Annotated in this window: 51 protein-coding genes and 1 pseudogene (1 of these 52 cut by a window edge); 24 read left to right on the plus strand and 28 right to left on the minus strand. The window is 68.2% G+C overall.

The features are described 5' to 3' along the window. Window positions 1-265: hypothetical protein (locus tag EFL26_RS24310; RefSeq protein WP_221176998.1), on the plus strand; the 265-nt coding region annotated here is incomplete at its 5' end. A 55-nt stretch (window positions 266-320) separates the two neighbouring features. Here the strand turns inward: EFL26_RS24310 and EFL26_RS16160 are convergent. Genes EFL26_RS16160 through EFL26_RS16190 form a run of 7 tightly spaced genes read right to left on the minus strand, consistent with a single transcriptional unit; the run spans window position 321 to window position 6,779 of the window. Next, complete coding sequence (locus tag EFL26_RS16160) at window positions 321-1,097, minus strand: SDR family NAD(P)-dependent oxidoreductase (RefSeq protein ID WP_123223948.1); 777 nt, start codon at window positions 1,095-1,097, stop codon at window positions 321-323. Then, window positions 1,094-1,954 (minus strand): fumarylacetoacetate hydrolase family protein, encoded by an 861-nt coding sequence (locus tag EFL26_RS16165; RefSeq protein ID WP_123223949.1) that lies wholly within the window; start codon window positions 1,952-1,954, stop codon window positions 1,094-1,096. Before EFL26_RS16165 ends, EFL26_RS16160 begins: the two co-directional genes overlap by 4 nt. Continuing rightward, window positions 1,951-3,054 (minus strand): sugar kinase, encoded by a 1,104-nt coding sequence (locus tag EFL26_RS16170; RefSeq protein ID WP_123223950.1) that lies wholly within the window; start codon window positions 3,052-3,054, stop codon window positions 1,951-1,953. Before EFL26_RS16170 ends, EFL26_RS16165 begins: the two co-directional genes overlap by 4 nt. Then, complete coding sequence (eda, locus tag EFL26_RS16175) at window positions 3,051-3,698, minus strand: bifunctional 4-hydroxy-2-oxoglutarate aldolase/2-dehydro-3-deoxy-phosphogluconate aldolase (RefSeq protein WP_123224135.1); 648 nt, start codon at window positions 3,696-3,698, stop codon at window positions 3,051-3,053. The genes EFL26_RS16170 and eda (EFL26_RS16175) overlap by 4 nt, the downstream gene beginning before the upstream one ends. Then, window positions 3,695-4,474, minus strand: a complete 780-nt coding sequence (gene kduD, locus EFL26_RS16180) for a 2-dehydro-3-deoxy-D-gluconate 5-dehydrogenase KduD (protein ID WP_281273803.1) — start codon at window positions 4,472-4,474, stop codon at window positions 3,695-3,697. The genes eda (EFL26_RS16175) and kduD overlap by 4 nt, the downstream gene beginning before the upstream one ends. Further along, the gene (locus tag EFL26_RS16185) at window positions 4,456-5,493 is read right to left on the minus strand and encodes a zinc-dependent alcohol dehydrogenase (RefSeq protein WP_246000233.1); all 1,038 of its coding nucleotides are present in this window, start codon (window positions 5,491-5,493) and stop codon (window positions 4,456-4,458) included. Before EFL26_RS16185 ends, kduD begins: the two co-directional genes overlap by 19 nt. After that, on the minus strand, window positions 5,481-6,779 hold the full coding sequence (locus EFL26_RS16190) for an enolase C-terminal domain-like protein (protein WP_123223952.1): 1,299 nt from the start codon (window positions 6,777-6,779) through the stop codon (window positions 5,481-5,483). Before EFL26_RS16190 ends, EFL26_RS16185 begins: the two co-directional genes overlap by 13 nt. A 247-nt stretch (window positions 6,780-7,026) precedes the next feature. Here EFL26_RS16190 and EFL26_RS16195 point away from each other — a divergent pair, with 247 nt between their 5' ends. From EFL26_RS16195 to EFL26_RS16215, 5 genes are all read left to right on the plus strand, one after another. Then, window positions 7,027-8,106, plus strand: coding sequence for an ABC transporter permease (locus EFL26_RS16195; RefSeq protein ID WP_183408237.1), 1,080 nt, complete (start codon window positions 7,027-7,029; stop codon window positions 8,104-8,106). Continuing rightward, a complete protein-coding gene (locus EFL26_RS16200; protein WP_123223953.1) occupies window positions 8,103-8,864 on the plus strand; it encodes an ATP-binding cassette domain-containing protein in 762 nt (253 codons plus the stop codon). Before EFL26_RS16195 ends, EFL26_RS16200 begins: the two co-directional genes overlap by 4 nt. A gap of 87 nt (window positions 8,865-8,951) precedes the next feature. Next, window positions 8,952-9,905 (plus strand): sugar ABC transporter substrate-binding protein, encoded by a 954-nt coding sequence (locus tag EFL26_RS16205; RefSeq protein ID WP_123223954.1) that lies wholly within the window; start codon window positions 8,952-8,954, stop codon window positions 9,903-9,905. 72 nt (window positions 9,906-9,977) lie between these two features. After that, window positions 9,978-10,838, plus strand: coding sequence for an amidohydrolase family protein (locus EFL26_RS16210; RefSeq protein WP_123223955.1), 861 nt, complete (start codon window positions 9,978-9,980; stop codon window positions 10,836-10,838). A gap of 4 nt (window positions 10,839-10,842) precedes the next feature. Further along, complete coding sequence (locus tag EFL26_RS16215; protein ID WP_123223956.1) at window positions 10,843-11,514, plus strand: FadR/GntR family transcriptional regulator; 672 nt, start codon at window positions 10,843-10,845, stop codon at window positions 11,512-11,514. A gap of 13 nt (window positions 11,515-11,527) precedes the next feature. On the opposite strand, the gene EFL26_RS16220 is transcribed toward EFL26_RS16215, so the two are convergent. Next, window positions 11,528-12,298, minus strand: a complete 771-nt coding sequence (locus EFL26_RS16220; protein ID WP_123223957.1) for a FadR/GntR family transcriptional regulator — start codon at window positions 12,296-12,298, stop codon at window positions 11,528-11,530. Between the two features lie 159 nt (window positions 12,299-12,457). On the opposite strand from EFL26_RS16220, the gene EFL26_RS16225 reads away from it, so the two are divergent. The 6 genes from EFL26_RS16225 to EFL26_RS16250 all read left to right on the plus strand — a co-directional run bounded on the left by EFL26_RS16225 (window position 12,458) and on the right by EFL26_RS16250 (window position 19,890). Continuing rightward, the gene (locus EFL26_RS16225) at window positions 12,458-13,762 is read left to right on the plus strand and encodes an ABC transporter substrate-binding protein (RefSeq protein WP_123223958.1); all 1,305 of its coding nucleotides are present in this window, start codon (window positions 12,458-12,460) and stop codon (window positions 13,760-13,762) included. Then, on the plus strand, window positions 13,749-14,666 hold the full coding sequence (locus EFL26_RS16230) for a carbohydrate ABC transporter permease (protein ID WP_221176999.1): 918 nt from the start codon (window positions 13,749-13,751) through the stop codon (window positions 14,664-14,666). The genes EFL26_RS16225 and EFL26_RS16230 overlap by 14 nt, the downstream gene beginning before the upstream one ends. Then, window positions 14,666-15,538, plus strand: coding sequence for a carbohydrate ABC transporter permease (locus tag EFL26_RS16235; RefSeq protein ID WP_123223959.1), 873 nt, complete (start codon window positions 14,666-14,668; stop codon window positions 15,536-15,538). Before EFL26_RS16230 ends, EFL26_RS16235 begins: the two co-directional genes overlap by 1 nt. Further along, window positions 15,535-16,686, plus strand: a complete 1,152-nt coding sequence (locus EFL26_RS16240; protein ID WP_123223960.1) for a mandelate racemase/muconate lactonizing enzyme family protein — start codon at window positions 15,535-15,537, stop codon at window positions 16,684-16,686. The genes EFL26_RS16235 and EFL26_RS16240 overlap by 4 nt, the downstream gene beginning before the upstream one ends. Then, the gene (locus tag EFL26_RS16245; protein WP_123223961.1) at window positions 16,683-17,654 is read left to right on the plus strand and encodes an aldo/keto reductase; all 972 of its coding nucleotides are present in this window, start codon (window positions 16,683-16,685) and stop codon (window positions 17,652-17,654) included. Before EFL26_RS16240 ends, EFL26_RS16245 begins: the two co-directional genes overlap by 4 nt. Before the next feature lie 181 nt (window positions 17,655-17,835). Continuing rightward, entirely contained in the window at window positions 17,836-19,890 is a 2,055-nt protein-coding gene (locus tag EFL26_RS16250) for a Calx-beta domain-containing protein (protein ID WP_148046743.1), read from the plus strand. A 142-nt stretch (window positions 19,891-20,032) separates the two neighbouring features. On the opposite strand, the gene EFL26_RS16255 is transcribed toward EFL26_RS16250, so the two are convergent. The 5 genes from EFL26_RS16255 to EFL26_RS16275 all read right to left on the minus strand — a co-directional run bounded on the left by EFL26_RS16255 (window position 20,033) and on the right by EFL26_RS16275 (window position 24,535). Continuing rightward, window positions 20,033-20,971 (minus strand): PfkB family carbohydrate kinase, encoded by a 939-nt coding sequence (locus EFL26_RS16255; RefSeq protein WP_246000234.1) that lies wholly within the window; start codon window positions 20,969-20,971, stop codon window positions 20,033-20,035. A gap of 56 nt (window positions 20,972-21,027) precedes the next feature. Next, window positions 21,028-21,423, minus strand: a complete 396-nt coding sequence (locus tag EFL26_RS16260; RefSeq protein WP_123223963.1) for a universal stress protein — start codon at window positions 21,421-21,423, stop codon at window positions 21,028-21,030. 13 nt (window positions 21,424-21,436) lie between these two features. Beyond that, window positions 21,437-22,270: an ATP-binding cassette domain-containing protein gene (locus EFL26_RS16265; protein WP_123223964.1), complete on the minus strand. Its 834-nt coding sequence runs from the start codon at window positions 22,268-22,270 to the stop codon at window positions 21,437-21,439. Next, on the minus strand, window positions 22,267-23,298 hold the full coding sequence (locus EFL26_RS16270; RefSeq protein ID WP_221177000.1) for an ABC transporter permease: 1,032 nt from the start codon (window positions 23,296-23,298) through the stop codon (window positions 22,267-22,269). The genes EFL26_RS16265 and EFL26_RS16270 overlap by 4 nt, the downstream gene beginning before the upstream one ends. A gap of 145 nt (window positions 23,299-23,443) precedes the next feature. Further along, window positions 23,444-24,535, minus strand: a complete 1,092-nt coding sequence (locus tag EFL26_RS16275; protein WP_123223966.1) for a substrate-binding domain-containing protein — start codon at window positions 24,533-24,535, stop codon at window positions 23,444-23,446. A gap of 196 nt (window positions 24,536-24,731) precedes the next feature. On the opposite strand from EFL26_RS16275, the gene EFL26_RS16280 reads away from it, so the two are divergent. Continuing rightward, window positions 24,732-25,733, plus strand: a complete 1,002-nt coding sequence (locus EFL26_RS16280) for a LacI family DNA-binding transcriptional regulator (RefSeq protein ID WP_221177001.1) — start codon at window positions 24,732-24,734, stop codon at window positions 25,731-25,733. A gap of 25 nt (window positions 25,734-25,758) precedes the next feature. Here the strand turns inward: EFL26_RS16280 and eda (EFL26_RS16285) are convergent, their stop codons facing one another. Genes eda (EFL26_RS16285) through zwf form a run of 3 tightly spaced genes read right to left on the minus strand, consistent with a single transcriptional unit; the run spans window position 25,759 to window position 29,653 of the window. Next, the gene (gene eda / locus EFL26_RS16285; protein WP_123223968.1) at window positions 25,759-26,379 is read right to left on the minus strand and encodes a bifunctional 4-hydroxy-2-oxoglutarate aldolase/2-dehydro-3-deoxy-phosphogluconate aldolase; all 621 of its coding nucleotides are present in this window, start codon (window positions 26,377-26,379) and stop codon (window positions 25,759-25,761) included. Next, window positions 26,376-28,187: a phosphogluconate dehydratase gene (gene edd / locus EFL26_RS16290; protein WP_123223969.1), complete on the minus strand. Its 1,812-nt coding sequence runs from the start codon at window positions 28,185-28,187 to the stop codon at window positions 26,376-26,378. Before edd ends, eda (EFL26_RS16285) begins: the two co-directional genes overlap by 4 nt. Continuing rightward, the gene (gene zwf, locus EFL26_RS16295) at window positions 28,184-29,653 is read right to left on the minus strand and encodes a glucose-6-phosphate dehydrogenase (protein WP_123223970.1); all 1,470 of its coding nucleotides are present in this window, start codon (window positions 29,651-29,653) and stop codon (window positions 28,184-28,186) included. The genes edd and zwf overlap by 4 nt, the downstream gene beginning before the upstream one ends. Window positions 29,654-29,748: 95 nt before the next feature. Here zwf and EFL26_RS16300 point away from each other — a divergent pair, with 95 nt between their 5' ends. Both EFL26_RS16300 and EFL26_RS16305 read left to right on the plus strand, forming a co-directional pair. After that, a complete protein-coding gene (locus tag EFL26_RS16300) occupies window positions 29,749-30,930 on the plus strand; it encodes an ROK family transcriptional regulator (protein WP_123223971.1) in 1,182 nt (393 codons plus the stop codon). A gap of 206 nt (window positions 30,931-31,136) precedes the next feature. Continuing rightward, window positions 31,137-31,310, plus strand: a pseudogene (locus EFL26_RS16305) (DUF255 domain-containing protein); the annotation flags it as partial. Between the two features lie 131 nt (window positions 31,311-31,441). Here EFL26_RS16305 and EFL26_RS16310 read toward each other — a convergent pair. From EFL26_RS16310 to EFL26_RS16330, 5 genes are all read right to left on the minus strand, one after another. Further along, window positions 31,442-32,302: a RecB family exonuclease gene (locus tag EFL26_RS16310; RefSeq protein ID WP_183408228.1), complete on the minus strand. Its 861-nt coding sequence runs from the start codon at window positions 32,300-32,302 to the stop codon at window positions 31,442-31,444. A 69-nt stretch (window positions 32,303-32,371) separates the two neighbouring features. After that, entirely contained in the window at window positions 32,372-33,451 is a 1,080-nt protein-coding gene (locus EFL26_RS16315; protein WP_148046744.1) for a hypothetical protein, read from the minus strand. Continuing rightward, complete coding sequence (locus tag EFL26_RS16320; protein WP_123223974.1) at window positions 33,448-34,968, minus strand: DUF3696 domain-containing protein; 1,521 nt, start codon at window positions 34,966-34,968, stop codon at window positions 33,448-33,450. The genes EFL26_RS16315 and EFL26_RS16320 overlap by 4 nt, the downstream gene beginning before the upstream one ends. Window positions 34,969-34,999: 31 nt before the next feature. After that, entirely contained in the window at window positions 35,000-35,551 is a 552-nt protein-coding gene (locus tag EFL26_RS16325; RefSeq protein WP_123223975.1) for a hypothetical protein, read from the minus strand. A gap of 223 nt (window positions 35,552-35,774) precedes the next feature. Further along, window positions 35,775-36,995, minus strand: a complete 1,221-nt coding sequence (locus EFL26_RS16330; protein WP_221177002.1) for a S1 RNA-binding domain-containing protein — start codon at window positions 36,993-36,995, stop codon at window positions 35,775-35,777. Between the two features lie 232 nt (window positions 36,996-37,227). Here EFL26_RS16330 and EFL26_RS16335 point away from each other — a divergent pair, with 232 nt between their 5' ends. Then, window positions 37,228-41,031, plus strand: a complete 3,804-nt coding sequence (locus tag EFL26_RS16335) for an AAA family ATPase (RefSeq protein WP_123223977.1) — start codon at window positions 37,228-37,230, stop codon at window positions 41,029-41,031. An 88-nt stretch (window positions 41,032-41,119) separates the two neighbouring features. Here EFL26_RS16335 and EFL26_RS16340 read toward each other — a convergent pair whose 3' ends face one another. The 7 genes from EFL26_RS16340 to EFL26_RS16370 form a co-directional block, all read right to left on the minus strand. Beyond that, a complete protein-coding gene (locus tag EFL26_RS16340; protein WP_123223978.1) occupies window positions 41,120-43,432 on the minus strand; it encodes a hypothetical protein in 2,313 nt (770 codons plus the stop codon). Window positions 43,433-43,748: 316 nt separating this feature from the next. Further along, the gene (locus tag EFL26_RS16345; protein WP_123223979.1) at window positions 43,749-45,431 is read right to left on the minus strand and encodes a recombinase family protein; all 1,683 of its coding nucleotides are present in this window, start codon (window positions 45,429-45,431) and stop codon (window positions 43,749-43,751) included. 56 nt (window positions 45,432-45,487) lie between these two features. Beyond that, a complete protein-coding gene (locus tag EFL26_RS16350; protein WP_123224140.1) occupies window positions 45,488-45,802 on the minus strand; it encodes a hypothetical protein in 315 nt (104 codons plus the stop codon). Then, window positions 45,799-47,076 (minus strand): replication initiator, encoded by a 1,278-nt coding sequence (locus EFL26_RS16355; RefSeq protein ID WP_148046746.1) that lies wholly within the window; start codon window positions 47,074-47,076, stop codon window positions 45,799-45,801. The genes EFL26_RS16350 and EFL26_RS16355 overlap by 4 nt, the downstream gene beginning before the upstream one ends. After that, window positions 47,060-47,809: an FtsK/SpoIIIE domain-containing protein gene (locus EFL26_RS16360; RefSeq protein ID WP_183408229.1), complete on the minus strand. Its 750-nt coding sequence runs from the start codon at window positions 47,807-47,809 to the stop codon at window positions 47,060-47,062. The genes EFL26_RS16355 and EFL26_RS16360 overlap by 17 nt, the downstream gene beginning before the upstream one ends. Before the next feature lie 108 nt (window positions 47,810-47,917). Then, on the minus strand, window positions 47,918-48,478 hold the full coding sequence (locus EFL26_RS16365; protein ID WP_123223982.1) for a hypothetical protein: 561 nt from the start codon (window positions 48,476-48,478) through the stop codon (window positions 47,918-47,920). A gap of 85 nt (window positions 48,479-48,563) precedes the next feature. After that, window positions 48,564-48,923 carry a hypothetical protein gene (locus tag EFL26_RS16370; RefSeq protein WP_221177003.1) on the minus strand — a complete coding sequence of 120 codons (360 nt, stop codon included), beginning with the start codon at window positions 48,921-48,923 and terminating at the stop codon, window positions 48,564-48,566. A 693-nt stretch (window positions 48,924-49,616) separates the two neighbouring features. On the opposite strand from EFL26_RS16370, the gene EFL26_RS16375 reads away from it, so the two are divergent. The 8 genes from EFL26_RS16375 to EFL26_RS16410 form a co-directional block, all read left to right on the plus strand. Further along, on the plus strand, window positions 49,617-50,009 hold the full coding sequence (locus tag EFL26_RS16375) for a hypothetical protein (protein ID WP_123223983.1): 393 nt from the start codon (window positions 49,617-49,619) through the stop codon (window positions 50,007-50,009). Next, window positions 49,994-51,007, plus strand: a complete 1,014-nt coding sequence (locus EFL26_RS16380; RefSeq protein ID WP_148046747.1) for a hypothetical protein — start codon at window positions 49,994-49,996, stop codon at window positions 51,005-51,007. The genes EFL26_RS16375 and EFL26_RS16380 overlap by 16 nt, the downstream gene beginning before the upstream one ends. Further along, the gene (locus EFL26_RS16385; RefSeq protein WP_123223985.1) at window positions 51,004-51,906 is read left to right on the plus strand and encodes a hypothetical protein; all 903 of its coding nucleotides are present in this window, start codon (window positions 51,004-51,006) and stop codon (window positions 51,904-51,906) included. Before EFL26_RS16380 ends, EFL26_RS16385 begins: the two co-directional genes overlap by 4 nt. Continuing rightward, window positions 51,903-53,744 carry an AAA family ATPase gene (locus EFL26_RS16390; RefSeq protein ID WP_123223986.1) on the plus strand — a complete coding sequence of 614 codons (1,842 nt, stop codon included), beginning with the start codon at window positions 51,903-51,905 and terminating at the stop codon, window positions 53,742-53,744. The genes EFL26_RS16385 and EFL26_RS16390 overlap by 4 nt, the downstream gene beginning before the upstream one ends. Before the next feature lie 91 nt (window positions 53,745-53,835). Continuing rightward, window positions 53,836-55,407, plus strand: coding sequence for a class I SAM-dependent DNA methyltransferase (locus EFL26_RS16395; RefSeq protein WP_123223987.1), 1,572 nt, complete (start codon window positions 53,836-53,838; stop codon window positions 55,405-55,407). Then, window positions 55,397-56,581 (plus strand): restriction endonuclease subunit S, encoded by a 1,185-nt coding sequence (locus EFL26_RS16400; RefSeq protein WP_246000235.1) that lies wholly within the window; start codon window positions 55,397-55,399, stop codon window positions 56,579-56,581. The genes EFL26_RS16395 and EFL26_RS16400 overlap by 11 nt, the downstream gene beginning before the upstream one ends. Further along, complete coding sequence (locus EFL26_RS16405; RefSeq protein WP_123223989.1) at window positions 56,578-57,291, plus strand: TIGR02391 family protein; 714 nt, start codon at window positions 56,578-56,580, stop codon at window positions 57,289-57,291. Before EFL26_RS16400 ends, EFL26_RS16405 begins: the two co-directional genes overlap by 4 nt. After that, window positions 57,288-57,357 carry the start of a type I restriction endonuclease subunit R gene (locus EFL26_RS16410; protein ID WP_123223990.1) on the plus strand. Its footprint extends 3,080 nt past the window's final position, so only the first 70 of its 3,150 coding nucleotides appear in the window; the start codon lies at window positions 57,288-57,290; its stop codon lies off the right edge, out of view. The genes EFL26_RS16405 and EFL26_RS16410 overlap by 4 nt, the downstream gene beginning before the upstream one ends.

Raw genomic sequence — 57,357 nt, forward strand, 5'->3', positions numbered from 1 at the left:
TTGTGTCCCGTCGCCGCCGGAGTGCGTCCCGACCGTGCTGGTGCCGTGCGTTCCGTCGACGCCGACCGTGTCGGCTCCGCTGGTCACGGCGGCGGTGCCCGCGCAGGCTGCGGTGAGCCCGCCGTCGCTGAGCCCGGTCGCCTCGGTGCTGCCCGAGACGGGTGCGCCCACCGGCCTCGTGGGTGAGGCCGCTCTCGCGGCGCTGGCGCTCCTCGCCGGAGCCGCCCTGGTCGCCCTGACGAGGTCGAGGCGACTGGACTCCTGAGCCGGCTGGCGGCCGGTGGGGGCTCCCGGACTTTGCCCCCACCGACCGCCTGCCGTCAGCGCCTGGTGATCTGCGGGTGCGGTCGGAGGCCGGCCATGCCGCCATCGACCGCCAGCACCGCGCCGACCGTCGACGCGGCCGCGGGGCCGGCCAAGTAGGCGACCGCGCCCGCGACCTCCTGCGGCGTGACGAGCCGCTGGTGCGGCTGCCGCGCCTCGAGCCGCACGCGCTCCACGTCGGGCTCGTCGGCACTCGCGAGGAGGCGTTCGACGAAGGGCGTGTCGACGGTGCCGGGGTTGACGCCGTTGACGCGCACCCCGTCGCGCACGTGGTCGGCCGCCATCGCCAGCGTCAGCGCCTGCACCGCTCCCTTGGACGCCGAGTAGAGCGCCCGGTTCGGGAGCCCGGCGGACGCGGCGATCGACCCCACGTTGACGATCGCGGCCGCGGGGGAGCGCCGCAGGTACGGCAGCGCGGCGCGGCTGACCCGTACGACGCCGAGGACGTTCACCTCGAGGACGGCCCGCCACTGGTCGTCGGAGTTGTCCTCGACGGTCCCCGTGGCCCCGATGCCGGCGTTGTTGACCACGACGTCGAGCCGGCCGTGGTCGGCGACGACCTGGTCGACCGCACGTCGTACGGCGGCGTCGTCGGTGACGTCGACCGCGAACCCGTGCGTGCCGTCGGGCGCCCCGGCCGGGTCGAGGTCGAGGACGGCGACGGTCGCGCCCCGGTCGTGCAGCTCCTGCGCGATCGCGGCACCGATGCCGGACGCCCCTCCGGTCACGATCGCGACGAGCCCGTCGTACTCGCCGGCCGGAGCCGACGTCACGACGCAGCCTCCCAGGCCAGGCACTCCTGCCGCTGCCGGCCGAGTCCGTCGATCTCGACCTCGACCACGTCCCCCGGCTCGAGGTAGGGGAACCGCCCCGACAACGCCACCCCCTCGGGCGTTCCGGTGAGGACCAGGTCGCCCGGGTCCAGGGTCATGAACTGGCTCAGGTGGTGGACCAGCTGCGCGACGTCGAACAGCTGGTCGGCGGTGCTGGAGTCCTGGCGCGGCTCGCCGTTGACGAACGACCGCAGCCCCAGGTGCTGGGCGTCCACCTCGTCCGGCGTGACCAGCCACGGCCCGAGCGGCGTGAACCCGGGGGCGCACTTCCCCTTGCTCCACTGGCCGGCCGACAGCTCGAGCTGGAACGCGCGCTCGGAGAGGTCGTCGGCCAGCACGTAGCCACCGATGCAGGCGAGCGCGGCCGCCGGTGAGTCGAGGTACGACGCCGTCCGGCCGATGACCACCCCGAGCTCGACCTCGTAGTCGGTCTTGCGACCGCCACGCGGCAGCACGAGCGGGTCGGCGGGACCGGTCACGGTGTTCGGCGCCTTGAGGAACATGACAGGGACCTCCGGTGGAGCGGAGCCCGACTCGGCCGCGTGGGCGGCGTAGTTCATGCCGATGCCGACGATCGCCCCCGGTCGCGCGATCGGGGCTCCGACGCGCATGCCGTCCGCGTCCGGCACGAGCGGCAGGTCGCCGGCCGCCAGGGCCTCGGCGACCCGGTGGACTCCGCCGGAGGCGAGGAACGGTCCGTCGATGTCGGCGCTGACGGCTGCGATGCTGCGGACCCCGTCGGCGGTCACGACGACCGGCGTCTCCTCACCGGCAGGTCCCAGGCGTGCCAGCCTCATCGCTGCACCCGGGCACCGCCGCCGCGCACGAGCGCCTCCACCTCGGCGAGCGACGCCATCGACACGTCGCCGGGCGTCGTCATCGCGAGGGCGCCGTGCGCCGCGCCGTACTCGACCGCGGTGGCGAGGTCGAGACCCGTGAGCAGGCCGTAGGCGAGACCCGAGGCGAAGCTGTCGCCCCCGCCCACGCGGTCGAGGACGTCGAGTCCGTCGCGCTGGGTGGCGCGGACGATCCCGGTGGGCGCCGACCACGCGAGAGCACCCCAGTCGTTGGTGCTCGCGGAACGCACCGTGCGCAGCGTCGTGGCGACCACGGCGAGGTGAGGGAGGTCGGAGACGACGGTGGTGATCATGCGACCGAACGCGTCCACGTCCAGCTCGTCGAGGTCGACGCCGGCGTCGTCCACCGGGTAGCCGAGCGCAGCCGTGAAGTCCTCCTCGTTGCCGATCAGGACGTCGACGAGGCGCACCACCTCGCGGTTGACCTCCCGCGCCCGGTCGGGCCCGCCGACGCCCGCCCACAGGCTCGGCCGGTAGTTGAGGTCGTAGGACACCACGGTCCCGTGACGTCGCGCCGCCTCTGCTGCCTCCACGACGACGTCGCCCGTCGACTCCGAGAGCCCGGCGAAGATGCCGCCGGTGTGGAACCAGCGGACGCCGAGGTCGCCGAAGAGCCGGTCCCAGTCGATGTCGCCCGGCCGCAGCTGCGAGGTCGCGGTGTGCCCGCGGTCGGAGATGCCGAGCGCACCGCGTACGCCGAAGCCGCGCTCGGTGAAGTTGAGGCCGTTGCGGACCGTGCGGCCGATCCCGTCGTACGGCACCCACCTGATCCAGGAGGTGTCGACGCCGCCGGTGAGCACCAGGTCCTCGACGAGCCGGCCCACGTCGTTGTCGGCGAGCGCGGTGACGACGGCGGTGCGCAGGCCGAAGCAGCGACGCAGGCCACGGGCGACGTTGTACTCGCCGCCGCCCTCGCGGACGTCGAAGCGTCGCGCCGTGCGGACGCGGCCCTCGCCCGGGTCGAGGCGCAGCATCACCTCGCCCAGCGCGACCGCGTCGAACGCGCACTCCGACGCGGGGCGGACCGGCAGCACCGTCATCGTTCGTGAGCCTCCCTCGTGCGCCGGACCGTGGCCACGGCCTCGCTGGTGAGCTGGGTGATCCGCTCGAAGTCACCGGCGGCGAGGAGGTCGGGCGCGACCATCCAGCTGCCACCGACGGCGAGCACCGAGGGGACCTCGACGTAGTCCGGTAGCGAAGCGGCCGTGATGCCCCCGGTGGGGACGAACCGCACCTGCGGGAACGGCGCCGACAGCGCCCGGACGACGCCCGGACCGCCGATCGCTGCAGCCGGGAAGAGCTTCACGATCTCGATGCCGTGCTCGAGCGCCGTCTGGACCTCCGTCGCGGTGGCGACTCCCGGGATGCACGGCACGCCCTGAGCCTCGCACTCCTTGACGACCGTCGGGCTGAAGCCCGGAGAAACGAGGTACCGCGCCCCGGCCGCGACCGCGGCCTTGACCTGGTCGGCCCGCAGGACCGTCCCCGCGCCGGCGAGGATCGTGGGATCCTCCGCGATCACGCGCAGGGCCTCGAGGGCGGCGCCGGTCCGCAGGGTCACCTCGACGGTGAGGAGGCCGCCGGACCGGAGGGCGTCGGCGAGCGGAGCCGCGCGCGCCGCCGAGTCGATCACGACGACCGGCACGAGACCGGGACCGCCGAGCTCCGCGGCGAGGTCGATCATCGGCCGAGCCACCCGCCGTCGACCGCGAGGACCGTGCCGTGCACGTAGTCCGACGCCCGGCTCGCCAGGAACACCACGGCACCGTGCAGGTCGTCGGGCGACCCCCAGCGGCCGGCCGGGATCCGCTCGACGATCGCGCGGTTGCGTTCGGCGTCCGCCCTGAGGGCAGCGGTGTTGTCGGTCGCGATGTAGCCCGGTGCGATCGCGTTCACGTTCACGCCGTGCGGCGCCCACTCGTTGGCGAGCGCGCGCGTGAGACCGGCGATACCGCTCTTGGCTGCCGTGTAGCCCGGCACGGTGATCCCGCCCTGGAAGCTCAGCAACGAGGCGGTGAAGATGATCTTGCCCCTCCGTCGCTCGAGCATCGTGCGGCCGACCTCACGCGCCAGGACGAACGGGCTGGTGAGGTCGACCTGGAGAACGCGCTGCCAGTCGGCGTCGGAGTGCTCGGCCGCCGGAGCCCGCGCGATCGTGCCCGCGTTGTTGACCAGGATGTCGACGGGGCGGTCGAGCGCGACCAGCCGCGCCGCGAGGGCGTCGACCGCCTCCGGGTCGGCGAGGTCGGCACCGATGCCGGTGAACGTGCGGCCGCACCGGCGTACGGCGTCCTCGACCTCGCTGCCTCCGTCGCCGAGCGAGGCGCTCACGCCGACGACGTCCGCGCCCGCCCCCGCGAGCGCGACGGCCATGCCGAGCCCGATGCCGCGGCTCGCGCCGGTCACGACGGCGAGCGACCCGGTCAGGTCGAAGAGGCCGCTCACGAGACGTCCCCGCACCGGACGAGGATCTTCATGACCTCACCGCCCGCGGCGAGCTCGTCGAACGCCGCGGCGGCGGACTCGAGCGGTTGGACGCGGGAGATCAGGGCATCGGCCGCGACGTGACCGGCGGCGAGCAGAGCGACGGCGCGCTCGAAGTCGGAGCGCTCGTAGACCCGGGCGCCGAGGATCGAGAGCTCCCGCCAGAAGACCTGGTGCAGGTCGACCGTGCGCGGCTGGGCATGGATCCCGACCTGCACCATCCGGCCCCGTGGGCCGAGGCACGCGAGCGCCACCTCCATGCCGGGCTGGGTGCCGGAGACCTCGAAGGAGGCTCCGACCGGACCGCCCTGCGACCAGCCGCGCAGGCGGTCGCCGACGTCACCGTCGGTCGGGTCGAGCGTCGCCAGCCCGAGACCCTCCGCGACCGACCTCCGGTAGCCGTTGACCTCGAGGACGACCACGTCGGCCCCGTCGGCCGCGGCCACGCTCGCGATGAGGATGCCGACCGGTCCGCCGCCCACGACCACGACGCGCTCGCCGGGCCGGAGATCGGCGCGGCGCACGTCGTGGACCGCGACCGCGGTCGGCTCGACCAGCGCGCCGTGCGCGAGCTCGAGCGCGGGCGGCAGGTGGACGAGGACGTCGCTCGGCACCGTCCAGAGCTGCTGCATCGACCCCGGGGAGTCGATCCCCATGAAGTCGAGCCGCTCGCAGATGTGCTGGTGGCCGGACGTGCAGGCCGAGCAGGACCCGCACCACCGCAGCGGCATCACCGTGACCGCGTCGCCGGGGTGCCAGTCGTGCACGTCCGGCCCGCACGCCACCACCCGACCGGACATCTCGTGCCCGACGACGGCGGGGAGGTCGACCCGGGCGTCCATGTCGCCGTGCCGGATGTGCAGGTCGGTGCCGCAGATGCCGGTGTAGGCGACGGCGACCTGGACCTCGCCCGGCCCCGGCGGCGCGGCCTCGACCGTGGCCACCTCGATGCCGCGGTCGCCGACGTAGCGGGCGGCCAGCATCAGGTCCTCCATGCCGGGCCACCCGGGTACTCGTGCTCGTCCAGGCTCGCCGCCAGCATCTCGCCGCTGAAGCCCGGCATCGTCGGTACGACGTACCGGCCGGCCTCGACGACCGCGGGGTCCACGAAGTGCTCGTGGAGGTGGTCGACGTACTCGATGAACCGGCCGTCCTGCGAGCCGCTCACGGCGACGTAGTCGAACATCGACAGGTGCCGGACCAGCTCGCACAGCCCGACGCCACCGGCGTGCGGGCAGACCGGGACGCCGAACTTCGCCGCGAGCAGCAGGATCGCGATGTTCTCGCCGACCCCGCCCACGCGGCAGGCGTCGATCTGGACCACGTCGACCGCGCCGGCCTGCAGGAGCTGCTTGAACATCACCCGGTTGTGCACGTGCTCACCGGTCGCGACCCGCAGTGGCGCGACCGCCTCGCGGACCCGGGCGTGACCGAGGACGTCGTCGGTGCTGGTCGGCTCCTCGATCCAGTAGGGGCGGAACTCCGCGAGCTTCCCGAGCCAGGTGATCGCGTCCGGCACGTCCCACCGCTGGTTGGCGTCGACGGCGATCTCGATCTCGGACCCCACGGCCGCGCGCGCGACGGAGAGCCGGCGCACGTCGTCCTCCAGGGCGGCGCCGACCTTGAGCTTGATCAGCCGGTAGCCGTCGTGCACGGCCTCCGCGGCCAGGCGCGCGAGCTTCTCGTCGTCGTACCCGAGCCAGCCCGGTGTCGTCGTGTACGCCGGGTAGCCGTCCCGCCGCAGCAGCGCCTCGCGCTCGGCCCGGCCGGGCTCGGCCTGGCGCAGCAGGGCGGTCGCCTCCGCCGGTGAGAGCACGTCGGTGAGGTAGGTGAAGTCGACGAGGCCGACCAGCTCCTCCGGGGTCAGGTCGGAGAGCAGCTTCCACAGCGGCTTGCCCTCGCGCTTGGCCCGCAGGTCCCACAGCGCGTTGATCACCGCGCCGCACGCCATGTGGATCACGCCCTTCTCCGGGCCGAGCCAGCGCAGCTGGGGATCCCCGGTCAGCTCGCGGGCGAACGAGCCGAGGTCGCCGAGCACCTCCTCGACCTCGCGTCCGAGCAACCACGGCTCGAGCGCGCGGATCGCGGCGACCTCGATGTCGTTGCCCCGACCGGTCGTGAAGACGAACGCGTGGCCCTCCAGCCCGTCGTCGGCGTCGGTCGCCACGACGACGTACGCCGCGGAGTAGTCCGGCTCGGGGTTCATCGCGTCCGAGCCGTCCAGCGAGCGTGACGTGGGGAACCGGATGTCCCGGGGCCGCATCGCCACGAATCGCGCCATCGTCTCGGCCTTCCGGTTGGTCCACGGCTCCTCGCCGCGGCGAGCCTACGAGCAGGATTCATCCGATGTCAATGCACGATCGCTGGACCAATCTCGCGTCTATGCGCTCGTCGCTCCGCTGGGCTCGCGAAGATTGGGCCTAGACATAGGATGTCTTCGGGTTTAGAGTCCGGACGCACGACAGCCTGCGAGTGTTGCGATCCGAGGAGGCCGCACGGTGCAACCCCGACTCAGCGGTGTGGAGCCCATGGAGATCGACGACCCCGCAGGACCCGAGCGTTCAGAGCAGGCGGACCCGACGCGGGTCCACCACGACACCGAGCCGGCGCCTGCGGTCCCGCCCGGCCGCCTGTACGCCGTGCAGGCAGCCCTCGTCCTCCTGCGCCTGGGCCCGGTGCTGATCCTCGCTGTGCTCGTGCTGGTGCTCTCCGCCTCGTCGCCCTACTTCGCGACCACGCAGAACCTCGGCAACGTGCTCGCCCAGTCCGCGGTCATCGCGATCCTGGCGGTCGGACAGCTGCTCGTGATCCTCACGCGCGGCATCGACCTCTCCGTGGGCTCGACGCTCGCGCTCGCAGCCGTGGTGGGGGCGCTCGTCTTCGAGTCGCGAGGCGGTGGGGTCCTCACCATCTGCGTGATGCTGCTCGCCGGCGCGGCCGTCGGCGCGGTGAACGGGCTCGTCTACGTGTTCGGCCGACTGCCGCACCCGTTCATCATCACGCTGGCCACGCTGAGCATCGCGCGTGGTCTGGCGCTCAGCCTGTCCCACGGCCAGCCCATCTCGGGCATGCCCCACGTCGTCGACACCGTCGGGGGCGGCTCGATCGGCTGGCTGCCGTACTCCAGCTTCCTGGTGGCCTTCGTCGCGATCGTCGTCACGCTCTTCCTCACCCGGGTGGTCTGGGGCCGCTGGATCTACGCGGTCGGCGGCAACCCCGAGGGCGCCCGGCGCCTCGGCATCCCGCGGTCCTGGGTGCTGGTGTCGGTGTACGTGTGCAGCGGCCTGCTCGCCGGCATTGCCGCCGTGGTCACCGCGGGCCGGCTCAACGCGGGGTCACCGACCTTCGGGCAGCTGGCCGAGCTCGACTCGATCGCCGCGGTGGTGATCGGGGGTGCCAGCTTCCTGGGCGGTCGCGGTCACGTCGGGCACGCCCTCGTCGGCGCCCTGATGATCGGCGTCATCCGCAACGGGATGAACCTGCTCAACATCGAGGCGTCGCGACAGCTGATCGTGATCGGCGTCGTGATCGTGCTCGCGGTCGAGTCCGACGTCGTCCGGGGCCGGCTGGAGGAACGCTTCCGCGCGTTGAAGGCGGCCGGCGCGTGAGCGCGGCAGCGGTGCCCGGCCTGGCCGTCCGGGGTGCGAGCAAGACCTTCGGAGCGGTCGTCGCCCTCGACCGCGTCGACCTCGAGGTCCAGCACGGCGAGGTGCTCGCGCTGCTCGGCGACAACGGCGCGGGCAAGTCCACGCTGATCAAGTGCATCAGCGGGGTCCACCGGCTCGACGCCGGCTCGATCGAGGTCGACGGGCAGGAGGTCGCGATGACGAGTCCGGCCGTCGCCCGCGCCGCCGGCATCGAGACCGTCTACCAGGACCTCGCGCTCTTCGACAACCTCGACCCCACGGGCAACTTCTACGCGGGCCGCGAGCTCGCCGGCCCGTCGTGGATGCCCCGCGGCCTGCGCTGGATGAGGCGAGCCGACATGGCGCGGTCCGCTGCGGAGATCGTCGACCGGCTCCAGGTGAGCCTGCCTGCACGGTCGGCGACCGTGGGCATGATGTCCGGCGGCCAGCGCCAGGCGATCGCGGTCGCGCGGTCGAGTGCGTTCGCCTCGAAGGTGGTCATCCTCGACGAACCCACGGCCGCGCTCGGAGTGCGCGAGTCGCGGCAGGTGCTCGACCTGATCATGCGCCTGCGCGACCACGGCTGTGCGGTGATCGTGATCTCGCACGCGATGGACCACGTCATCGAGATCGCCGACCGGGCGGTCGTGATGAGGCGCGGTCGCGCGGTGGGCGAGGAGATCCCTCGGCCCGAGAACCGCGCGCGCATCGTCTCCCTCATCGTCGGAGGTGACGACTGATCCCAACCGTCCGTCCCTCAGCCGTCGCGTGACCTCGGGTTGGCGTGGCGCGCCCCCGACACGTACCTCTCCGACCTAGGAGCACCGATGAACAGACAGCGGCGACTACTCGCCACGGCATTGCTGTCGGCGGCCCTGCTGGTGGCAGGCTGCTCGAACGGCGACTCGAACAAGACCGGCTCGACCTCCAGCGGAAGCAAGGTCGTCAAGATCGGCTTCATCACGAAGTTCCCCGTCGACTTCTACGACACGATGGTCGACGCCGCCAAGGCGTGGGACAAGTCCGAGCCGGGCGCCGAGGTCGTGTTCGCGCAAGGCTCCAGCGGCACCGACGACGAGGGCGAGATCGCCGCGATCCAGTCGATGGTCAGCCAGGGCGTGAAGGCCATCGCCATCACGCCGACCAGCCCCAACGTGAAGGACGCGCTGCAGCAGGCGGTCGACAAGGGGATCAAGGTCGTGCTCGTCGACAACGACATTCCCGACTGGTCGGGCAAGTCCGCCGTGGTCGCGACCGACAACCTCGCCGGCGGCAAGCTCGCCGGGCAGTGGCTCGCGCAGAACATGACCGCAGGCGGCAAGATCGCGATCCTGCAGGGCGTGCTGGGCAACCCGTCGCTGCAGGCGCGCGTCGACGGCATGGTCGAGGCCCTCGGGGACGCCGCCACGGTCGTCGCCAAGTCGCCGACGGACTGCGACCAGACCAAGGGCCTCAACGCGGCGCAGGACATCCTCACCGCGCACCCGGACATCACCGCGGTGTACGGCGCCTGCGGTCCGCCGATCACCGGAGCGCTCCAGGCGATCAAGTCGGCGGGCAAGGAGGGCAAGCTCCTCGTGGTCGGGTTCGACGCCTCGCCCGACGAGCTGACCGCGATCAAGGGCGGCACCGAGTCGGCGTCGGTCGCCCAGTTCCCCGACAAGATGGGCACCCTGGGCGCCAAGACGGCCTTCGACGCGGCCATGGGCAAGACGGTCGACGCGAAGATCGACACCGGTACCGAGATGGTGACCAAGGACAACGTCGACCAGTTCAAGTGAACATCGTGAGGGAGGGACGCCACTCTGCCACCGTGGTGTCCCTCCCTCGCTCCCCGTCGCCAAGGAGCGCCGATGCACGTGCCCGGGACCATCGACAGCCATGTCCACTTCTGGGACCCCGGTCGCCTCGACTACCCCTGGCTCGCCGGTGAGCCCGACCTGAGCAGACGCTTCGTCCCCGACGACCTCGACACCGGTGGCGTCGCCCTCGAGGGGCTCGTGTTCGTCCAGGCCGACTGTCGCGCGGAGCAGGCCGCGGACGAGGTCGCCTGGGTGCGCAGCCTGGTCGAGGGAGGGACGCCTGTGCTGGGCATCGTCGCCCACGCTCCCCTCGAGACGGGGAGTGCGTGCCGAGCCGTGCTCGCGACGTACGCCGCCGACCCGCTCGTCGTCGGCGTCCGCCGGCTGGTGCAGGACGAGCCGGCCGGCTTCGCGCTCTGCCCGGAGTTCGTGGAGGCCGTCCGCCTCCTCCCGGACTTCGGGCTGAGCCTCGACCTGTGCATCCGTGCGCACCAGCTGGGGGAGGTCACCCGACTCGTCGAGATGTGCCCGGAGGTCACCTTCGTGCTCGACCACCTCGGGAAGCCGCCGGTCACGGGCGGTGACCTCGGACCGTGGACGGACGACCTCGTCCGCCTCGCCGAGCTCCCGCACGTGGCGTGCAAGCTGTCCGGCCTCGCCTCCGAGGCCAACCCGCCCGCCCGGACGTCGCGGGTGCTGCTCCCGTACCTGGAGCACGCACTCGAGACCTTCGGGCCGGACCGGTGCCTGTTCGGCAGCGACTGGCCGGTGTCGAGGCCGGTGGTGGACTATCGGGCGTGGCACGACCTCGTGGTCGCCGCCTGCGCGAGATGGGGTGCCGACGGGCGGGCCGAGGTCCTGAGCGGGAACGCCCGGAGGATCTACGGTCTACCCACCCAGGAAGGGGGTTGAACGCGTGGCACTCACCGACGAGGCGATCCTCCGGATCAAGGAGATGATCGTGAGCGGGGCGCTCAAGCCCGGCGACAAGCTGCCCCGCGAGAGCGACCTCGCCGATGAGCTGGGGCTGTCGCGGAACTCCCTGCGCGAGGCGGTCCGTGCGCTGACGCTGATCAACATCCTCGACGTGCGGCAGGGCGACGGCACCTACGTCACCAGCCTGGACCCCAACCTGCTCCTCGACGCGCTGACCTTCGTCGTGGACTTCCACCGCGACGACAGCGTGCTCGAGTTCCTCCGGGTGCGCCGGATCCTGGAGCCGGAGGCGGCCGCCATGGCGGCCGTGCGGGTCGAGCCCGACGAGGTCGCGGCGATGCAGGAGGTGATCGACGCATCGACCCCGGAGTCCACTCCCGAGCAGCTGCTCGAGCTCGACATCACCTTCCACCGGCTCGTCGCGGGCGCCTCGGGCAACTCGGTGCTCGCGTCGCTGATCGAGGGCCTCTCAGGGCCGACGAACCGCGCCCGGATCTGGCGCGGGCACACCCAGGCGGGCGCTCACGAGCGCACGGTGCGCGAGCACCAGGCGATCCTCGACGCCCTGGCCGTGCACGAGCCCGACGTGGCACACGCGGCGATGGTCACCCATGTGGCCGGTGTCGAGAACTGGCTCAAGACGGTCCGATGAGCAGCGGCGGACGTCAGCGCTGGAGCCGGTCGGGCTCCCCGGGACCGCCTCGCCGCACGACCCAGGCCTCGGTGATGTGCGTGAACATCGCCTGGGCGGCGCCTTCCGGGTCGTGGTCCGCGATCCGGAGGTAGACGTTGCGGTGGCCGCGGTTCGACGCCACGCACAGGTCGGGCCGGATCTCGCCGACGTAGCGGGCGGTGTTCACGACCTGGCTCTCCAGGGCCCTCACCACGGCCCGCGCGATGCGGTTGCCGGACGCGCGCATGATCGTGTCGTGGAACGCGCGGTCCTTGACCGCGTACGCCGTGGGGTCGTTCACCAGCGTGTCCATGGCGTCGACGAGCTCCTCCAGCTGCGCGACCACCTCGGCCTCGGCCAGACGTGCCGCGACATGGGCCATGTCGGACTCGAGGATGCGTCGCGTGACGACGAGGTCGTCGAGGACCTCGAGCCCGTTGTCCTCCGCGACGGTCGCGGTGAGCACCAGCTCGTCGAGCATGTTCCAGGTTGCGTCGGGGTTCACGACGGTCCCGGAGCCACGGCGTACCTGGACCAGACCTTTCTCCTGGAGCATCTTGACCGCTTCGCGGACCACGGTCCGGCTGACCGAGTAGCTCTCGCACAGCGCCGGCTCGGACGGCATCGCGGTCCCCGGCGGGTAGTCGCCGCGGACGATGCGCTGGACGAGCTCGCCCGCGAGCGCGTTCGCGAGGTTCGCGGGTCGCCGAGCCCAGTCCGGGAGCCCCTCGGCGCCCCCCGCAACCGGTCCTGCACTGGTCATCCTGGTCCTCCGTCGTCGCCGGCTGCCCGCTGTCCTGGCCCCGCTGTCGGCTCATCGTACCCGACTGACGATTGACATCACACGTCATACAACTTATGTTTCCGGAAACCTCGATGGTCGTGCTGTCCGAGCCACGGCCCCTGTCTGGGAGTGAGAGCGATGAAACAGCGACGTCTCTGGCCCGCCGTCGTAGTGACGGCGCTGGCCTTCGTGAGTGCCTGCGGCGGCTCCTCCGGAAGCGGTTCGGCCAAGGACGGCATCACCGTCTGGGTCGACGCGGCGCGGCTGCCCGCGGCGCAGGCCTACGCGAAGGCCCACCCGGACAAGAAGGTCCACGTCGTGACCTTCGACGGCGACGGCAACGGCGCGACCACGCTGCAGACGAAGATCCAGCTGTGGAACCGGTCCGGGAAGGGCTGGCCCGACGTGATCTTCAGCGAGCAGGCCAACGACCCGGTCTGGATGGCGAAGGCGCCCTTCGACTTCGCGGCGCCCCTGGAGAAGCTGATCCCCGAGAACGTCCGCAGCCAGTGGCCGCAGACGTCCACCGCCCAGTGCACGGTCGGCGGCAAGCAGGTCTGCCTCCAGGACAACCTCGCCCAGGTCGTGCTGTGGGTGAACAAAAAGCAGATGGAGGCCTTCGGCTACACGGTCCCGACCACCTGGCAGGACTGGGCGGCCCTGGGCGAGAAGGTGGCCAAGGAGCACCCCGGCTACATCGTCGGGAACATCGGGGACTCGTTCAGCCACTGGATCTACCTGTGGGGCAACCAGTGCCCGCTCCAGCAGCTCGAGGGCGACAAGGTCAAGATCGACCCGACCGACGACCACTGCACGCGCGCAGCCGCCTTGTTCGACCCGCTCATCAAGAACGGCACGCTGCCGCCGCTGAGCGTGTTCACCCCGGACTTCGCCAAGAAGTACGGCGGCGCCCAGGACAAGGTGCTGCTGATGCCGGGGCCGTCCTGGTACGCGCAGGCGGTCTTCGACCAGGCGCTGCACGTGCCGGCCGGCGAGATGACCGCGGCGAACCCGCTGCAGTGGGGGAGCGAGTCGCCCGTCACGACCGGCCAGGTCGGCGGTGGTCCGTGGATCATCTCCAAGCACAGCAAGAACTCCGCCGCCGCGGCGGACTTCGTCACCTGGGTGACGACCGTCTTCAACCCGACGGGCAAGGACGCCCGGCCCGGCTACCCGGCGTACGCGCCGCTGGCCGAGAAGTGGCTCCAGGCGCTGGCGTCGAACCCGTACTTCGCGGCGGACCCGACGCCGGCGCTCAAGACGGCTGCCGACCAGGTCTGGGCCGGATGGAACCTGGTGACCTACCCGGACCAGCCGGTCTGGTCGGACAAGGTCGTCACCAAGATGGTCGCGGGGGACTCGCTGAGCTCGCTGCTCCCAACCCTTGGCAGCGCTCTCGGCGACGCGGCCAAGGCGGCCGGGTACTCAGTTGTCGGGAACTGAGCCGACCGGCTCCACACCCGTGCGGGTCGCGCGCTCCCGCGGCCTGCACGGGTGGCGGGGCTTCGCCTTCGTCGTCCCCTACCTGATCGTCCTCGTCGCCTTCGGCATCCTGCCGGTGCTGTACGCCGTCAAGCTCGCCTTCACCACCGACGGTGGCGGCTGGGCCGGCTTCCGGAACTTCACCCACAGCGCCGGCGACTACCGGTTCATGTCGGCGCTGGGGCACGTCCTGGTGTTCACCAGCGTGTGGCTCAGCCTGCTCATCGTCTTCGTCGTCACCCTCGCGCTGCTGCTGCACGGTCGAGCGAGCCGGAGCTCGGCGGCGTACCGGTTCCTCTACTACATCCCGGGGGCGCTGGCCGGCGCCGCCTCCGTCCTCGTCTGGCTGTTCATGCTCGATCCCTCGGTGAGCCCGGGCTCGTTCTTCGTCCACCACGTCCTCGGCGCCCACCTGTTCGTGGAGTCGATCGCGCCCGGCAAGCTGCCGCTGATCTTCGCGATGATCGCGTTCTGGACCGGGGCCGGTGGCTGGGTCGTGGTCATGTACGGCGCCCTGAACACGATCCCGCAGGAGCTCGAGGACGCCGCGCGCATCGACGGCGCCGGTCCGTTGACGCTCGCGCTGCGGATCAAGCTCCCGCTGATCCGCAAGTGGATCGCCTACATGGTGATCCTGTCCTTCGCGACCGGGACGCAGCTGTTCGTCGAGCCGCAGCTGGTGAACCAGGCCAGCCTCGGCATGGTCCCGGACACCTGGTCGTCGAACCAGCTGGCCTACCAGCTCGCGTTCCGGTACGCCGACTTCAACTCCGCCGCGGCGATCTCCGTCGACCTGCTGGCGATCGGCCTCCTGGGCGCCGTCGTGATCATCTCCCGCACCGGCCTGTTCAAGGTGGAGAGCTGATGGCCCTCCTGCTGCGCGGCGCACGGGTCGCGGTGCTCGCGGCGTTCGGAGTCTTCTTCGTGGGCCCGCTCCTGTGGCTCGTGCTCGCGCCGACCAAGAGTGACCACGAGCTGGTCTCCCGCGGACCGTTCACGTTCGGCAGCATCCACCACGTCGCGCTCGCGTGGAAGCACCTCTACGCGTTCAGCGACCACATCTACCTGACCTGGATCGGCAACTCGCTGCTGTACGCCGTGACCGCCACCGCGATCGTGCTCGTGACGGCGATCCCGGCGGGCTACTGCCTGGCCCTCGGGAGCTTCCCGGGTCGCCGGCTCGTGCTCACCCTGACCCTGGTCGTGATGATGATGCCCGCGGCTGCGCTCGTGCTCCCGATCTTCCTGGAGCTCAATGCGCTCCACCTGATCGGGAGCGTGCTGTCGGTGATCCTGCCGTTCGCGTTCTTCCCGTTCGGGGTGAACCTCGCCTACATCTACTACTCGACCGCCCTTCCCCGTGAGCTGCTCGACGCCGCTCGCGTCGACGGCTGCGGCGAGTGGGGCACCTTCCGCCGCGTCGCACTCCCGCTGGCGAAGCCGGTCGTCGCGCTCGTGCTGTTCTTCAGCTTCGTGTCGGACTGGAACAACTTCTTCCTGCCCTACACCGTGCTCGGCGACTCCAAGCAGTACCCGATCCAGGTCGGGCTCTCGACGTTGCTGTCCTCCACGCCGTCGTTCAACCCAGCAGTCGGCGGCGGTGGTCAGCAGGTCGGCATCTTCCGGCCCGAGCTCGCGCTCGCGACGCTGGTCGCCGTGGTCCCGGTCGCGATCGTGTTCATGCTCTCCCAGCGCTCCCTGGTGCGCGGGCTGGTCGGCGGCGGGGTGAAGGAATGAGGATCACCGGCTACCGCATGCTCACGACCGTCCACGAGTGGGGCCGGCCCGTCGGCGACGCCAATGGTGTCTTCGAGGACGGCCGCATCCCCGTGCCCCTGGTCCTCGTCGACACCGACGAGGGGGTCACGGGCGTCGGCCTCGGATCCCACGAGGGCCTCGCGACGGTGTTCCCGGCGATCGAGGGTGAGGACCCGCGCGCGACGACGGCGCTGTACGACCGGATGCTGCGCCACGTCTTCAAGGCGGGCCACGCCGGGGCGGTCTTCGGCACGATCGGTGCCCTCGACACGGCGCTGTGGGACATCAAGGCGCAGCTGGCCGGTCAGCCGTTGTGGCGCCTCCTCGGCGGTCTCGACCGGGCCGTCCCCGCCTACGCGTCGGGGCTGGACATCGCGTTGTCGCACGAGCAGCTCGCCTCGGCGTACCGCACCTATGCCGAGCGCGGGCTGCGGGTCGCGAAGCTCAAGGGCGGGCTGGACGTCGACGAGGACCGCGCCCGGCTGCAGCTCGTCCGCGACGTGCTGGCCGAGGTCCTGCCCGGCTCACGACCCGGCCTCATGCTCGACGCCAACGAGGCGTGGGCGCCCAAGCAGGCGGTCCGGTACGTCGCGCGGCTCGAGCAGAGCCTCGACCTGATCTGGGTCGAGGAGCCGGTGCGCCGATGGGACGCGGACGGGATGGTCGCGGTCGGTCGTGGGGTGCGCGCGTCGGTCGCCGGCGGGGAGAACCTCACGGGTCTCGAGCAGTTCCGGCCGCTGCTGGCGGCGAGGGCGCTGGACGTCGTCCAGACCGCGGCCGGCTGGGGGGTCACCCACTTCCTGCGGGTGGCGGCGCTGGCGCACGCCCACGACCTGCCGGTCAGCCCGATCGGGACGACCCCCATCGGCCTGCTCCACGCGGCCACGGCCGTGCCCAACCACATGGTCAGCGAGCTCCAGGACCTGGCGCCGCCGGTGGGCCTCGCGCTCGACCTCGACGTGGAGGACGGACGCTTCGTGCTCGGGGACGCCCCGGGCCTGGGTGTCACGGTCGACGAGGCGGCGATCTCCGCCGTCGAGGTCCGGGACGACGCGCCGCTCCGGGCCGGTCCGCACATCCGTCCGGACCGGGCGGGCAGGCGGCTCGACTCCGAGCCGCCGCAGTGATCGCCTCGCGCCCGCTGCCGTGCGGACTCACGCTCACCGAGCTGGGGTTCGGCGGGGCCCCGATCGGCAACCTGTACGACGCCGTCGACGACGACACCGCCGCGGGAGCGGTGCGGGCAGCCTGGGACGCGGGCATCCGGTACTTCGACACCGCACCGCACTACGGACTCGGGCTCTCGGAGCGACGACTCGGGGAGGCGCTCCGCGAGCAGCGCCGCGACGACGTCGTGGTCTCGACCAAGGTGGGCCGGTGGCTGGAGCCCACGGAGGAAGAGGGCGGGCAGGACCCCGAGGGCTTCGTCGTCCCGGCGACGCACCGCCGGGTCTGGGACTTCAGCCGTGACGGCGTGCTGCGCTCGATCGAGGCGAGCCTCGAGCGTCTCGGCCTCGACCGCATCGACCTCGTCCTGGTCCACGACCCGGACGACCATGTCCGCGAGGCGCTCGAGGAGGCCGCGCCCACGCTGTCGCAGCTGCGGTCCGAGGGGGTGATCCGCGGCTACGGGGTGGGGATGAACCACGCACCGGCGCTGGCGCGGTTCGTGCGCGAGACCGACCTGGACGTCGCCATGGTGGCCGGCCGGTACACCCTGCTGGACCAGACGGCCGCCGACGACCTCTTCCCGCTCGCTCGCGAGCGAGGGGTCGGCATCGTCAACGCAGGCATCTTCAACTCCGGCCTGCTGGCCCGTCCTCGGCCCGCTGCGGACGCGCCGTACTCCTACCGTCCGGCCGCGCCGGAGGTGCTCGACCGCGCGCTGCGGATCGCGCGCGTCTGCGAGGAGCTCGGTGTCGACCTCCCGACGGCCGCGGTCGCGTTCGCGCGTCGGCACCCGGCGGTGACGAGCGTCGTCGTCGGCCTGCGGACACCGGCGGAGGTGCACGAGCTCGTCGGCCGCGCGGAGTCACCGGTGCCGGAGGAGCTGTGGACAGCGCTCGAGGAGGACGACGTCGTCGCAGCGCCGTGACCGACTCGCCAATTTTCATGGAAAAGTCCGCGTTTAATCACCGGAGCAGGTAACGTCCGCCTCGTCGCCGACAGGTGGAGGACACCTCTCTCGGAGTCGGCGCCGTGGGGGACTTCTGCATGCGTCGCTCCTGCGCGCCTCGACATCACTGTCCGACGCACGCAATCTCGATGGAGCTCACATGCACACACCTCTTGGTCGTCGCGTCGGCGTGCTCGCCGCCGGCAGCCTGGTCCTGTCCGGGCTGGGTCTCGGTGGCGCGTTCGCCGCCGACCCCCAGCAGAACTCGACCGTCGTCGGTTCTTCGGCGTGGTACACCCAGGCGTACGAGAACTTCAACACCGGCGGCTACCTGACGCCGCAGCAGGCCGACGTGACGGGTCCGCAGCGCGCGCCGTACGGGACCAGCAGCCACCGGATCACCATCGGTGAGTCCTCGGCCCAGACGGAGCTGTACCGGACCGACGCCTACGACGGCGTGGCCGTCGGCGACCTGACCCGGCTGGAGTACTCCGAGCTGGCGCGCACCACCCTCGCGGGCGGTGCGGACCGGCAGGCCGCTTACCTGCGCCTGAGCGTGGACAACGACGGCACGGACGGCACCGACAGCATCGACGCCAGCCTGTTCTTCTTCCCCGCCAACAACGGCACCGTGGTCAACGGCCAGTGGCAGAGCTGGGACGTCGCCAACGGCACCCTCAACATCGACGGCGACGGCGGTGCGACCACGACCCTCGCGGACTACGCGAACGCCCACCCGAACGCCGTGCTGGTCAACGCGCCGTTCGACCAGACCCACGACGCGGGCGCGCTCGCGCTGATCGCCGGCGGTGCCCTCGGCGGCCCCACCGACCCGCAGACCAACGGCGAGTACTTCGTCGACCGCGTGGTCGTCGGCAACGCCGGGCAGGACACCCTCTACGACTTCGGCGGTGGTTCGGAGGTCAACGGGGGTACCACCGACCTCACCGTCGACCCGGCCCACGACCAGGGCTGGAAGCACCAGGCCTACGACAACGTCGACTACCTCACCTCGGACCAGGCGCTGGTCGACGGCCCCGGCGTGCCTCCGCTCGGCGAGGGCAGCCTGCGGTTCACGCTCCTTTCGACGGAGAATCCCGACCGGGTCGAGCTGTTCCGCACCACCCAGTACGACGACACCTTCGTCCGCGACCTGCGCACGCTCACGTTCAGCACCTTCGCTCGCGGGAACGCCGGCAACGTGACGCCGCAGCAGCCGGCGTACCTGAGGCTCAGCGTCGACAACGACGGCGACGGCACGATGGACAACACGCTGTACTTCTACCCGGCGAACAACGGTGCGGTGCAGCAGGCCACGTGGCAGACCTGGTCGGCCGCCGGCGGGCTGTGGAACGTGGACAGCGACACCGGCGTTGCCGGCGCGATCACCCTGTCGGACTACGTGGTCGCGCACCCGGACGCGAAGATCGTCGTCAACGGTGACGCGGGCTTCCCGAACCAGCCGCAGGGCGGGGTCGCGTTCCTCGTCGGCGGTGGCGGTGCGAGCCAGATGAACGGCTCGTACTACCTCGACGACATCACGATCGGGAAGGTCGACGCGGCCACCGGTCACACGGCCACGAGCAAGCGCTTCGACCTCGAGCCGACCGCCCCGACCCTCACCATCGGTGACGCCTCGGTCGCCGAGGGCAACAGCGGAGCCACGCTGACGTTCCCCGTGACCCTGAGCCGGCCCGTCGTCCGCGCGGTCACCGCGCACTACGCCACCGGCAACGACTCGGCGAAGGCCGGCGACGACTACCGGGCGACGTCGGGGACCCTGACCATCCCGGCCGGCTCGACCACCGGAACCGTCAGTGTCCCGGTCGTGTCTGACCGGGTGCATGAGGCTTCGGAGACCATGCACGTCAGCCTGACCACGCCGGTCGGCGCCACCGTCGCCGACGGCACGGGTGTGGGGACGATCCTCGATGACGACACCGCGGTGGGCCTGGGCCTCCGCCAGGCCCGGCACCACCGGGTGCGCGTCGTCGTCTCGACGTCGCCCGTGGCCGCGGGCGCGCCCGTGACCGTGTACCGCGTGCTGAGGTCGGGGGCCAAGCAGCTCCTGGCCACGAACCTCGACGCGAACGGTCGTCTCTCGGTGCGCCTGGCCGGTCACTACCGCCCCGGCACGCGCGTCACGATGGTGGCGAAGGTGCAGACCGCGAACGGTCCGTACCGCTCGCTGCGGGTGCACCTGACCGTTCGATGAGAGCGCGTCTGCATCCATGACACCCAGTGGGGGTGGGCCCGCCCCGGCCCACCCCCACTGGCGTCGTGGACCTGGCACGCCCGCGGACCGCTCCTCCTGAGCAGCTGGTGAGCGTGACGGGCTTCCGACAAGGGCGGCGCGGTCAGGACTTCGGGTCGAGACCGTCGAGCTCGACCCGGGTCGGCGGGTTGGCGCCCTGGCGCGAGACGGTGATCGCGGCCGCCCGCGTCGCACGCGCCAGGACCTCTCTCCACGCGTCCAGAGGCAAGGAACGCAGCGCCTCACGGTTCTCCGCGCCGAGCAGTCCGCGCAGGCGAAGTCCGTCCAGCATCGCCGCGCAGAAGGAATCGCCGGCACCGATGGTGTCCGCCACGGTCACCGGCTCGGCGACGCACTCGATCCGACCGCCGGGGGTGTAGCAGGCGGCCCCGCCGGCGCCGCGGGTCTCGACCACAGCACCGGCGCCCAGGTCGAGCAGGTGTCGTGCGGAGCTCGCGGCCTCTCGACCCGGGTAGAGCGCGACCAGGTCCTCGTCGGAGGCCTTGACGACGTCACTGGCCGCCGCGAGCGACTCGACCTGTCGCACCAGCTCCGCGGTGACTCCGGTGGCCGCTGGTCGTGCGTTGACGTCGTAGCTGATCGTCGCCGTCGCGGCCAGCCGAGCGACCGTCTCGGCCACGACGAGGCACCCCGGCTCGAGCACCGCAGCGAGCGAGCCTGTGTGCACGAGCACCGGTTCCTCGGACGGGAGCGGCGGCGTCAGCTGGCCGCCGATGTCGAAGAGGTACGTCGCCGCGCCCGCCTCGTCGATCGTCGCCACCGCCGAGGAGGTGTGGCCCAGCACGTGCGGGTCGCCGGCGAAGCCGACGCCGGCCAGCTCGAAATGCTTGTCCAGCAGCCGGCCCAGCCGGTCGCCGGAGTACGCCGTGCCGAGCTCGACGGTTGCCCCCAGCCGGGCGAGCGCGACCGCCACGTTGGCCGGGCTGCCGCCCGGGTGCTCCTCGATCGAGCCGTCACTCCTCTTCACGACGTCGACGAGGGACTCGCCGACGACCAGGATCAGGCGGGGAGGGTCGGTCATGGGCGCAGCACGCTCTCAAGTCGTGGAAACGAGGTCAGGTCGCCGGCACGGGCCGGTCAGCGCTGCGGCTTGACCGCGAGGACCGGGCAGTCGGCCTCGAGGAGCACCTGTTGCGCCGTGCTTCCGGTGAACAGCTTGCCGACCGGCGAGCGCCGGCGGATGCCGATGACGATCCGGCTCGCGTCGTGCGCCGAGGCGGCAAGGAGGATCTCGTCGGCCGCGGACAGGCCGTTGGTCGGCTGGAGCACCAGGTGGTCGATCCCAGCCTCAGTCAGCTGGGTGTCGATCGCGTCGAGATCCTGGGGGGTCGCGAAGCTCGGGCCTGCGTAGTTCCCGAGCTCACCTGTGTTGACGACGACGAGCTTCTCGCCCGTCCGACCGACCTCCTCGATCGCGTGGCTCAGGGCGGCGAGGCCGTCCGGGGTCGGGAGGTAGCCGACGACAACAGTCATGAGGACACCTCCGTCATCCCGCGCGGCCGGGCGTCTCGGCCAGGGTGGTGGCGCCGGTCATGATCGCCACCGCCTCGGACATCGTGTGCGACTGCGGTGTGATGACTCCCGCCGAGGCGCCGAGTCGCTGGATGTGGATCCGGTCCGCCACCTCGAACACGTTGGGCATGTTGTGGCTGATCAGGATCACGGGCAGTCCGCGGTTCTTGACCTCCTCGATCATCTTCAGGACCTGCCCGGTCTCCTTGACGCCGAGCGCCGCGGTGGGCTCGTCGAGGATCACCAGCTTGGTGGCGAACATCGCCGACCGTGCCACGGCGACCGCCTGACGCTGACCACCCGAGAGGGTCTCCACCGCCTGGGACATGTTCTGGATCGTGCCGATCCCGAGGTCGGACATCGAGGTGCCGGCGTTGTCCCGCATCGCCTTCTTGTCGAGCATCCGCAGCACCGACCCGAGGGGACCCTTGCGGCGGAACTCCCGACCGAGGTAGAGGTTGCTGGTGATGTCCAGGGCCGGGGCGACCGCGAGGGTCTGGTAGACCGTCTCGATCCCGGCGTCGCGTGCATCCTGAGGCCGCTTGAAGTGCACCGGCTGACCGTCCAGCAGCATCTCTCCGGCATCGGGGGTGTAGGCCCCGGTGAGGCACTTGATCAGGGTCGACTTGCCGGCTCCGTTGTCGCCGATGATCGCGAGCACCTCGCCCGGGAACAGCTGCAGGTCGACGCCGTCCAGGCCGACGACACGTCCGAAGGTCTTCACCAGCGATCGGGCTTCGAGGACCGGCTGCCGGGTGTCCGCCGGAGGGACCGGAGCGGGGGCGCTTCCGTGTGCGAGCTGAGTCATGCCCTTACCTTCCTGATCCACTGGTCCACCGCGACAGCGGCGATCACCAGGACGCCGATGGCCAGCACGCGGTACTGGTCGTCGACCCCGGCGAGGGAGAGTCCGCTGCGGAAGACGCCGACGATGACGGCGCCCAGGAGGGAGCCGACGACGAGGCCGCGCCCACCGAAGAGGCTCGTGCCGCCGATGACGACGGCCGTGATGCTCTCCAGGTTGGCATCGGTCAGCGCGTTGGGGCTGGCCGAGCCAGCCCGCCCGATGAGGATCCACGCGGTGATCCCGTAGATGAGTCCGGCCACGGTGTAGACCGAGAGAAGGACGCGGTTGACCCTGATGCCGACCAGTCGCGCTGCCTCGGCGTCGTCACCCACGGCGTACACGTGCTTGCCCCAGCCGGTCTGGCTCAGGGCGAACGCGGTGATGGCGTACAGGACGAGGACGAGTACGACGCCCACGGTGATCCGGAACTGGCCGACCGCGAAGGTCGTGCCGGTCCAGTTGACGACGGCCGGCATGCTCGCTGCCTCGACGCTCTGTCCCTTGGAGTAGAGCAGGCCGAGCGCCGTGAACACGCTCAAGGTGCCGAGGGTGACGATGAACGGTGGCAGCTTGATCCGGGTCACCAGCAGGCCGTTGACCAGCCCCGCGAGCGTGCCCACCGCGATGCCGACGATGATCGCCGGGATCCCGGGCATCCCGTGGTCCATCGACAGCTTGGCCATGATCATCATCGAGAGGATGGCGATCGCGCCGACGGACAGGTCGATGCCCGCGGTGAGGATGATCAGGGTCTGGCCGATCGCCAGCGCCGCGACGACCGCGACCTGCTGGAAGACGAGCGAGAGTGACTGGGGATCGGCGAACCGCGAGTTGACGATCGTGAAGACGACCGACGCGGCGATGAGCACGAGGACGGGGCTGATCGTGGGGTACGCGTGCAGGACCTGCTGGACGCGTTGGACCGGTGACTGCCGGCGAGCAGCGAACGTGTCCGCGGCAGTCGCGGGCTGATGCGTGGCAGTGGTCACCACGACCTCCTTGGTGGGAGTGGCATGAGTGGTTGCTGAGCATGGGCCGGGCAACAGGCGCGCCGGCCGGGCTCGCCGGGTCGGCCGTCCCCTTCTGCGAGTGTCGCAGGTGGGAGACCGACCCGGTGAGCGTCGTGCCGCGAGATCAGCCGACCGTGCCCCAGCAGATCTTGCTGCCGGCGTCGCTGGTGATGCTCGGGACACCCTGGGCCGGGTTGTCCGTGACCAGGGCCTCGCCGGTGTCGAAGAAGTCCAGACCAGGCGAGGTCTGCGGCTTGGCGCCACCCTTCGCGATCTTCGCGATCGCCTCCACGCCGAGCTGGGCCATCTTCACCGGGTACTGCTGCGCGGTCGCCGCGATCACTCCCGACTTGACCATGCTCACGCCCAGGCAGCCGCCGTCGACGGACACAATCGTGGCCGTCTTGCCGACCGCCTTGAGCGCCTCGCTGGCACCGATGCCCGCCGGCTCGTTGATCGAGTAGACGAGGTTGATGTCGGGGTTCTTCGCGAGGCAGCGCTCCATCGCCGTCTTGCCGTCGGGCTGGGCGCCGTTGGTGGGCTCGTTGCAGACGATCTTGTAGGTGCCGCCGCTGTAGCTGCCGGTCGGGGCTTCGTCGCCGTTCTTGGTCTTGTCCTTCACGTCGATGCCCATGCCGGACAGGAAGCCCTGGTCACGGTTGTAGTCGACCGACACGACCTTGTCGTTGAACAGGTCCAGCATGGCGATCACGGCGGGCTTGCCGGCCATGTGGGCGGCAGCCCACTTGCCGATCAGCTCGCCCGCCTTGAAGTTGTCGGTGGCGAAGGTGATGTCGACCGTGTCCGCCGGGTCGGGGGGCGTGTCGAGCGCGATGACGAAGAGACCGGCGTCACGGGCCTTCTTGATCGCCGAGTTGACCCCGGGTCCGTTGGGTGTGATCAGGATGCCGTCCTGGCCCTTCGCGATGGCGTTCTCGATCAGCGTGATCTGACCCTGCTCGTCACCGTCCTGCTTGCCGGCGCCGACGCTCAGGTCGACGCCGTTCTTCGCCGCGGCCTCCTTGGCGCCCTTCTGCATGGCGACGAAGAAGGGGTTGATGGAGTCCTTGGTGATCAGCGAGACGGAGACCTTGCCGCTGCCGGAGCCGGACTTGTCGCTGCTGCCGCACGCGGCCGTGAAGCACAACGCGGCCAGGACCGCGGTCAGCGCGACCGCGCGTCGGAGCACGGTGTGTGGGCGGGTGGAAGACGCCATGATTCCTACCTTCTCGGGGGTTGTCTCTCCGCCGGTCCACCGGCGGACTGTCGCCTAACAAGACAACGTTGTCATTGAGAAGTACGTCACAACGCCCTGGCTCTGTCAACCCCTTGAGACTCATCTGGTACGTTCTGCCGGACAACGTTGTCTGAGCCTTCGGACGGGGGTACTCCTGATGCGGATGCGGGCGACGATGAAGGACGTGGCGGCGCTGTCGGGAGTCAGCCTGAAGACGGTGTCCCGGGTGGTCAACGGTGAGCCAGGCGTCTCCGAGGAGCTGATCCAGCGGGTCCAGAGCGCCGTCGCGCAGCTCGACTACCGGCACAACCTCGCGGCCAGCAACCTGCGTCGCGGGCATCGGACCGGGAGCATCGGCGTACTGCTCCACGACCTGCGCAACCCGTTCTCGGCCACCCTGCTGCGCGCGATCGAGGACCGCGCGCGTCCGGCAGGCGTCGCGGTGCTGTCGTCCAGCCTCGACGATCTCCAGGAACGCGAGGCGCTGATGGCCGGCGCGATGGTCTCGCGACGCGTGGACGGCCTCGTCCTGATGCCGACCGGTGACGACCAGAGCTACCTGTTCTCCGACATCCGCGCCGGGCTCGCCGTCGTGGCCGTCGACCGACCTGCACGTGGTGTGGACGTGGACACCGTCGTCGTCGACAACGCCGGCGCCGCCCAGCAGGCAGTGGCCGAGCTGGCGGCGCTCGGGCACCGCCGCATCGCGTGCCTCTCTGACAGCGAGCAGATCTGGACCGCCCGCGAACGGCGTCGCGGCTACCTCAAGGGGATGGCCGCAGCGGGTCTCGAGCCCGACGAGCGGATGGTGGTCGCCAACCTGCGCTCCTCGCTGGAGGCGACGCAGGCAACCCTCGAGCTGCTCGACAGCGCGGAACCGCCGACGGCGATCTTCGCCGCCCGCAACGACCTGACCGTCGGTGTCGTACGCGCCCTACGGCAGCGAGGGCTGCAGCGCGCCGTGGCTCTGATCGGCTTCGACGACTTCCCGATGGCCGACCTCCTGGAGCCGGCGGTCACGGTCATCGCCCAGGACCTGGAGGCCCTGGGTGCCCGTGCTGCCGACCTGCTGTTCGCCCGGATGCAGCAGGGATCCGCACCCTCGCAGCACGTGGAGGTGGCGACGACGCTGGTCCTGCGTGAGTCCGGCGCCATTCCTCCGGCGGCGTCTCGTTAGTACACGCTCGTCCGCAGGCCCACGATCATCGGCCGTCCCCGAGGTGGCGTGCGGAGGCGGCGAGCCCGGTGATCCGTTGCCAGTCGCGTGCCCGGACGGCGTCCGACGGGGTGAGCCACGTGCCTCCGACGCAGCCGACGTTGGGCAGGACCAGGTAGTCCGGCGCGCTCTCGGCAGAGATCCCACCCGTCGGGCAGAACCTGAGGTCGGGCAGCGGTCCGTGCACCGAGGCGAGGAACGCAGCGCCTCCCGAGGCTCGTGCCGGGAAGAACTTGAGCTCGGTGAGCCCGCGCTCGCGCAGCGCCATGGCCTCCGAGATCGTCGCGCATCCCGGCAGGAGCGGGAGGCCGGTGTCGGCCATCGCATCGAGGACCGCCGGCGTGCTGCCGGGTGAGACCAGGAACTGCGCGCCGGCCGCTTCCGCGGCCTTTGCCTGGTCGGGGTCGACCACCGTCCCGGCGCCGACCACGATGTCGGGCACCTCGGCAGCGATCCGGTCGATCGCAGCGAGCGCGACCGGCGTACGGAGGGTCAGCTCGATGACCGGGATGCCGCCGTCGACCAACGCGCGCGCGAGCGGTACCGCGACCTCGACGTCGTCGATCACGACGACCGGAACCACCGGCGAGAGATCCAGGATGCTCATGAGTGGTCTCCGAACACAGAGGCGCCGAGGTCCGCAGGGCTGACCGTGCGTCGCATGCTCGCGAACAGCTCCCGGCCCGTGCCGACGAAGCGCTCCTTGTGCGTGCTGGCGTCGCGATCAGCGAGGTCGTCGATGTGCAGGTGCAGCTCGCCGGACTCGGCGTCGACGGTGACCAGGTCGCCGTCGCGCACGCGCGAGAGCGGTCCGCCGACGGCGGCCTCCGGCGTGACGTGGATCGCCGCGAGCACCTTCCCGGAAGCCCCGGACATGCGCCCGTCGGTGACGATGGCCACCCGGTGGCCCCGGTCCTGGAGCACGCCGAGCACCGGGGTCAGCTTGTGCAGCTCCGGCATCCCGTTGGCGGCCGGTCCCTGGTGCCGGACCACGGCGACGACGTCACCGTCGAGCGCTCCGGCGTCGAATGCGGCGAGCAGGTCGTGCTGGTCCTCGAAGACGCGCGCCGGTGCGGTGACCACGCGTTGGTCGGGCTTGACCGCCGAGACCTTCACCACGGCCCGTCCCAGGTTCCCGTCGACGACGCGAAGGCCGCCGTCGAGGGCGAACGGGTCGTCGGCTCCACGCAGCACGTCGGTGTCGGTGCTCTGCCGTGGCCCTTCCTCCCAGGCCAGCTCCCCGCCGCTGAGGCGGGGCTCGGTCGTGTAGCGGCGCAGTCCGTGACCGGCCACGGTGTTCACGTCCTCGTGGAGCAGGCCGTGCTCGAGCAGCGTGTGCACGGTGAAGGCGAGACCGCCGGCTGCATGGAAGTGGTTCACGTCGGCGACGCCGTTCGGGTAGATCCGAGCGAGCTGGGGGACGACGCTCGAGAGCTCCGACAGGTCGTCCCAGGTCAGGATGACGCCGGCGGCTCGGGCGATGGCCACGAGGTGGAGGGTGTGGTTCGTGGATCCGCCCGTGGCGAGCAGGGCGACGCAGGCGTTCACGATCGCCTTCTCGTCGACGATCTCGCCGATCGGCATCCGGTCCTCCGCCATCGCGAGCTCGGTGACCCGGCGGCCGGCGGCGCGGGTGAGCGCGTCGCGCATCGCCGTACCGGGGTTCACGAAGCTCGCCCCGGGGAGGTGCAGGCCGAGCACCTCCATGAGCAGCTGGTTGCTGTTGGCGGTGCCGTAGAAGGTGCAGGTGCCACTCGAGTGGTACGACGCGGCTTCGGCCTCGAGCAGCGCCGCCCGGTCGACCTTGCCCTCGGCGTACAGCTGGCGCACCTGCGCCTTCTCGTTGTTCGGCATGCCGGACGTCATCGGCCCGGCGGGGACGAAGATCGTGGACAGGTGCCCGAACGAGAGGGCGCCGATGAGCAGCCCGGGGACGATCTTGTCGCAGACTCCGAGCATCAGGGCGCCGTCGAACATGTCGTGCGAGAGAGCGATCGCGGTCGACATCGCGATCACGTCACGGCTGAACAGCGACAACTGCATGCCGTCCCGGCCCTGCGTGATCCCGTCGCACATCGCCGGTACGCCGCCGGCGAACTGCGCGATGCCCCCGGCACGGATCACCGCCTGCTTCAGGGTGGCGGGGTAGGACTCGAACGGAGCATGGGCCGAGAGCATGTCGTTGTAGGCCGACACGATCGCGACGTTGGGCTTCACCAGCTGACGCAGGGCGGCCTTGTCGGGAGCAGGCGAGGCGGCGAACCCGTGCGCGAGGTTGGCGCAGGCGAGCCGGCCGCGCGCCGGGCCTCGGTCGGCAGCGGACCGGATGCGTGCGAGGTAGTCCGTCCTGGTCTCGGTGCTGCGCTCGGCGATCTTCTGCGTCACTGCCGCGACGACGGGGTGGAGCTGGTTCATCGGCTGCTGCTCTCGTGCCAGGCGCGTCCGTCGCGCTCGATCAGGGTGTCAGCGGCAGGCGGACCGTCCGTGCCGGCCGGGTAGGGCCGCGGGGACTTCCCCGAAGCCATGTGCGCCACGATCGGCTCGATCCAGCGCCACGCGGCCTCGACCTCGTCGCGGCGCATGAACAGGGTCGGGTTGCCCCGGATGACGTCCATCAGGAGCCGCTCGTAGGCGTCGGGTGACTTCGCGCCGAAGGCCTGCGTGAAGTTGAGGTCGAGCGACGCCGGGCGGAGCCTGATGCCGCCGGGACCGGGCTCCTTCGCCACCAGGTGCAACCTGATGCTCTCGTCGGGTTGCAGGTGCATCACCAGCCGGTTCGGCTCCTGCTCTCCGTCGCTGCCCGGGAACATCGGGTGCGGCACCTGCTTGAAGGCGATCACGATCTCGGAGTACTGCCGCTTCATGCGCTTGCCGGTGCGGAGGTAGAACGGCACGCCGGCCCAGCGCCAGTTGCACACCTCCGCCTTCAGCGCGACGAAGGTCTCGGTCCGGCTGGACTCGGTCTCGAGGTCCTCGAGGTACGACGGGACAGCCGTGCCCTCGGCGAGACCGGCGGTGTACTGCCCGACCACCGCGCTGCTGGTGATCTCGTCGGCCGTCATCGGACGCAGGGCCTGGAGCACCTTGAGCTTCTCGTCCCGGACGGTCTCCCGCCCGACGTACGTCGGCGGCTCCATCGCGACCAGGCACAGCAGCTGCAGCAAGTGGTTCTGGACCATGTCGCGCAGGGCACCCGCGGCGTCGTAGTAGCCGCCTCGCGACCCCACGCCGAGCGACTCCGACACCGTGATCTGCACGTGGTCGATCGCGTGAGCGTTCCAGAGCGGCTCGAAGATCGTGTTCGCGAACCGCGTGACCAGCAGGTTCTGCACGCTCTCCTTGCCGAGGTAGTGGTCGATCCGGAAGATCCTGGACTCGTCGAAGACCGCCCCGACCGCGTCGTTGATCGCTTCCGCGGACGCGAGGTCGTGGCCGATCGGCTTCTCCAGCACCACGCGGCTCTCCGCGTCCACGAGTCCGTGCTCGTCGAGGTGACGACAGATCGGCCCGAACAGCGCCGGCCCCACGGCGAGGTAGAACACACGGACCGGGTTGGCGTCGACGGACAGCCGGTCGGCCAGCTCGATCCACGCGGCCGCGTCGTCGACGTCGAGGCTGACGTGGCTCAGCCGGCTGACGAAGCGATCGAGCTCTCGCGGCTCGCTCTCGCCCACGTACGCCGGGAGAGAGCCGCGCACCTTGTCGCGATAGCCGGCGTCGTCGAGGCCCGCGCGGGAGACGGCGACGATGCGAGTGCCGGCCGGGAGCTGGCCGTCGCGGTCGCGCAGGTACAGGGCCGGGAGCAGCTTGCGCAGCGCCAGGTCGCCGGTGCCGCCGAAGATGACGAAGTCGCTGTCGGCGAGCGCGGGGGTCGTGGTCATGGCTCCAGAGCCTAAGCAGACTTTTGTAACTCCACAAGACCAAAGTGTGTCCATTCGGTACGTTACTGGCCAGTCTTCTGTGCTTCAATGCAGCCATGTCCGGACGCTCCGCCGCACCGGTTCCCACCGCCGGTGACGTGCTCGCGCTCATCCGTCGAGGCGAGGTCTCGACGAGGAGCGAGGTCGCCCGGGTGACCGGTCTGTCGCGGACCGCGGTGACCGCCAGGCTCGCTGCCCTGCTCGGATCGGGCCTCGTCGTGGAGGGCGAGGACGCTCCGTCCACGGGCGGCCGGCCCCCGACGCAGCTTCGGTTCAACGCGCGGGCCGGCGTGGTGCTGGCCGGTGCGCTCGGCCGTAGCCGCACCCAGTTCGGTCTGTGCGACCTCGAGGGCGAGGTGCTCGCGACCGCGGAGTTCGACCATGCCGACGGCGCGGTCCCCGACGACCTGATGCCCCGGCTGCTCGACGGCTTCATGAAGCTTCTCGGCGACGCGGGCCTCGAGCCGAAGACAGTGCGCGGCGTCGGGCTGAGCATCCCGGGGACCGTCGACACCGACCGCGGGATGAGCATGTCCTCGCCGATCATGCGCGGCTGGGACGGGGTCGAGCTGGCGCCGTACCTGGAATCGCTCGGCGACGTGGCGATCCGTGTCGACAACGACGCCAGGGTTCTCGCGCTCTCGGAGACCCGGGGACATCTGCAGACCCATCGCGACCTCGTCGTGGTCAAGGCATCGACCGGGATCAGCTGCGGCATCATCTCCGAGGGTCGTCTCCTCCGCGGCGCGCGAGGCGCGGCCGGCGAGCTCGGTCACTCCAAGAGCCCTGCGGCGCGAGGTCGGCCGTGCCGCTGCGGGGAGACCGGGTGCCTGGAGGCGGTGGCCGGGGGCTGGGCTCTCGTGCAGGACGTCGCTGCGGCCGGCCGTCCGGTCTCGCACCTGCGCGAGCTCGTCGAGCAGGCCGCCCACGGCGACGCCGACGCACGGGCACGCATCCGCGACAGCGGCCGCCGTGTGGGCGAGGTGCTCGCGGCCGTCGTGAACGTCCTGAACCCGCGCGCCGTCGTCATCGGAGGCGACATGGCCCCGGCGTACGACACCTTCGTCGCCGGGCTACGGGAGACGCTGTACGCCGACGCGACCGAGGTGGCGTCGCGGGACCTGGAGATCCTGCCGAGCACCTACGGCGCCCAGGCCGGCGTCGTGGGGTGCGCCCAGCTGGTGCTGAACGACGTGCTGTCCCCGTCGAGCCTCGACCGGGCGTTGGCGTCGCGCTGACCCTCCCGAGTGGTGAGGAAGGCGGGTTCGGCGGAGTGGTGTAATCGGTCCTACCGCGGAAGGTCCGGCGGTCGACGGCGAGCGCAACAGGTGGCGATCCGTCTGTCCGGCCGCCGCAACGACCCGGCGCGAACGCGCGACCCGAATGCACAGAGGCCCTGGCCGGCGACGGTCGCGGTCCGACCAGTGATGGGACGAGGGACTTCGTGGCCAACCGGCTAGCCAGTGCGACATCGCCGTACCTCCTGCAGCACCAGGACAACCCCGTCGACTGGTGGGAGTGGGGACCCGACGCCTTCGAGGAGGCGCGGCGGCGCGACGTGCCGGTGCTGCTCAGCGTCGGGTACGCCGCCTGCCACTGGTGCCACGTGGCCGGGATTGTGCTTAGGTCGCGGCTCGTGATGCCGATCCACGCTCGATCCGAGGCCGAATCAGGCCGTGTGAGTCCGATCGAGGACGGTGTCGGACGCCGCTTCCGGGCGAATTCGTATCAAGAGTTCGTATCACTCGATCATTGGTCCGACCTGCGCGGTGGAGGCAGGTCCTCGGCACGCAGGGCCACGCGGGAAGCAGACCCCTTGGGCCTCCGCGCCTCCAAAACCGCGGGACAGTGGTCGTGGAACGCGCAGGAATCGCATGATGGGCGGACGCGGCCGCTCCAGATGTCGGTGCCGTCTGCTGCGGCGAGTCGATCAAGGTGGCGAGCGATCTCGCTACGGTGGCGCGCCCGGTCCTCGGCCATGATGGAGTTAGAGCGTTCCGCAACCGGTGGGTCCAGACCGAGGAGCTCGAGAACGGTCGCGACGTCGGGGCTGCTGTATCGGGCGCTTAGCAGGGTGTCGTAGGTCAGCATGGTCAGCATCGGGTCTTGCAGCGGGCTCTTGGGCCATCGCAATCGAGTCTTGTAGTCGGCCACAACGTTGGTGCCGTTGTGGTCGCGGTAGAGGAGGTCGATGCGCCCCTTGAGTTCGAAGCGACCGAAGGTCTGGGCAACGGCCACTTCGGTGCCGACAACCTGCACCTGCTGAACGTCGACCACGCGGAAGATCCCGGCTGCCTTCGATCGAGCGAGATATAGGTGGTCGAAGTATTCGGTGGGATGGTCGACACGCCACTCGGCCAAAGCCAGCTCAAGAAGAGACTCGAACGATCTGCGCTCGGGCGGCAGGTTGAAGAGGCGCTGGAGGGTGCCGTGCACGATCGCGCCGAGTGACCACTCTCCGGCCGACACGGGCTGACCTCGCTGCGCGACGTAGGCGAACCAGTACGCAAGTTCGCAGCGCCAGAACCGCTTTAGCGCCGTGACACTGATCGATGCACGCGCGCGGCCCAGGTCGGGGACTTCCACTTCAATCTCCGTCTGGCGCCGCACGTCGTCATTGTCCTCGGTTCGATCGTGCGCGTGGGGCATTGGGGCGTACCGGCGCCGGCGCGCCACGACCTACGCTTGCCTGACGAACCCCTCATCTTTCGAACGGTGCACGTAGTGGATGCCGCGACTCCGGGCCTTTGCCTCCTCGTCGGCTCGTCGGTTGAGACCGTCGCCGGGCGGCACGTAGGCGTAACTGAATGGCTTGAGTAGCGCGCCTTCCCTGAATCGCAACTTGTCGAAGCCGCCTTGAGGCATGATCGCGTGACCGCAACTGAAGCGGACGTGGCGGTCGTGGTCCAGTGCGTCGTCGACGTAGAGGTGGAGTCGGCCGTTCCGCCTCCAACGACGCGACTTCTTCACCGCGTCCGAGATGTCGCCGACGGAGTACGGCTGCGCGGTCTTGTCATGGTTTTCGTCTGCAACTCGGTTGCCGCTACGCGCGAAGAGATTGACCGTGGCGTTCCGCGGTAGATCCCGGTCGAGGGAATCGAGCAGCCAAGTGAGGAGGCTGGCGTTGCCATTGAACTTGCTCGTCTTGACCAAGCCGGAGAACAGGAAGCGGTCGAAGATATTCACTTCCGTCGACACTCGAGCCAATGGGCGAAAGTAGGTGTCCCAGACCGCGGTGCGAAGCGTGCCGGCGGGGATAATCGTCTCGCGGTGTAGGGCCTTCAGGCGGTGCACCGTTTCTGACTGGTCGACGGCGCTCGAGAGCGCGACTTCCAGTCCGTTGGTGAACGAGGCGTATCCGTGGTCGTCATACAGGGCTCGTGCAACCGTCGGCGGGACGCCAGGTGCGCGGTCGCTCGAACCGAGTACAAGGAGGTCGACAACTGCCTGGAGCTGCTCAAGGTCACCGGCCAACGCGTAGTCATGCACCGACATGTCATGTGGCGGGCGTGCTCGAAACACCCCGGGCCCGGAACTGTCGATGGCCCGCATGAGTGGGCGCCAGAAGTCGTAACCGAGTTGGTCCGCCAGGCGTTCCATGGCGCCAAAAAGGGCCTTTGCGTCGTTGGGTCCAAGCACTCCGAGCAGGCCAAATTCGAGGACACATTCCGCGAGGCGCTTGTGTTCAAGTCTTGCCCCAAGGCTGCCACCGTTGGGCAGAGTTAGTGCATCCGCGTCGATGGCGAATCGGCCGATCACTCCCAACCGCCAAGCACGTCGGCGAGGCTGTCGTCGAAGAACCCAGTTGGCCACGGATCGAGCAGCTCGCCTTGCTCGCCAAGGCGAAGGCGACGAACGCTCACGCCAACCTCCGGCGTGTTGTCGATGTACAGGACGGCGACCTCGTCCGGGAGCAGCTTTCCGCTCCGGACGAGACGACGCACGCGGAGAAGCAGGCTCTCGGAGTGGGTCTCCACGATCACCTGATTCCCACGCCGCAGGACCGAGAAGGCAAACAGGTTCGCCAACCTCGCCTGAAGGCGAGGGTGAAGGTGAAGCTCAGGCTCTTCGATCGAGATCACGCGCTGGGTCGCATGCGCGCATGCGTCGATCACGGGCAGCAGCTGGCTGACGCCGTACCCGACCTCGGACAGCGGAACGGGCGCTCCGGAGCGTCGGTCGGCCAGGATCCAGTCGGATACACGGACTCCGCCCTGGTCGGACGTGAAGGTTGGCTCGAACGAGTGGGGGATCTCCAGCTGTTCCAGGAGTTGGTTGAGGACCTCGTGTCCCTCGAACCCTGCGACGCCCCAACGTGGCGCGCCGGCGATCCCCCAGTGATCGGGGCCGGCGATGTCGTCGAGGTCAACCGGGGAGTACTTCTCCGCAGGGTTGCCCCGATGGGGGCCGAAGTGGGTGAGCTGACCGGCCAGTCGGAACAGAGTTCGCTGGAGGTGGACGTCGGCATCCCCGAACAGCAGGTGGTCGACGTCCCGCTTCATCGGCTCTGAGCGCTCACCGCCGGACCATTCACTTACCTCCCACCGGGGTCCGATGCTGCCGAAGTCGCCACGATCAATCGGGTCGGCGTCCTCGAAGTTCAGGAAGAACTCCTTGCGGGCCTGGTCTGGGCCGCCGGCCAGGCCGATGGTCGACGACTGCCATGGACCGATGTCGGAGCTTTGGAATCCAAGCTCGGCCCGGGCGAGGTCGCCAGAGCGCGGGAGGCGGTAATCGACGCCGAGCACGAGCGTCCTCGTCTGGGAGAACGGGGTGTCCTCAGCCTGGCGCTCCCAGGTGACCACGCTGTCAGGGCGAACGTCTGGAAACGCTCGACGCCATAGATTCAGGGCGTCGGACCTGCCGGTGTCGACGGCATGCATGAACAGTTGCAGTGCCTTGAGCGCCGTCGACTTGCCGGCGGAGTTTGGTCCGTAGACCAAGGTGAGTGGCGCGAGCGGGATCTCGTGACGGCCTGCGAGTGACTTCAAGTTCTCCACGTGGAGACGCTCTATGAGTGGCTGCGGGCGAGGGCGCTGCTTCGCCTCTCGCGGCTGGGTCTTGCCCTCCGCAGGACGCGAGTCATCGGCATGTCGATCGAGGAAGGCCTGGAGCTGCTCCTCGCTGCGCTTCTGCTCCTCGCGCCAGCGTTCGCCGGCCTCGCGCATGCGACGTACGGTCTCCTCCTGCCGGGTCTTCATAGCCTCGCGGTCGAGACCGACCCAGTCGGGCGAGATCGGGCGCTCGTCCCCGGGGGTGCGGGTCGAGTCGGACATGGAGTGCTCCTTTGGGTTGTGCGAATGCTATTCAGCCGATCGATCGGCTGCGGTGGAATCGGAGCGAACGCGCGACGGCCTGGGTCAGGCGGCCGAGGCGCGGCGGTTCCTGCCAGGCCACGCTCTTGACGTACGGCGGGCCGAAACCGGGAGTCGGGTCTGCGACCACGGCGAGGAGCGTGCGACTGCCGATGTCCCGGGACAGTTCGTTGGCGAAGTCCTTTGGGCGGCGCCGCCGCTTGGACGGGTACGCGATCACGGCCTCGACGTGCTCGGCAGTGATGTTGTGGTGGGCCATGTCGGCCTGCGCCTCCGGCGAAAAGGTCACCCGATCTCGATCCGCCTCGGCCTGAACGAGCGCGGAGTGAAGGTCGTCTCTTCCAATGACGGCGACGAGGTGGCGCATTCGGGAGCATTGCTCCTCGAGCAGGTGAGTGACCTGGGCGGCCACGTGGCTCCGGCCCTGGAGTGAGCGGCGTCGCAGAGCAAGGACCTTCCGGACGGTCAGCAGCATGAGAACCGCCCAAACGATGCCGACCGTCAGAGTGAGCGAGAGCGAGACGAGGTCGGGCGCGCTGCTCATCGGCCATCCTCGTTCGCAGGGGCGGACAGTGCGGCGTGCCAGGCCTTCTGACCTCCCTCGGAGAAGTTCCACGCCGCGGGGCGGAAGAGACGCTCAACTGTCTCGTGCACAGCGGCAGGTGGGGCGGACGGCACGACCTTGAGAACTGCGCGACTGACGACAGGAGCCACGCTGTTCGTCATGACATCGGCGAGAATCGATTGGAGCAGCAACGTGAGCATGATCAGGCCTCGCTCACCAGGGCAAAGTTCAGCTGGCCCTTCTCGTTCTTGCCAGTCACCTTGACGTAGACCGACTGACCGACGTTGACGACGCGCGTTGCGTCCTCGACGCGGCGACCGTTGTTGAGCGGGTGCATCTCCGAGACGTGGAGCAGGCCCGGCTCTCCAGAGGGCAGCAGGATGAAGGCGCCGAAAGGCTTGACGCCGGTGATCTCGCCCCAACACGGTTCGTACCCCAGGGTCGGTGTCGGAGGCAGGGCGGCCTGGATCTTGGCGACCTCGACCATGTCGCTCGCCTCGATCATCGCGAGCTCGACGCGGTGCCGAACCTGGGCCAGCATCTCGTCGATCACCTTCGACGGATGCGTACGTCCGCGACGGGTGCGGGTGGCGACGATGAGCTCCTGCTCCAGGTCGGCCGAGCAGGCGCTCCACAAGATCTCGTCAGCGCGAGCCTCGGGAGAAGCGATCACGCCGGACGGTGCGCCGCGGAGGATCCCGATCAGCTCGTTGCGTGCGCGGGTCAGCGACTTCGCCAGCGTCCCCTTCGCGATGATCAGTGCCTTCTCGAGCGCACGGATCTGCGCAGGATCGGTCGACTCAACGAGGGGTTGGAGCAGGGTGGTGACGAGCTCCGGGACGTACGCGAAAGGAGTCGCACCGACCGAGGCGACGGGCGTAGCCACGACCGAGGTGATGGTGGCGACCGCGGGAGAGCGGTGCACGGTGAGCTGGGACATGGTGGTTCCTTCCTCAAGGACGATGTTTGGGTCTTCGGCCACGCACGACGTGGTGGCCGAAATGGCCTCGGTGGTCGAGGCGGTGTGCGCAGACATTCGCTGCGCGGTCAGGCGTTCAAGTGCTTCGTCGATGAGGTGGTGGAACTGGATGGTCCCCGAGCCGCCGGCCACGATTCGGGTGTCATTGGTGCTTCGGACTGATTGGCCGATCGTCTGCCCGGCCCGGCCCTTGCTGTAGTACTTGCCGTCGAAGTTGCCACTCGCCTTCAGGGCGGCGATCTGCTTGGCCGTCGCAGGCTGAGACCACATCCGTGAGTTAGAGGATCGCGTCGATGATGAGGACGCGGAACTGCGCGAGGAACCTCGGTACGAGGCGGTGCTGCGACCGCCCGATGACCGGGATCCCCTCGCCATGCTTATCTCCTTAGGTCGTAGGCCAAACGGTGTGCTGACCGAAATTTGCAAAGTCGAGAAACATAACACCCTTGTCAAGTGCTGCTCGAAGATCGGGTGATGCCTTCGCCCCTGCCGATCTGCCGACGTGACCTCCTGGGTGATCTCGCTGGCGCCGTCGGGGTTACGACAGCCATGGATCCGCAGGCGGGCGGCGCGTGGCTCACCGCTCTCGAGAGTCGTCAGCGGTCTATCGCGGCGGAACGCTCGCTCATGAGTCAGAACCGCCTGAACGGTCGGCCCTGTTCGTTAGGTTGGGCTCGTGAGTGGTGTCCAGCATCTGTCGATGCGCGTCCCGTGGCGTGACCGTCCCTGGGACCAGTTTGTGTGTGACGACCCGCTCGGCAACTCCTCGTGCACCCTCCTGGCCAACATCGGGCCGAAGCGCGACGACGAGTACGAGGCTGCGCACGCAGGCATGGGGATCGACGTCCTGGAACACGACCGTCTGCCCTGCTTGAGCGAGCGCGCGACGTTCATGTCGCCGCTCGGTTACACGGTCGTCAAGACCCACCCGTATGCCTGGAACTCGGCGCTAAAGAACAAGATCCACCCGACGAAGGTGCATCTGCCCGGCTACGCGTTCGAGGCCGTGCCGTTCCGCTGGCTCAACAGGCAGTCACTCAACGACGAGATCGGTCACGACCGGGTGCCCAGGTTCAACCCCGAGGCCGAGGACCACGTCGACCAGTCCCTCGGTTACGACGGCGCCGCCTGGGTCATGGACGGCGAAAACCAGCGTGCCGTGCTGGACGCATTCTTCGAACCGGTCGAGGTGGGCCACTCGCTGGTGTTCGTCTATCTCAAGCACTCCCCACTTCAGGAGCAGCGCACTGACCGTCTCCTGGTCGGTGCCGCACGGGTCATCGGCGTGACGATGCCACCCATGTGGGAGGAGTCAGACAACCCGCCGTTCTCCTCATCGATGTGGGAGACGGTGGTCGAGCACAGCCTTCGCCCCGCCATGAACGACGGCATCCTGCTGCCGTACCAACAACTGATCCCGCTCCTCGACGCCGGAGCCGACATCGATGCAGCTCTCGCCTGGGCGCCAGAGGGTCGGCTCAACGAGTTCTCCTATGTGACCGAGCACCTCAGCGACGACGCCGCGATCGAAGCCCTCGGCACTCTCGAACGCGCGGCCCAAGGCATGCGAGAGCTCGGCCTCGATGTGCCCGACAGCGCGCTCGATTGGCTCACCGCTCAGACCGAACGATTGTGGCAGTTGCGCGGACCGGTTCCCGGGCTTCCCGGCGTCCTGGCACAGATCGGCGTCCAGCACCCGTACGTCGCAGCCCGGGCCGTCGTCGACGCTTCTGGACACCGACACCCGTGGGACCTGCTTGACGCAGGCTTCGCCGACCCGCACACACTCCCGGAGTCCGTGAAGCCGCACCTGGCCGGCGTTCCAGTCCGGGTTTGGAACAAGGCTCCCCAGGAATTGCGGGCGGTCCTGCGGCTCGTGTCGGCCCTGGACATCTCCCGCGAACAGGTCGAGATGCTTGCTACTGGCGAAACCGACCTTCCGATGGACCCTGCCGAGCTGCTCGACAACCCGTACTACGCCGCTACCTGCACCTATGGCAGCCCGCTGCACATACCGTTCACGACCGTCGACCGGGCCCTGTTCCCGCCCAGCCACGTCACATGGGCGCCCGCCATCCCGGAGGAGGTGGCACTCGAGGGATTTCAAGACCGCCGACGCATCGAGGCACTCATCGCCGACGTCCTCGAGCAGCAGGCCGGCCAGGGTGACACGGTGCTTCCGGTCGGCGAGGTCCTCGACTTCGCCAACGCCATGCCGCTCAGCCAGCCGCCGAATCTGACAAGCCTCATTCTTACCGGCCTGGACCTAGACCACGATTCCCTCGCCAACCCGGACGCCGACTGGTCGCCACTGCACGCAGCCGACCTTGCTGACGGCAGCCACGGTTACAAGCTGGCTCGACTCGAAGAGACCGCGGAGGTCATCCGAACGCGGATCGCCGAGCAGGAGGCCCGCCCCGCACACGGCGCCATCACTAATGCACGTCAGGTCCTGGACGAGGCCCTCGACCGCAACCAGCTGGTCAACACGAGCACCGAGACGGACGCACTTGAAGAGCGAGCCCGCACCGAGAAGGCCGCCGGGCTTTCCGCCCTGCACGATGCCCCGCTCTCGGTCCTCATCGGGCCTGCAGGAACGGGCAAGACGACGCTGCTGAAGGCCCTCGTGGACCATCCCGGCGTCGCGGCTGGGGGAGTGCTACTCCTGGCCCCTACAGGCAAGGCACGCGTGCAGCTGGAGACTAAAGTCGGCTTCCCGGCAAAGACGCTGGCCAGCTATCTCACGCCGAGCAAGCGTTACGACGGCGAGACCGGCCGCTATTTCGTCCTCGACGAGTCGGCCGCACGTCGGAGCTACAGCCTCGTCGTCATCGACGAAGCGTCGATGCTTACTGAGGAGATGCTCGCCGCCACACTCGACGCATTCACTGGCGTCGACCGACTCATCCTCGTAGGTGATCCACGTCAGCTCCCACCTATCGGTGCAGGGCGTCCCTTTGTCGACCTGGTCAACAAGCTACGGCCGGACGTGTTCTCCAGTTGGGTGCGGGTCGCGCCCGGGTACGTCGAGCTTCAGGTTCCACGGCGACAGCTACCCGACGGCGCCCAAGGAGAGCGGCTGGACCTTCAGCTCGCTGCATGGTTTGGCGACAACACGCGCGGCGCGGCCGACGACAGCATCTGGCGCCTGCTTGACGAGACGCCCGACCAGCCGACGGTTCGCTACGAGCGCTGGGGAGACCGAACTCCGATCCAGGCGCTCACGGAAACGCTCCAAGACGTGCTCGGGCTGACTGAGGGCGAAGAGGCGATCCGGCGGTTCGCGGAGTCCTACGGCGCCGAGCTGAATGGCCAGTGGATCAACTGGGAGCCAGGAGCTGGCGCGCGCGCCGAGCAATGGCAGATCCTCTCCCCAACGCGATCCCGCGCCTTCGGCACCGTCGAGCTGAACCGACACATGAAGCGTAAATATCGCGCCGACGACACCGCTTGGGCCCAGAAGACGACAAGAAAGGCTAATCTGCCCGGCCCCATCGGACCGGAGCTCATCGCACGAGGCGACAAGGTCATGCAGACCATCAACCGTCGCCTCCAGGCGTGGCCGAAGGATGGAGCGCTCAACTACGTCGCCAACGGGGAGATCGGCGTCGCCATCGGGCGACCGGTACCCGTCGCCAAGGCCCGCAAGAAGGGCCTAAAGCTCAACGTGGAGTTCTCTTCCCAGCCAGGCTTCCGCTACAGCTATTGGCCAACTGACGGTGACCAGAACGTCATGCTCGAACTGGCCTGGGCCGTCACGGTCCACAAGTCGCAAGGCTCGGAGTTCGGGATTACATTCCTCGTCTTGCCGGCGCGGGCAAACGTTTCACGCGAGCTCATGTACACCGCCCTTACTCGGCAGAAGGACAAGGTCATCGTCCTCCACGAGGGCACCCTGGAGGAGCTGCGCGATCTCGCAGCCCCATGGCGTTCCGAGACCGCGCGCCGGCTCACTGACCTGTTCGTCGCACCTCAGCCGTTCGCCCTGGAGATTCGCGGAAAGGCAAGGCGTTTCGACCGCAAGCTCCTTCATGTGGCCGCCAACGGAACACCCATGGCCAGCAAGAACGAGGTGATCATCGCCAGCCTCCTCGACCAGCTGGTCCCCGGACGCTGGCACTACGAGCAGCCTTTGGTCGGCAGCGACGGGCGCGAAGTGCTGCCGGACTTCACGATCGCGGCTCCTGACGGGAGGACCGTCTACTGGGAGCACGCCGGCATGCTTGACCTGCCCGACTACGCCCGCAAGTGGGAGTTGAAGAAGGCCTGGTACGCCGACAACGGAGTCCTCCCCGCGGATGACGGGGGAGGTCCCCATGGTGTGCTGATGTGGACCGACGACCTCAACGGAGCGGACGCGCAGGCATGGCTTGCGTACGCCGCCCAGATCCTCGGAACCGGCAACCACTCGGACGGCGACGTGGCACCCGCTGGTCCCGCCCGCCGAGCAACCAAGAAGACTGCCAAGCGGGCGCCTTGAGCCAAGGTCATCAAAGTTCGAAGAAGGCATCGACGGAGTCCCGCGGCGTGCCCGACGGTATGGATCGTCGGGCAATGGGCAAGGTGGGCTACTCCAGTTCGGCGCCGAACTCGTTGGCGACCTCATCTATGGCTTCGGCGACTGACCTGAGGAACTTGTTCTGGTCCGGCGAGGCAACGGCCGTGGGAATCGGAGCACCGCGGTCGTAGATGTCGTGCGAGATGATCCGCGCGCGATCGAACGTTGACCCGACACCGCGCTGCGCGTACGCCCGCTGCCACGTCAGCTGCGCGTCCTCCTTGATCTGACGACGCGAGACCTCGATGAGCTTCTGTGTGACCGCGTTCGCCAACGCGTCCAATGTTGCTTCCTGCTCTGCATCACTCGGAGCTTCACCGCCGGTCCAGCGCACTGGCCGCTGCAGCATGAGGTAGATCTGGATCTGAAGTTGGAAGCTCAGGTCGGCGACTGGCATCAGGTTGTCGTACCCCTCTTGGTACCAGCCCTCGGCCAGGCGACGGCTCATCGCCTTGATCCGGGTCCAGTGCTCCTTCGGGGCATCGGGGTTGGGCTGCAGCCCCAGCACGCCTAGCCATCGGTGATGGAACGTCTTGGCCGCTTCGGTGACTGCCAGCGAGAGGTTCATCCGGTCGAACACCGGCCGGCTGTCGCCGGTATCGGCAGCGCGCTCGGGATGCGCAAGGAGGTCGAGCAACTCCTGCATCTGGCGAACGGTGCGTGCGTCGAGCTTTCGCTTGGATGGGTCGAGCTTCTCGTGGATGCCTCCTACGAAGAACCGCGACTTCTCGATCCGACGATGTAGCACGCGCTCCGCAGCCGGAGTCAACTCTTCGCCGATCGCCTTGAGGACGTTGTCGACCGACGCCAAGACGTGCTCCTCCCGCAACGAAAAGGTCGGCAGGTTGTCGCCCTTCACGTGGTCGAAGTGCGTGAACACGACGTGGAGTTTGCTCACGATCCCGGACACGACAAGCTGCTTGAGCGCGGCGACGGGAGCAGCTTGCATCGGCTGCGTGGCGTTGTCCACGAGCATCACGGCATCGAGCCGATGCAGTTGCTCCTGGACGTGGGTGGAGAGCGAACTCACGGATTTGGCAGTGTGGCCCAGCCCCTCCCCGTCCACGAAGACAAGTCGCACTGGTTGGTCGGCCCACTTGGGCTGGAACGGGCCGCTCACCCGCAGTCCGTTCACGAGCGGAGTGAGCAGGCGCCCGAAGAGTGGGGCGTAGTTGCTGGAGAAGCGGGTCACGACCTTCATGAAGGTGGCCCGATCGTGAGACTCCCACCACCAGGACACCGGCCAGCCCTGCCGGTTCCGCCGGAACTCTCCGACCTCCAGCGTTGCGAATCGCTTCTCGACTTCGTCGATAAGGGCGTCAACGATCTGGTGGAACTCCTCGGACTGCCGCAGGTCGGTGTCCAGCGCGTCCTCGATCAGTTCGTCGAGGACACGTTCGTCGTCTTGTCCGACGACAACGCCAGCTGCGATCTCCTCGGCGTAACGGGCAACCATCTCCTTGACTGCAACGACGCATTGCTGCAGCACGCGTTCGGTCGCGCCCATGTCGACGTGGCCGTACTCCTCAGGGTCAAGGTCGCCGTCAATGACTTCGCCAGCGTCATCGAACTCGTTGTCGGGAAGGTCGTCGTCATCGACCAGGTCTTCGTCGCCGCCCGCGTCAGCGGTGCTACCTCGCCCTAGTACGTAGCTGAAGCGGAATCGCTGGTCCTGGTGGTCGAGAAGATCAAGGGCGATCTTGGCGTCGGGCTTTCCCTGACGAGCCGAGAGTGCGGCGCGTGAAACGTTCTCGGCGAGATAGTCGATGATCTCGTCTCGAGGAGCAAAGGTGACGACGGCGCGAAAGACAGCGTCCTCCGTCGTAATCAACTCGGTATCTGCCACCGTCGTTTTCGCAGTCGACGTTGACGGAAAGCGCTCCGTTCTGGGGTCGGTACCGAGCATCTGGCGAACGAGGGTGGTCTTGCCGGCACCGGTGGTCCCGAGGAGAAGAACCGTGCGGTAGCCGTCATCTCTCGTCGGAAGGGGGATGCGCTCTTCCCGTACCTTTTCGAAGTCGAGCTGGGTGGCTTCTAGGCCGTCGTAGAAGATCTCGACAACACGCGCGTCATATCGGCCGTTGAGCGAGCTGCGGGCACTCGGCTCCCACAACTCCGGGTTGCGCAGAATCTCGTTGAGCTGTTCAATCAGGCGCTCAGCCTCACGCTCGTCGCTCGTGCCCAGCCCACGACGAACCCGACGTCCGGTCTTGCCCGTGCCAACGTCCAGGCGCGCGGGATGCCGGAAGATGACCGACCAGGCTTCGCGTCCCTGGTTTCGGCTCTTCGTGGCTGTGTAGAACTTCTCGCTGCTCGCACTCACGGATGCTCCTCGTTGTTCCTGCGGTGTACCAAGGAGAGGATGCGCCCTGTCGGTAGCGCTCGTCAAGCGGTTCGGTACACCCGTGGAACAACGGCCGAGCCTGCATGCCCGTGCTTCGGTAGCCCTTGCTCTTGCCCAGCCGTAGCGCGCCATTACGTCGCGGGCGTCGAGGAAGACGTGCCGCGGATCGAGGCCAGGAGCGAGTCTCGGTGATAGCGCTCATCGTCACAACCCCAGGCCTTCATCAGGTCGGCAGGCGAGTTCTTCGCGGGCTGCTTGTCGGGATGTGCGGACGGCCGCGCGTCGGCTGTTGTGGCTAACAGTCGATGGGCCTGCGATCGCGTAGGAACGCGATAACCGACGCGCGCTCCAGGGACGGGTGTGCCCGATGGACCTTCCGCTGAGTGATTTGTCCGCGCTTGATGCCGCCCTTGATGACCGACTCGCTACTGCCAGCGAGTCTCGAGGCTTCCCTGAGGGAAATCCAGGGATGGAGCTCGCGCATGCGGCGGTGAATCGGACCGACCGAGATCGCCTCGGGGACGACCGGTTTCCGATTGGCGCTCCAAGTCAGCTCGACGCGGCTCGAGTGGAACTGACCATCGGCGACGGCTTTGGAGACCATCAGGGTTGCTATCTGCCCGGCTAGGACCTCGTGTCGCTGGTCGTCATCGACGCACAAGTTCCACACCTGCTGGACCGTGCCCACGTAAACCATCCTCTCGACCGCTTCGGCGCCTGCCTGCTTTCTGGCCGCGAGCCGAGCCCGTTTGAGCCGGGCGACTTCCTCGCTGAGGCTGCGGGTGTCTGCCTCGGTGCGGTCCTCGGTGAGGGCGAGGGCTGTTGCCCTGAGGGCATGGTCGATGTCGGCGAGCTTCCGTGCGGCTCCGGGGTCGTTGGGCACATCCAGGGTTCGGCGATACATGCGTTGCGAGCCACGCTCGTTTACCAGGCGTCGTACAACGTAGTCGGCGAGGGGCAGCATGGTCACCATTTGCCCGCAGTGGCGACAGAACAGGGACGGCTTGCCAACGTTACGACATCGGTACATCAGGCGCTCGCAGGTGCGACAAGTCACGAGCAAGGCCAGCAGGGGCGATGTCGTCCTCCGGCTCTTCTTGCTCCCCGCGGAGTGATGCGCCTTGTGGGTAAGGGCGTGCAGGATGGTCCGATATTGCTCGACGGTGACGATCCCATCGGCTGCGACGATGGGATGTCCGTCCTCGCCGCGCCTTACCTGTGGGCCCTCGCGGCCGCGGGCGTTGCGGGAGTTGACGGGGAACATCCCCGCCAGCACCGGATTCCTCATCAGGATGTCCACGCTGGAGTAGCCCCAACTTCGCCCTGGCTGGCGACCCCGAGGCGCTGGTGCGCCAACAGTGTTAAGCCATGTCTGGATCGAGTAGACCGTGTCTCCCCGCAGGACCCGCTCTGCCATCCCCCGCACCCATTCGATGCGCTCCGGGTCCTGACCGCGCACATACCCCGGACCATCTGGGTTGGGAACCGACCGCCACCCGTACGGCTGCAGTCCGCCGGGGATCCGTCCCTGCGAGATGAGGTGCGCACGCGCCGCGGTGATTCTCGACGAGATGGCGGACGCCTCCATCTCGCCGAACACTGCGAGCATCTGCGCGAAGGCGCGGCCCTCCCCGGTAGTCATATCGATGCTCTGCTCGACGCACACGATCGCGGCACCACGCGCCTGCAACGTCTCGTCTGCGTGCAGAAAATCAATCACGCGCCGCGCGAGCCGGTCGACCTTCCAGACGACCACCGCGTCAAACGGCACCGGTGAGCCCAGCAAGCTCCGCCACCCCGGACGATGCTCTGGCTTGTTGTGAGTCGCTGAAACGCCGTCGTCAATGAACTCGCCCACCACCCGCCATCCGCGGGCAGAGGCATATTTCCGGGCCGAGGCAATCTGGCGTTGTACCGATACCGACTCCTCTGTCGAAACCGAGATGCGTGCATATAGAACGGCCGCGCGTTGAGTCATGGTTGGGACGCTAGGGCTGACGGTGAGTCAGGTGCCACCGCGCCAACCGCGACTGATCACGCGGATCTGCGAGGGACGCGCTTGGGCGAGGGCAGCGCGTCGACGAGCGCGGGCCCGCGCCTCGATTCGACCAAAGTCGTTGTGGCTGCCTCGGCCAGGGCGATGCGTCGTTCCTCCCACGACAACAATTGGTCAAGGCGCCAGCGGTCAGGACGGACCATGACAGGCGGAGGGACGAGGTCGCGGTCCTTGAGGTTCTGATAGCCCTTCGTCTTGCCCCAGCCGTAGCGGGCCATCACTGCGGTGGCGTCGAGGAACACGTGCCGCGGGTCGACGTCTGGGGAGGGCTCGCTGATCGTCATCATCGTCATCCCTCCCTCTCGCACTCACTGCCGCCACAAGCCGACTCCTCGCGGGCCGCCAGGCGAGATGCCCTTGTTCGGGCGTCGGCCGTCTTGGCAAGAAGGCGCTCGCCCTCGTTGCGGTGGCCGACCTTGATGAACCGCCACTCGTTGATCCCGCGGTTGGCGCCGGCACCATCGTCGTCCGCGCCGGCCTGGGCCGATCTCCATTCCGCGCGGTGAGCCCGGAGGGCGCCCATCGTGGTCGAGTAGGCACGGGTTTTGGTGGTGATGTGTCCCCGATAGCCGAGGGTGTGCAGCCACCGCGCCATCTCAGACGGACCGGGGGACTCCGCAAGCGTGAGGACAGTCCAGAGGATCTCGCGGACGTGCGGCCGCAAGTCGAGAGCCGCGACCGCCCGGGGTGAGATCCGGCGAGGGCTGAGACCGAAGTCGGACACTGACTTGGTGACGTACTTGGCAAGGTAGCTCGCCACCCGGCGATCGTCGCCCTCGCCCACGGTGATCAACAACGGCTGCACGTCGGTCTGGGTGCCGAAGCGCAGAGCCACCAGTTCGCCGCCGAAACTGGGAACGGTCAGCCGCACAGACGCGGCGGCCTCATGCACGAGTGCCACCAGAGCGGCCGAGGGCATGGCCGCGTCGTCGAGACGGATCACAGCGTGGAAGTGGGGTACGCCGCGGCGCTGGAGCTCGACAACTTTCACGTACGACACCCGCGCGGTGCGATCACGCTGCCTGACTAGACGCCGCAGTCTGACGGTGAAGCGGTGCCACAGCTGGGGCGCGTGCCAGGTGAAGAGCACGTGCCGGAGGTAGTCGTAGCACTCGGGGCAGAGCGGCTCACCGAGTCGGACGTCGTCCGATTCGTGCACAGACCGGCACCGGATCGGGACTCCGTGTCGACACCGATCAGGTGTGCCCGGGCGACACCGTCCGCCATTGAGAGCTGCGGTGTGCACCGCTCCGAAGCCGGGAGCGGTCAGGGTGGCGAACACCATCGGCCGGCCGTCGAGCAGCTCCGAGTCCAGCGGACTGATCCCCTGATGGACCAGCTGCCAGGTGTCGCCGGAGTAGAGCGCGGAGCAGGAAGGGCAGACCGAGGCGCGCCTGTTCTTGCACCGGGTCAGGATCTTCACGGAACGCCCCTGCCCATCACGGCCGCGGAGTTCGACGGGGGAGGAGCAGTAGCCGGCGTGGCCGACCTTGGCCCACCAATCTTCGTATCCGGGGGATGACGCTCGCGAGACGATCTGCGCGATCACATCAGTGGTCGGATCCATGACAACTACCTCCTAAGCCGCCCAGGCCGGAGACGGGTGGTCGGTAGGCAGTCGAGATCCGGGTGATGTCGTCATCTGTCACGTAGAAGGCGCGGACGCGAGTGACCTCGGCGCTGCCGTCCTCGGCGACGTACGCGACTCCAGGCAACGAATCCGGGATCTGCTCGCACAGGGCGCCGTGGTCGCGGGCTGCCTGACCAAGCACCATTGCCGCCTGCGTGGCCTCGGTGAGCCGCAGCGCGATCCGCGTGGGGAAGAGCTGTCGCAAGGCGAGGACATCCTTTGACGGGTCCTGGACGCACGCGAGGACCGAGACGCCTACGGCACGGCCTTGGGTGAGCAGGAGCCCGAGCAGTTGCTCGACCTCGGCCTTGATCTTCCGATCGGTGATGTACGCCGTGAGCGAGGCGATCTCGTCAACGACCACGAGGAGCAGCGGATCAGCCGTGCTTGGGACGTGCTGGCGGGAAACACCGCGAAGTCGCTCCGCCCGATCGACCAGGATCGCCGCGGCATCTCGGAGAAGCGTGAGCGTCGCTTCACCGGTGTCGTACGCGAATCGGGAGAACAGGTCGTGGCCAGCTCCGAACTCCATCCCGCCCTTGGGGTCGATGACCCACACCTGCACGAGACCGTCGTGGATCGCCGGCCCGATCGCGGCCAGGATCGACCAGGTCACTCCGCCCTTGCCGGATCCGGTTGCTCCGGCCACCAGCAGATGCCGCCCGGCCACGCGGGTCAGCCAAGGGAAGCCGTTCTCTCGTACGCCGATGTTCACCGCGACCAGGTCTGGCTCATCGACAGGCAGGGGGAGCGGCATAACGGAGGCGAGCGGGTCTGCCTACTGGGCCTCGAGCTCGACCCACCCGGGCCGCGGCGAGCGCACGCGCACCACCTGTGCGCCGAGAGCGTGTGCCAGGGCTTCAGCCTGCTTCTGCCAGTCGGTGGTCGATTGGCCGGGGAGCATCCGGACAGTCAGTACGTCGACCCCAGTGCCGATCACTATGCGTTTCAGCTGCGGCACCAGAACGTCTTGGTCCAGCGTGTTCGCCAGACCGTGCAGCGCACAGATTTGGGGCCAGTGCCGCTCATAGCGGGACCAGCCACGCCACCGGACCAGGATCCTCCCGCTCACACAACGCCGGAAGCTACCCGGCCACGCAAGTCTCCAGGCGATGGCCAACAGCACGGTCAGCACGATGGCCGCGGTTGCGGTCGACGCACCCCATTGGTGCGCCACGGCGCCGCAGCCGAGGATCGGGAGGCTCAGCGCCGGGAACGACACAGCCCATCGGAACACTGTCCGTGGCAGTCGCATTGCGTCGCCGATGAGCGAGAAGACGACCTGTTCGAAGACATCCGATGGCCGCACGAAGTTGTAACGTGGCTCGCTTCGCACCATGACAACTCACCTCTCCCGGCATCGGGGGCGCCGGCCCGATCGCGCGCAAACGGTGCTCACGCGCGACCGAGCCGACGGAGCCCGATCAGGCCGCCTTTCCGCCCGAGGTCGGTCGCTCGACGGAGCTGGCTGTGGTGATCGGCGTCCCGGATGGCCGGATCGAGGCAGCCCGATAGGCCACGCCGGACCGGTCGCCCTGGGTCCAGGGGATCGCCACCAGGCCCTCGACCGTCACCGGCTGGCCGACGTTCACCGACGGCTCGCCGACGACGGTGATGGCGAGGACCTCGCCACCGGTCGCGTCCAGGGCTGCTACCTGCAGCTGCCACAGGGGCTGGCCGGTCTCCCTGTCGATTCGCGGGACGCCGGTGTCCCGGTCGGTCCTTGCCTGCCCCTCGCGCGTGCAGAAGAACTGCACGCCCCTTACATCGATGTTGAGCTTCATCGCACTCTGCTTTCTCTTGGATGTCACGGCCGGTTCCGGCCGCGCGACCAGCACACCCCGAGATGAGGCCAACACCAGAGCGAGGCGGCCGAGTCTGTGGACAAGCGGTGCTCCGGGCACGCCATGGACGCATTTCGGAGCTCGGGATGGATGCACCGAGGTTCGGGACCCGGGCAGGACGCCCCAGATCGCCAAGACCTCTGCCGGGAACCAAGGTGATGTCGACGCCCGGACGCATGTGGCTCCACCTGACGCGGAACGACGGGTCGACATCGAGCCGAACGCAAGCGGCACCGTCCATCCGGACCGGGTGTTGTTGGTGTGTCGATGCACCGATGGCAACCAAGCAAGGCCGATGTGGCCCAAGACTTCCTGGCCAGAGCTCCGTGACGGTTGCGGAGCTTCTGTTCTGTGGGTCAATCAGAAAGTGGGGCGACGCGGTCCGCTCCTTCGTCGCTCCCCGCGCCGCCAACGACGGAGGGGGGCCAGCGCCTGCAGTCGTTCCAGAAGGCGACGCAGGGAGCCCATGTCCGCCTCGTTCAGACTTTCTCTACTGCATCGAGCAGAGGATTGGCGGCCGGTGACGCGTCTGGACAATCCTCGAATCGGCTCAGCCTACTGCCGGCATCGGTAGGCTGCCTCCAGTTACGGGAACGCAGAAGCCGAGCTCCGCTTCGGCAGCGGAGGATGTCGGTGGGTTTCGATCTGTCAGATCTGGCCGGGCTGCTCAACATGGGGCCGCCCGCGGGCGAGGCATGGTTCGAGCAGACGGAATCGATCGTCGGGTTCGCGCCGCAGAAGCCCACCGCGAAGCGGCCGATCATCCTCCGGCACTGGCCCGACTCCGGTGCCATCGCGTACGTCTTCGCGCGCACCTCGAACCTCGATCGCGTCGAGGTCAACAACCCGGGACATGACCATCGCCAGGAATGGCCGAAATGCTGGTTGCGAGACGTCGGCAGCATCGTCGTGTCACGTCCGCTGCCGGTCCCGAAGGACGCCCTCGACGAGCCCCACCGCCTTTGCAGCGAAAGCGACCAGCTCACCATCGACGCAGTGAAGCGGGCGCGATGGCAGACGAAATGATCGACAGTTGCCCACTCGTCGAGCTCGACATTGGGGACGACCTGGGTGATGTGAGCGCCGGCAACCTTCATGCTCTGATCCAGGAGCATGAGAGCGATGTGATCGGTCCTCTCTGGCTCGACGAGATTCGGACGGCCGCTCCTCGCGTCGCCCGCAGATACAGTCCCTCGGTCTATGCGCGCACCACGGCGTGGAACGCCGACGCAATCGACGACCTCGTTCAGGACGTCGTTGAGCGCATGATGGTGAAGGGTCAGGCCCAGTACATCTGCGACGTGGCGAACGACTTTGGCCACGCGCGCGCCCTCATCTACCGTCAGGTGAGAATGACCCTGATAGATCGCCGACAGCGGACAGCCATCGACAACCTCTTCGATCGCGCGGTCGAGCGCCTCGGTTCGCCGCCGTTTGACCAAGTTAAGAGTAGACCGCGCTCCTGGCGTATCGATGGCCCGATGTCGGACCCCGCGCCAGCTTCCCGACGACTCACCTCATCGCTCGCGGCGCTGCCCCGGCTCCCCGGCAACGGGATGGAGCGGGCCAGTGCGATCTGGACGACGGAGACACTCTCGGACGCTCTGATGCTCATCTGCGGTGCCGTTGGCGAGGTCGACGAACCAGAACTTCGGAGAATTCTCGAAGAGTCGTTGACAGTCTTCGCAACAGCGGAGGTTGTGTCTGATGACGCCGGGACCGAAATCCGGTCCGGCGAACTTGACCCAGGCAACCTGACCATGGCAAATGAAATCACTCAAAGACTCCTCGCCACGCTGACGCTCGAGGAAGCGACACTGCTCGCGGGCAAGTGGATCGGCGACTCTGACGGCGACATCGCACGCCGCCTCGGTGTCAGCCGACCGACGGCTGCGAAGTACAAGGAGTCTGCCTTTGCGAAGGTTCGCGATGAACTCACCGAGCAGAGTGAAGCCGTCGTTGGGTATGTGTTCGCGCGGCTTCAGTCACTCGTTATCGCTAGGGCAGGAGGAGGTGCACGATGACCGACATCGAGATCGGTGGTATCTACCGGGCGGTGGCGATGGACCGTGATACGCCGTCTGCGCTGGTTCTCGTCACCCACTTCGAAGAAGGGACGCAGTCCCTTGCCGTGACCCTTCTAAGCCCTGATATTGAACTCGGCTCCAGCACGGACCTTGTCCTCTCTGGGGAAGAAATTGGCCGCGGGTACGACCTCCTCGCGGAGTCCGACGTCTTCGGCTACGCGTGGGTAGTGCAACTCGATCGGCGTGTTGGCCGTGTCGACTCGCAGGTTCTGGAGGCCGTTTCGGCCCTGCGCGAGGGGGGAGCGATCGATCGGACGATCGCCGGGCCACCAGTCGTCGACCGCAGTGACCCCCGCTGGGGATTCAAGCTCCAGGAGCTAAAGCGGCTCCAGGCCCTGACTGCGGACTGCACTCGCGAACTCATCGACGGTGAGCGGGTTGCGTCGATCGATCCGAACGCGCTGCGCGCACCGTCCAGCGAGGCCGAGATCGCAGCTTTCGAGGTATTTGTCATTGAGGTCATCGAAGCCGTAAAGCGCGGTGATGCACGAGTCCCGGGGTGGCTCGTGGACATCGCCTTGGACGACGAACTCGTCGCCGCATACCGCGAGGTCGGCCTCTACAACTCGCTTCGGCTCCTATGGAAGCTTGCGGACACGACAGATGTGCCGCCCTTGGCTGAACCGGCGAACTCGACTCTCGAACAGTGCCAGTCGTTCCAGGTGGAGTTGACCGCAGCCTCCGGCCACTCGAGCCTGTTACTTCTGGGTCGGTCGACTGACATCCAAGGCCCGATCGAGGCGCGACCTGTCCGCACTCGTGACGGACGCCTCCTCCAACTGAGCCTTGTTTCCGCGGCCGTCAGCGCCACAGAGTTCCGAGAGGTCTTCGCATGAGTAACCCATTGATGGAGCGCCGCATACCGCTCTCGCGCCGCGGCATAATCCTTCGGCGTTGGCGGCTGCAGAATTTCAAGTCGGTCCGGAACGCCGAAGTCGAGCTTCGGCCGCTGACGGTCGTCGTCGGCGCGAACAGCGCTGGCAAAAGCACGCTCCTCCAGAGCATTCGAGCAGCGAGTCAGGCAACCGGCACGACTGGCTACCTCTACCCGCTGAATGGCCGGGGAGTGCGACTCGGCACCGTCGCCGAAGTGAAGTACCGGGGCCCCGGCAACGACGATGAGCCCCTGATAATCGGAGCAGACTTTGAGATCCAGGCACCGCGAGGGATGAACCGAGACGGGCGGGCTCTGGCCCCGGCACAGGCAGCCCCTGTGCTCGCGACCCTGTCATGGGAGGTCAAGCTCGGCGAGTCGTCCCAGCAGAAGGGCATCGCGAAGATTGAGCGACTTAACGTCGACCTGAAGCCCCACGACCCTGAGACCTTGCCCCGCAACGCCCCGCGCCTGGAGAGGGCTTGGGTCCTGGCGATCGCCGACGACGACGCAGAGGAAGTCGTCCCACTCGATGACGACGACGACGTTCAATCCATTCCGCACTACTTTTCGGGACAGTTTGCGGACGCGATCGGCAACTTGCTTGAAGTGGTCGACATCCTCGTTGAAGGCGGATTCCCAGTTGACGCTTCGGTCATGCGGCCACGGGGACAGGTTCTCTTTGAGACATGGCGGGACAACCTCCTGCGCAGGTCCATTCGGGAGCGTGAAGTGACCGAGCCTGACCTGCTGACTGAGGTCAACGCGGTCGAGGAGGTCAGTCGAAACCTCCTCAACGTACACGCCGCAGTAGTCGACGCCGACGTCGAATATGCCGACGCCGTGCGCCTCGAACTCGGCTCGAAGGCACCAGAGACACGCACGAAGATCGACCTCAACATCGCATCGTCCGAGAGTTTTGGCGACGCTGTCGTAGCGAGATTGGCCGAGGGCGGTGTCGAAGGCGAGGTTGCGTATCCGCATCGCCTCGACGACCTAGGCCGCGCATCGAACATCGCGTCCTCGTACCTCGCCGGCGGCATCCGCTATCTGGGCCCGCTTCGCGATGAGCCGCGGGCGGCGTACCCGGACTCACCCGAGGGCGACGACACCTACGTCGGTTCTAGGGGCGAGTTCACGGCTTCTGTGCTGCAGCGCCACGGTAACCGGAAGGTGAGCGTGCCGACCCCGCAAACGGACGGCACGATTAGGAACCCACGCAGGCCGATCCAGCTCGTCACCGCCGTCAACCGCTGGGCCGCGTATCTTGATATCGGCGAGAGCTTCTCGGTCTCCGACCAGGGTCGTTTCGGCATCCAGATGCAACTGCGACAGAGTGACGTGGAAGGGGATTTGGACCTGACCAGCGTCGGCACTGGCGTTAGCCAGTTGCTGCCGGTGATTGTCATGTGCCTTCAGGCCCCGATCGGCTCACTCCTGCTGATCGAGCAGCCTGAACTCCACCTCAACCCGCGGGTGCAGCAGCGCCTCACCGACTTCCTGCTTGCTATCGCGCAAAGCGGGAGACACCTAATTGTTGAGACTCATAGCGAGTACCTCATCTCCCGCCTGCGTCGCCATGTCGCCGAAGACCCCAACGACACCCTGCAGGACACGATCGGCATCTACTTCGCCAAGCGTGTCCGGGGTGCGACCACTTACGAACTCGTGCAGACGAACGAGTTCGGCGGTATCGACGAGTGGCCTGAGAACTTTTTCGACCAGGCCACGGAAGAAGAACACGCGATCCTCTCGGCCGCGGTAAAGAAGCGTCGCGAGAGGGCCACGCCCAGCAACTAGCCGGCACCCATTGACATGGTCACCGTCAGGCCAGATTGAGCTTCGTGAGCCGCCGCAATACCACGACAAGAAGCTAGAAGGGAGGCGCCGCATGGCACGGGCAGCACGCAAGGTTCAAACCAAGACGCTGGAGCAGAAACTGTGGGACGCCGCCGACGCCCTGCGCGGCAACCAGGAGCCGAGCGAGTACAAGCACGTTGTGCTCGGCCTCGTCTTCCTAAAATACATCTCCGACCGCTTTGAGGGTCGTCGCACGGAGATCGAAACCGAACTCGCAGCCGAGGGTCTCAAGCCGGAGCAGATCGAACGCCTTGTCGAGGACCGCGACGAGTACACCAGCCACTCAGTGTTCTGGGTCCCGGCCGCCGCCCGGTGGGGCATCATCCAGAAGTCTGCCAAGCAGCCTGAGATCGGCGAGTCCATCGACAACGCGATGGATCTCATCGAACGTGAGAACCCGAAGCTCCGTGGCGTCCTCCCGCGCAACTACGGTCGCGAGGACCTCGACAAGGGCCGTCTGGGGCAACTCGTCGACATCATCGGGTCGATCGGCTTCACCGAGACTGACGACCACGGCTCGGACGACGTGCTCGGACGGGTCTACGAGTACTTCCTCGGCCAGTTTGCGGGTAAGGAGACCGGCAAGGATGCCGGCGCGTTCTACACGCCTCGGTCCGTCGTTAAGACGCTCGTCGAGATGCTCGAGCCGTACCACGGCCGCGTGTACGACCCGGCGTGCGGCTCGGGCGGCATGTTCGTGCAGTCGGCCGAGTTCGTGACGGCCCACGGCGGGAAGCGCAACGACATCTCCGTCTACGGCCAGGAGTTCACGTCGACCACCTGGAAACTCGCGAAGATGAACCTCGCTCTCCGCGGGATCGACGCCGACCTCGGTGACAAGTCCGCCGACTCCTTCACCCAGGACCTCCACCCGGATCTCCGCGCCGACTTCGTGCTCGCGAACCCACCGTTCAACGTGAGCGACTGGTGGAACGCGAAGCTTGCCGACGATCCACGATGGAAGTACGGCACCCCGCCGGCTGGTAACGCCAACTTCGCCTGGGTCCAGCACTTCATTCACCACCTGTCGCCTCGAGGCACTGCGGGGTTCGTCCTCGCAAATGGATCTCTCAGCTCGAAGAACGGCGGCGAGGGCGACATCCGCCGCAGGCTTGTCGAGGCCGACCTGGTCGACTGCATCGTGGCGATGCCCGACAGACTGTTCTTCAACACCGGTATCCCGGTGAGCCTCTGGTTTGTCAGCAGGGATCGCGGCGGCAACGCGCAGCACCGCCCTCGCAAGGGTGAGGTGCTCTTCATCGACGCCAGGAAGCTCGGCACGATGGTCAACCGTCGTATCCGTGAGCTGAGCGACGACGACATCCAGCAGATCGCAGGCGCATACCACGCGTGGCGAAACCATGACGGCGCCTTCGAGGATGTGCCGGGGTTTGCGAAAGTGGCAACGCTGGCCGATATCGAAGCGCACGGCTTTGTTCTCACGCCTGGGCGCTACGTCGGAACCGAGGACGCCGAGGCCGACGACGAGCCCATCGGCGAGAAGATCGCGCGCCTCACCGCTGAGCTGTATGCCGAGTTCGACCGAGGGCGCGAGCTTGAAGTATCGGTCCGCGCGCGGCTTGAAGGTATCCATGTCGACTAGGACGCTCACCGGTGGCGACGTCGCCCGCGGACTCGGTGGCAGGTCGCGCGTGAGCTGGCCACTCCAACGGTCCAGTGACCTCTTCGAGCTTCGCTACGGGAAGGCTCTCGTTGCGTCGAGTCGCCGGCCCGGGCGAGTGCCGGTGTTTGGCACGAATGGCCAAACAGGGACTCACGACACTCCGTTGTTCGCAGGGCCCGGGGTGATCGTCGGGCGCAAGGGAGCCGGTCACCTTGGAGTGCACTGGACCGACGAGGACTATTGGGTCATTGATACTGCGTACTCGCTGGTTCCCAGCGCCGACATCGACCTCAAGTTCGCGTACTACTTAGTGAACTACGTCGGTCTGAACCATCTGAAGCACGGCACATCGAATCCTTCGCTGACGCGCGAGGCCTTCGGTGCACAGTACTTCCCAGTGCCGCCCCTCGAGGAGCAACGGGCAATCGCGGCCACGCTCGACGCCCTCGACCTCAAGATCCAGTCGAACGGCCGCAGCGCGCTCCTGCTCGACGGTCTGGTATCGCTTCACTTCCAGAGCCTGCTGGCACGCGTTACTCCGACCTATCAGCCCCTTGGGGAACTCGCGACGATCACGAAGGGCGTCTCCTACAAGAGCGCCCATCTGCAAGAGTCCAGAACCTCACTCGTGACGCTCAAGTCGTTTGACCGTACAGGCGGCTACAAGCCGGACGGTCTGAAGCCATACACGGGCCAGTACAAGCCCAAGCAGGTCATCGCGCCCGGAGAGCTCGTCGTCGCCCAAACTGACCTCACACAAGGCGCCGAGGTCGTGGGGCGTGCTGTCCGCGTGCCCGCCGCCCCCTCGGCTGACGTGCTCGTGGCATCGCTTGATCTCGCGATCGTCCGGCCATCTGGCGGGATCGCAAACGAGTACTTGCTTGGAGTCCTCACCGACGAGCGATTCCGTCAGCACTGCCGGAGCCGAACGACTGGCACCACTGTGCTCCACCTCGCGAGCGATGCCATCCCTGCCTACGTGGCTCCGGTCGTGACAAGCGATGCTCAGTCCCAATATGCCGCCCTCGTCCGGCCACTTCTCGCGCGCCTTGACTCTCTCGAGCATGAGAACGTGGCATTGGCGAAGCTCCGTGACGCGCTCCTGCCCGAGCTTCTCTCCGGCCGCGTCCGCATATCGAAGGCGGCTGCATGAGCACGATCGACTCCGCTTGGGCGATCCATGAGCTCGAGGCGTTCGTGCACGCGTCCGGTGACGACGGGATGTACCAGCGGGAGCCTGACGAGGTGGTCGCGGAGCATGCGCACGTCGCCGAGCAGATTCTCGACAGAGTCGTTCCCGGGTGGCGGGATTGGGACGACCAGCGGCCACAGAAGCTCCGTGCCTACGATTCGTGGGGGCATCTTCGTCACTGTGTGAGCCGGGGCATTGCTGCTCTCAAGCGTCAGGACGAGTTGCGTGAGAAGCTGGGCGACGATGCACCGTTGATATCTGCAGCGCGACTGCACCCTTGGGTGTGGGACGGCGCACGTTCACTCTGGCAGTCGGGCCACTACCGCTCCGCCGTTGAGGACGCGGCCAAGAAGCTCAACGCGGAGACGCAAAACAAGCTCGGACGTCGTGATGTCAGCGAGACCGACTTGTTTAAGCAGGCGTTCAGTCTCGACGTCGCCACCCCCGGAAGGGCACGGCTGCGACGGAGGACGCCTGACGGCAGCGTCACCTACAAGTCGGTGCAACGCGGCGCTTGGGCGCTAGCGGAGGGCATCTACGCCGGCATTCGCAACCCGTTCAATCACGAGGATCCCAAGGACATCGACGAGCAGACCGGCCTGGAGTACTTGGCCGCGCTGAGCGTCCTCGCCCGGTGGGTCGACGATGCGGAGGTCGAAGTAGCGCCGTGAGCAAATTCAATGAATCAGTCGTCGAGCAAGCCGCATTGGAGTGGCTCGCCGACCTCGGCTATCAGA

Origin of the sequence: Nocardioides pocheonensis, assembly GCF_003725535.1 — a bacterium.
Classification (GTDB): domain Bacteria; phylum Actinomycetota; class Actinomycetes; order Propionibacteriales; family Nocardioidaceae; genus Marmoricola; species Marmoricola pocheonensis.

Bases quoted from the DNA above. Each gene is read 5' to 3' on its own strand.
- EFL26_RS16165 (WP_123223949.1), bottom strand. From the start codon at position 1,954: ATGAGGCTGGCACGCCTGGGACCTGCCGGTGAGGAGACGCCGGTCGTC.
- EFL26_RS16170 (WP_123223950.1), bottom strand. From the start codon at position 3,054: ATGACGGTGCTGCCGGTCCGCCCCGCGTCGGAGTGCGCGTTCGACGCG.
- eda (WP_123224135.1), bottom strand. From the start codon at position 3,698: ATGATCGACCTCGCCGCGGAGCTCGGCGGTCCCGGTCTCGTGCCGGTC.
- EFL26_RS16185 (WP_246000233.1), bottom strand. From the start codon at position 5,493: ATGGAGGACCTGATGCTGGCCGCCCGCTACGTCGGCGACCGCGGCATC.
- EFL26_RS16190 (WP_123223952.1), bottom strand. From the start codon at position 6,779: ATGGCGCGATTCGTGGCGATGCGGCCCCGGGACATCCGGTTCCCCACG.
- EFL26_RS16195 (WP_183408237.1), top strand. From the start codon at position 7,027: ATGGAGATCGACGACCCCGCAGGACCCGAGCGTTCAGAGCAGGCGGAC.
- EFL26_RS16205 (WP_123223954.1), top strand. From the start codon at position 8,952: ATGAACAGACAGCGGCGACTACTCGCCACGGCATTGCTGTCGGCGGCC.
- EFL26_RS16210 (WP_123223955.1), top strand. From the start codon at position 9,978: ATGCACGTGCCCGGGACCATCGACAGCCATGTCCACTTCTGGGACCCC.
- EFL26_RS16220 (WP_123223957.1), bottom strand. From the start codon at position 12,298: ATGACCAGTGCAGGACCGGTTGCGGGGGGCGCCGAGGGGCTCCCGGAC.
- EFL26_RS16225 (WP_123223958.1), top strand. From the start codon at position 12,458: ATGAAACAGCGACGTCTCTGGCCCGCCGTCGTAGTGACGGCGCTGGCC.
- EFL26_RS16235 (WP_123223959.1), top strand. From the start codon at position 14,666: ATGGCCCTCCTGCTGCGCGGCGCACGGGTCGCGGTGCTCGCGGCGTTC.
- EFL26_RS16240 (WP_123223960.1), top strand. From the start codon at position 15,535: ATGAGGATCACCGGCTACCGCATGCTCACGACCGTCCACGAGTGGGGC.
- EFL26_RS16250 (WP_148046743.1), top strand. From the start codon at position 17,836: ATGCACACACCTCTTGGTCGTCGCGTCGGCGTGCTCGCCGCCGGCAGC.
- EFL26_RS16255 (WP_246000234.1), bottom strand. From the start codon at position 20,971: ATGACCGACCCTCCCCGCCTGATCCTGGTCGTCGGCGAGTCCCTCGTC.
- EFL26_RS16260 (WP_123223963.1), bottom strand. From the start codon at position 21,423: ATGACTGTTGTCGTCGGCTACCTCCCGACCCCGGACGGCCTCGCCGCC.
- EFL26_RS16265 (WP_123223964.1), bottom strand. From the start codon at position 22,270: ATGACTCAGCTCGCACACGGAAGCGCCCCCGCTCCGGTCCCTCCGGCG.
- EFL26_RS16275 (WP_123223966.1), bottom strand. From the start codon at position 24,535: ATGGCGTCTTCCACCCGCCCACACACCGTGCTCCGACGCGCGGTCGCG.
- EFL26_RS16280 (WP_221177001.1), top strand. From the start codon at position 24,732: ATGAAGGACGTGGCGGCGCTGTCGGGAGTCAGCCTGAAGACGGTGTCC.
- eda (WP_123223968.1), bottom strand. From the start codon at position 26,379: ATGAGCATCCTGGATCTCTCGCCGGTGGTTCCGGTCGTCGTGATCGAC.
- edd (WP_123223969.1), bottom strand. From the start codon at position 28,187: ATGAACCAGCTCCACCCCGTCGTCGCGGCAGTGACGCAGAAGATCGCC.
- zwf (WP_123223970.1), bottom strand. From the start codon at position 29,653: ATGACCACGACCCCCGCGCTCGCCGACAGCGACTTCGTCATCTTCGGC.
- EFL26_RS16300 (WP_123223971.1), top strand. From the start codon at position 29,749: ATGTCCGGACGCTCCGCCGCACCGGTTCCCACCGCCGGTGACGTGCTC.
- EFL26_RS16320 (WP_123223974.1), bottom strand. From the start codon at position 34,968: ATGTCCGACTCGACCCGCACCCCCGGGGACGAGCGCCCGATCTCGCCC.
- EFL26_RS16325 (WP_123223975.1), bottom strand. From the start codon at position 35,551: ATGAGCAGCGCGCCCGACCTCGTCTCGCTCTCGCTCACTCTGACGGTC.
- EFL26_RS16345 (WP_123223979.1), bottom strand. From the start codon at position 45,431: ATGACTCAACGCGCGGCCGTTCTATATGCACGCATCTCGGTTTCGACA.
- EFL26_RS16350 (WP_123224140.1), bottom strand. From the start codon at position 45,802: ATGACGATGATGACGATCAGCGAGCCCTCCCCAGACGTCGACCCGCGG.
- EFL26_RS16355 (WP_148046746.1), bottom strand. From the start codon at position 47,076: ATGGATCCGACCACTGATGTGATCGCGCAGATCGTCTCGCGAGCGTCA.
- EFL26_RS16365 (WP_123223982.1), bottom strand. From the start codon at position 48,478: ATGGTGCGAAGCGAGCCACGTTACAACTTCGTGCGGCCATCGGATGTC.
- EFL26_RS16370 (WP_221177003.1), bottom strand. From the start codon at position 48,923: ATGAAGCTCAACATCGATGTAAGGGGCGTGCAGTTCTTCTGCACGCGC.
- EFL26_RS16380 (WP_148046747.1), top strand. From the start codon at position 49,994: ATGGCAGACGAAATGATCGACAGTTGCCCACTCGTCGAGCTCGACATT.
- EFL26_RS16385 (WP_123223985.1), top strand. From the start codon at position 51,004: ATGACCGACATCGAGATCGGTGGTATCTACCGGGCGGTGGCGATGGAC.
- EFL26_RS16390 (WP_123223986.1), top strand. From the start codon at position 51,903: ATGAGTAACCCATTGATGGAGCGCCGCATACCGCTCTCGCGCCGCGGC.
- EFL26_RS16395 (WP_123223987.1), top strand. From the start codon at position 53,836: ATGGCACGGGCAGCACGCAAGGTTCAAACCAAGACGCTGGAGCAGAAA.
- EFL26_RS16400 (WP_246000235.1), top strand. From the start codon at position 55,397: ATGTCGACTAGGACGCTCACCGGTGGCGACGTCGCCCGCGGACTCGGT.
- EFL26_RS16405 (WP_123223989.1), top strand. From the start codon at position 56,578: ATGAGCACGATCGACTCCGCTTGGGCGATCCATGAGCTCGAGGCGTTC.